The organism is Furfurilactobacillus milii (assembly GCF_009864005.1).
GTDB classification, from domain to species: Bacteria; Bacillota; Bacilli; order Lactobacillales; family Lactobacillaceae; genus Furfurilactobacillus; species Furfurilactobacillus rossiae_B.
The window spans coordinates 412,764-470,434 of sequence record NZ_WEZQ01000005.1; the positions used below are offsets into that span (position 1 = coordinate 412,764).

The 57,671-nt window shown below is 42.9% G+C and carries 57 protein-coding genes and 1 other annotated feature (1 of these 58 only partly in view); of the genes, 8 read left to right on the plus strand and 49 right to left on the minus strand.

The window, feature by feature from the left end; genetic code table 11:
• The 4 genes from pheS to GB993_RS04775 all read right to left on the minus strand — a co-directional run.
• Nucleotides 1-256: the 5' portion of a phenylalanine--tRNA ligase subunit alpha gene (gene pheS, locus GB993_RS04760; RefSeq protein WP_017261732.1), read on the minus strand. It extends 791 nt beyond the left edge of the window; the window shows 256 of its 1,047 coding nt (coding positions 1-256); it begins with the start codon at nt 254-256; the stop codon falls past the left edge of the window.
• A gap of 386 nt (nt 257-642) precedes the next feature.
• Nucleotides 643-984 carry a winged helix-turn-helix transcriptional regulator gene (locus GB993_RS04765; protein ID WP_161001530.1) on the minus strand — a complete coding sequence of 114 codons (342 nt, stop codon included), beginning with the start codon at nt 982-984 and terminating at the stop codon, nt 643-645.
• 47 nt (nt 985-1,031) lie between these two features.
• Nucleotides 1,032-1,535, minus strand: a complete 504-nt coding sequence (locus GB993_RS04770; RefSeq protein WP_161003286.1) for an HD domain-containing protein — start codon at nt 1,533-1,535, stop codon at nt 1,032-1,034.
• Nucleotides 1,536-1,668: 133 nt separating this feature from the next.
• Nucleotides 1,669-2,439, minus strand: a complete 771-nt coding sequence (locus tag GB993_RS04775) for a TrmH family RNA methyltransferase (protein WP_161003287.1) — start codon at nt 2,437-2,439, stop codon at nt 1,669-1,671.
• Between the two features lie 98 nt (nt 2,440-2,537).
• Between GB993_RS04775 and GB993_RS04780 the strand changes: the two genes are divergently transcribed.
• Nucleotides 2,538-2,813 (plus strand): acylphosphatase, encoded by a 276-nt coding sequence (locus GB993_RS04780; RefSeq protein WP_161003288.1) that lies wholly within the window; start codon nt 2,538-2,540, stop codon nt 2,811-2,813.
• Nucleotides 2,814-2,893: 80 nt separating this feature from the next.
• Nucleotides 2,894-3,853: a membrane protein insertase YidC gene (gene yidC, locus GB993_RS04785; protein WP_161003289.1), complete on the plus strand. Its 960-nt coding sequence runs from the start codon at nt 2,894-2,896 to the stop codon at nt 3,851-3,853.
• 193 nt (nt 3,854-4,046) lie between these two features.
• On the opposite strand, the gene GB993_RS04790 is transcribed toward yidC, so the two are convergent.
• The 17 genes from GB993_RS04790 to GB993_RS04870 form a co-directional block, all read right to left on the minus strand.
• Nucleotides 4,047-5,627, minus strand: coding sequence for a HAMP domain-containing sensor histidine kinase (locus GB993_RS04790; protein WP_161001380.1), 1,581 nt, complete (start codon nt 5,625-5,627; stop codon nt 4,047-4,049).
• Entirely contained in the window at nt 5,624-6,340 is a 717-nt protein-coding gene (locus tag GB993_RS04795) for a response regulator transcription factor (protein ID WP_017261725.1), read from the minus strand. The genes GB993_RS04790 and GB993_RS04795 overlap by 4 nt, the downstream gene beginning before the upstream one ends.
• A 124-nt stretch (nt 6,341-6,464) precedes the next feature.
• Entirely contained in the window at nt 6,465-7,331 is an 867-nt protein-coding gene (locus GB993_RS04800; protein WP_161001381.1) for a sulfite exporter TauE/SafE family protein, read from the minus strand.
• Nucleotides 7,332-7,584: 253 nt separating this feature from the next.
• Entirely contained in the window at nt 7,585-7,770 is a 186-nt protein-coding gene (gene rpmF / locus GB993_RS04805) for a 50S ribosomal protein L32 (RefSeq protein WP_017261723.1), read from the minus strand.
• A gap of 64 nt (nt 7,771-7,834) precedes the next feature.
• On the minus strand, nt 7,835-8,386 hold the full coding sequence (locus GB993_RS04810) for a YceD family protein (RefSeq protein WP_161001382.1): 552 nt from the start codon (nt 8,384-8,386) through the stop codon (nt 7,835-7,837).
• Between the two features lie 84 nt (nt 8,387-8,470).
• Entirely contained in the window at nt 8,471-9,619 is a 1,149-nt protein-coding gene (locus GB993_RS04815; RefSeq protein WP_161003290.1) for a nucleotidyltransferase, read from the minus strand.
• A gap of 4 nt (nt 9,620-9,623) precedes the next feature.
• Nucleotides 9,624-10,364: a class I SAM-dependent DNA methyltransferase gene (locus GB993_RS04820; RefSeq protein WP_161003291.1), complete on the minus strand. Its 741-nt coding sequence runs from the start codon at nt 10,362-10,364 to the stop codon at nt 9,624-9,626.
• Nucleotides 10,361-10,723, minus strand: coding sequence for a ribosome silencing factor (rsfS, locus tag GB993_RS04825; RefSeq protein ID WP_161003292.1), 363 nt, complete (start codon nt 10,721-10,723; stop codon nt 10,361-10,363). Before rsfS ends, GB993_RS04820 begins: the two co-directional genes overlap by 4 nt.
• A gap of 26 nt (nt 10,724-10,749) precedes the next feature.
• The gene (yqeK, locus tag GB993_RS04830; protein WP_161003293.1) at nt 10,750-11,367 is read right to left on the minus strand and encodes a bis(5'-nucleosyl)-tetraphosphatase (symmetrical) YqeK; all 618 of its coding nucleotides are present in this window, start codon (nt 11,365-11,367) and stop codon (nt 10,750-10,752) included.
• A complete protein-coding gene (locus tag GB993_RS04835; RefSeq protein WP_161003294.1) occupies nt 11,360-12,001 on the minus strand; it encodes a nicotinate-nucleotide adenylyltransferase in 642 nt (213 codons plus the stop codon). Before GB993_RS04835 ends, yqeK begins: the two co-directional genes overlap by 8 nt.
• A 37-nt stretch (nt 12,002-12,038) precedes the next feature.
• Nucleotides 12,039-12,353, minus strand: coding sequence for a YhbY family RNA-binding protein (locus GB993_RS04840; protein WP_161003295.1), 315 nt, complete (start codon nt 12,351-12,353; stop codon nt 12,039-12,041).
• A 17-nt stretch (nt 12,354-12,370) separates the two neighbouring features.
• Nucleotides 12,371-13,516, minus strand: coding sequence for a ribosome biogenesis GTPase YqeH (gene yqeH, locus GB993_RS04845; RefSeq protein ID WP_161003296.1), 1,146 nt, complete (start codon nt 13,514-13,516; stop codon nt 12,371-12,373).
• Nucleotides 13,513-14,040 (minus strand): YqeG family HAD IIIA-type phosphatase, encoded by a 528-nt coding sequence (locus GB993_RS04850; protein ID WP_161001390.1) that lies wholly within the window; start codon nt 14,038-14,040, stop codon nt 13,513-13,515. Before GB993_RS04850 ends, yqeH begins: the two co-directional genes overlap by 4 nt.
• A 76-nt stretch (nt 14,041-14,116) precedes the next feature.
• The gene (locus tag GB993_RS04855; protein ID WP_161003297.1) at nt 14,117-14,899 is read right to left on the minus strand and encodes an RluA family pseudouridine synthase; all 783 of its coding nucleotides are present in this window, start codon (nt 14,897-14,899) and stop codon (nt 14,117-14,119) included.
• 210 nt (nt 14,900-15,109) lie between these two features.
• The gene (locus GB993_RS04860; protein ID WP_161003298.1) at nt 15,110-15,673 is read right to left on the minus strand and encodes a phosphoribosyltransferase family protein; all 564 of its coding nucleotides are present in this window, start codon (nt 15,671-15,673) and stop codon (nt 15,110-15,112) included.
• A 269-nt stretch (nt 15,674-15,942) separates the two neighbouring features.
• Nucleotides 15,943-16,143: a hypothetical protein gene (locus GB993_RS04865; RefSeq protein WP_161003299.1), complete on the minus strand. Its 201-nt coding sequence runs from the start codon at nt 16,141-16,143 to the stop codon at nt 15,943-15,945.
• Nucleotides 16,144-16,348: 205 nt separating this feature from the next.
• Nucleotides 16,349-16,798, minus strand: a complete 450-nt coding sequence (locus tag GB993_RS04870; protein WP_161001394.1) for an OsmC family protein — start codon at nt 16,796-16,798, stop codon at nt 16,349-16,351.
• 413 nt (nt 16,799-17,211) lie between these two features.
• Between GB993_RS04870 and GB993_RS04875 the strand changes: the two genes are divergently transcribed.
• On the plus strand, nt 17,212-18,159 hold the full coding sequence (locus tag GB993_RS04875; protein ID WP_161003300.1) for a glycosyltransferase: 948 nt from the start codon (nt 17,212-17,214) through the stop codon (nt 18,157-18,159).
• A 49-nt stretch (nt 18,160-18,208) separates the two neighbouring features.
• Complete coding sequence (locus GB993_RS04880; protein ID WP_161003301.1) at nt 18,209-20,785, plus strand: YfhO family protein; 2,577 nt, start codon at nt 18,209-18,211, stop codon at nt 20,783-20,785.
• A gap of 101 nt (nt 20,786-20,886) precedes the next feature.
• Here GB993_RS04880 and GB993_RS04885 read toward each other — a convergent pair whose 3' ends face one another.
• Complete coding sequence (locus GB993_RS04885; RefSeq protein ID WP_017261707.1) at nt 20,887-21,108, minus strand: DUF5960 family protein; 222 nt, start codon at nt 21,106-21,108, stop codon at nt 20,887-20,889.
• 262 nt (nt 21,109-21,370) lie between these two features.
• Between GB993_RS04885 and GB993_RS04890 the strand changes: the two genes are divergently transcribed.
• Complete coding sequence (locus GB993_RS04890) at nt 21,371-22,054, plus strand: YoaK family protein (protein WP_161003302.1); 684 nt, start codon at nt 21,371-21,373, stop codon at nt 22,052-22,054.
• Between the two features lie 226 nt (nt 22,055-22,280).
• On the opposite strand, the gene GB993_RS04895 is transcribed toward GB993_RS04890, so the two are convergent.
• The gene (locus tag GB993_RS04895; protein WP_161003303.1) at nt 22,281-22,757 is read right to left on the minus strand and encodes a nucleoside 2-deoxyribosyltransferase; all 477 of its coding nucleotides are present in this window, start codon (nt 22,755-22,757) and stop codon (nt 22,281-22,283) included.
• 253 nt (nt 22,758-23,010) lie between these two features.
• Between GB993_RS04895 and GB993_RS04900 the strand changes: the two genes are divergently transcribed.
• Nucleotides 23,011-23,190, plus strand: coding sequence for a hypothetical protein (locus GB993_RS04900; protein ID WP_404825466.1), 180 nt, complete (start codon nt 23,011-23,013; stop codon nt 23,188-23,190).
• 133 nt (nt 23,191-23,323) lie between these two features.
• On the opposite strand, the gene GB993_RS04905 is transcribed toward GB993_RS04900, so the two are convergent.
• The 18 genes from GB993_RS04905 to GB993_RS04990 all read right to left on the minus strand — a co-directional run bounded on the left by GB993_RS04905 (nt 23,324) and on the right by GB993_RS04990 (nt 45,154).
• A complete protein-coding gene (locus tag GB993_RS04905) occupies nt 23,324-23,911 on the minus strand; it encodes a TetR/AcrR family transcriptional regulator (protein WP_161003304.1) in 588 nt (195 codons plus the stop codon).
• Nucleotides 23,911-24,858: an alpha/beta hydrolase fold domain-containing protein gene (locus GB993_RS04910; RefSeq protein ID WP_161003305.1), complete on the minus strand. Its 948-nt coding sequence runs from the start codon at nt 24,856-24,858 to the stop codon at nt 23,911-23,913. Before GB993_RS04910 ends, GB993_RS04905 begins: the two co-directional genes overlap by 1 nt.
• Before the next feature lie 231 nt (nt 24,859-25,089).
• Nucleotides 25,090-26,649, minus strand: coding sequence for a glutamine-hydrolyzing GMP synthase (gene guaA / locus GB993_RS04915; RefSeq protein ID WP_186337670.1), 1,560 nt, complete (start codon nt 26,647-26,649; stop codon nt 25,090-25,092).
• Between the two features lie 31 nt (nt 26,650-26,680).
• Nucleotides 26,681-27,829 (minus strand): IMP dehydrogenase, encoded by a 1,149-nt coding sequence (guaB, locus tag GB993_RS04920; protein WP_161001435.1) that lies wholly within the window; start codon nt 27,827-27,829, stop codon nt 26,681-26,683.
• Between the two features lie 226 nt (nt 27,830-28,055).
• Nucleotides 28,056-28,409 carry a 50S ribosomal protein L20 gene (gene rplT, locus GB993_RS04925; protein WP_017261697.1) on the minus strand — a complete coding sequence of 118 codons (354 nt, stop codon included), beginning with the start codon at nt 28,407-28,409 and terminating at the stop codon, nt 28,056-28,058.
• Nucleotides 28,410-28,460: 51 nt separating this feature from the next.
• Nucleotides 28,461-28,658 carry a 50S ribosomal protein L35 gene (gene rpmI / locus GB993_RS04930; protein WP_017261696.1) on the minus strand — a complete coding sequence of 66 codons (198 nt, stop codon included), beginning with the start codon at nt 28,656-28,658 and terminating at the stop codon, nt 28,461-28,463.
• A 26-nt stretch (nt 28,659-28,684) separates the two neighbouring features.
• Nucleotides 28,685-29,215 (minus strand): translation initiation factor IF-3, encoded by a 531-nt coding sequence (gene infC / locus GB993_RS04935; protein WP_081495841.1) that lies wholly within the window; start codon nt 29,213-29,215, stop codon nt 28,685-28,687.
• A gap of 32 nt (nt 29,216-29,247) precedes the next feature.
• Nucleotides 29,248-29,371: a sequence feature (ribosomal protein L20 leader region), on the minus strand.
• Nucleotides 29,372-29,393: 22 nt separating this feature from the next.
• A complete protein-coding gene (locus GB993_RS04940) occupies nt 29,394-30,701 on the minus strand; it encodes a uracil-xanthine permease family protein (RefSeq protein WP_161003307.1) in 1,308 nt (435 codons plus the stop codon).
• 248 nt (nt 30,702-30,949) lie between these two features.
• A complete protein-coding gene (locus tag GB993_RS04945) occupies nt 30,950-32,599 on the minus strand; it encodes an ABC transporter transmembrane domain-containing protein (protein ID WP_161003308.1) in 1,650 nt (549 codons plus the stop codon).
• 356 nt (nt 32,600-32,955) lie between these two features.
• Nucleotides 32,956-34,905 carry a threonine--tRNA ligase gene (gene thrS, locus GB993_RS04950; protein ID WP_161003309.1) on the minus strand — a complete coding sequence of 650 codons (1,950 nt, stop codon included), beginning with the start codon at nt 34,903-34,905 and terminating at the stop codon, nt 32,956-32,958.
• A 375-nt stretch (nt 34,906-35,280) separates the two neighbouring features.
• A complete protein-coding gene (locus tag GB993_RS04955) occupies nt 35,281-36,570 on the minus strand; it encodes an NCS2 family permease (RefSeq protein ID WP_162854059.1) in 1,290 nt (429 codons plus the stop codon).
• 472 nt (nt 36,571-37,042) lie between these two features.
• Complete coding sequence (gene dnaI / locus GB993_RS04960; RefSeq protein WP_161003311.1) at nt 37,043-37,978, minus strand: primosomal protein DnaI; 936 nt, start codon at nt 37,976-37,978, stop codon at nt 37,043-37,045.
• Nucleotides 37,979-37,980: 2 nt separating this feature from the next.
• Nucleotides 37,981-39,351 (minus strand): DnaD domain protein, encoded by a 1,371-nt coding sequence (locus tag GB993_RS04965; protein WP_161003312.1) that lies wholly within the window; start codon nt 39,349-39,351, stop codon nt 37,981-37,983.
• A gap of 29 nt (nt 39,352-39,380) precedes the next feature.
• Nucleotides 39,381-39,854, minus strand: a complete 474-nt coding sequence (gene nrdR, locus GB993_RS04970; protein WP_017261688.1) for a transcriptional regulator NrdR — start codon at nt 39,852-39,854, stop codon at nt 39,381-39,383.
• Nucleotides 39,855-39,891: 37 nt separating this feature from the next.
• Complete coding sequence (coaE, locus tag GB993_RS04975) at nt 39,892-40,497, minus strand: dephospho-CoA kinase (RefSeq protein WP_161001442.1); 606 nt, start codon at nt 40,495-40,497, stop codon at nt 39,892-39,894.
• Nucleotides 40,494-41,378 (minus strand): DNA-formamidopyrimidine glycosylase, encoded by an 885-nt coding sequence (mutM, locus tag GB993_RS04980; RefSeq protein WP_161003393.1) that lies wholly within the window; start codon nt 41,376-41,378, stop codon nt 40,494-40,496. The genes coaE and mutM overlap by 4 nt, the downstream gene beginning before the upstream one ends.
• A gap of 42 nt (nt 41,379-41,420) precedes the next feature.
• Nucleotides 41,421-44,123 carry a DNA polymerase I gene (gene polA, locus GB993_RS04985; protein ID WP_161003313.1) on the minus strand — a complete coding sequence of 901 codons (2,703 nt, stop codon included), beginning with the start codon at nt 44,121-44,123 and terminating at the stop codon, nt 41,421-41,423.
• A gap of 311 nt (nt 44,124-44,434) precedes the next feature.
• Nucleotides 44,435-45,154: a Bax inhibitor-1 family protein gene (locus GB993_RS04990; protein ID WP_161003314.1), complete on the minus strand. Its 720-nt coding sequence runs from the start codon at nt 45,152-45,154 to the stop codon at nt 44,435-44,437.
• A 233-nt stretch (nt 45,155-45,387) separates the two neighbouring features.
• Between GB993_RS04990 and GB993_RS04995 the strand changes: the two genes are divergently transcribed.
• Nucleotides 45,388-46,584, plus strand: a complete 1,197-nt coding sequence (locus GB993_RS04995; RefSeq protein WP_161001444.1) for a multidrug effflux MFS transporter — start codon at nt 45,388-45,390, stop codon at nt 46,582-46,584.
• 83 nt (nt 46,585-46,667) lie between these two features.
• Here the strand turns inward: GB993_RS04995 and murC are convergent, their stop codons facing one another.
• The 3 genes from murC to ytpR all read right to left on the minus strand — a co-directional run bounded on the left by murC (nt 46,668) and on the right by ytpR (nt 51,454).
• Nucleotides 46,668-48,002 (minus strand): UDP-N-acetylmuramate--L-alanine ligase, encoded by a 1,335-nt coding sequence (murC, locus tag GB993_RS05000; RefSeq protein WP_017261682.1) that lies wholly within the window; start codon nt 48,000-48,002, stop codon nt 46,668-46,670.
• A 104-nt stretch (nt 48,003-48,106) separates the two neighbouring features.
• Complete coding sequence (locus tag GB993_RS05005) at nt 48,107-50,572, minus strand: DNA translocase FtsK (RefSeq protein WP_161003315.1); 2,466 nt, start codon at nt 50,570-50,572, stop codon at nt 48,107-48,109.
• Nucleotides 50,573-50,812: 240 nt separating this feature from the next.
• The gene (gene ytpR, locus GB993_RS05010) at nt 50,813-51,454 is read right to left on the minus strand and encodes a YtpR family tRNA-binding protein (RefSeq protein ID WP_161003316.1); all 642 of its coding nucleotides are present in this window, start codon (nt 51,452-51,454) and stop codon (nt 50,813-50,815) included.
• A 142-nt stretch (nt 51,455-51,596) separates the two neighbouring features.
• Between ytpR and GB993_RS05015 the strand changes: the two genes are divergently transcribed.
• A complete protein-coding gene (locus GB993_RS05015; RefSeq protein ID WP_017261679.1) occupies nt 51,597-51,938 on the plus strand; it encodes a hypothetical protein in 342 nt (113 codons plus the stop codon).
• Between the two features lie 140 nt (nt 51,939-52,078).
• On the opposite strand, the gene GB993_RS05020 is transcribed toward GB993_RS05015, so the two are convergent.
• The 5 genes from GB993_RS05020 to GB993_RS05040 form a co-directional block, all read right to left on the minus strand.
• Nucleotides 52,079-52,948: an alpha/beta hydrolase gene (locus tag GB993_RS05020; protein ID WP_347877348.1), complete on the minus strand. Its 870-nt coding sequence runs from the start codon at nt 52,946-52,948 to the stop codon at nt 52,079-52,081.
• Nucleotides 52,949-53,051: 103 nt separating this feature from the next.
• The gene (locus tag GB993_RS05025) at nt 53,052-54,404 is read right to left on the minus strand and encodes a PTS sugar transporter subunit IIC (protein WP_161003317.1); all 1,353 of its coding nucleotides are present in this window, start codon (nt 54,402-54,404) and stop codon (nt 53,052-53,054) included.
• 278 nt (nt 54,405-54,682) lie between these two features.
• Nucleotides 54,683-55,348 carry a tRNA (guanosine(46)-N7)-methyltransferase TrmB gene (gene trmB / locus GB993_RS05030; RefSeq protein ID WP_161003318.1) on the minus strand — a complete coding sequence of 222 codons (666 nt, stop codon included), beginning with the start codon at nt 55,346-55,348 and terminating at the stop codon, nt 54,683-54,685.
• Nucleotides 55,349-55,493: 145 nt separating this feature from the next.
• Nucleotides 55,494-56,750 carry an ABC transporter permease gene (locus tag GB993_RS05035; RefSeq protein ID WP_161003319.1) on the minus strand — a complete coding sequence of 419 codons (1,257 nt, stop codon included), beginning with the start codon at nt 56,748-56,750 and terminating at the stop codon, nt 55,494-55,496.
• A complete protein-coding gene (locus GB993_RS05040; RefSeq protein ID WP_161003320.1) occupies nt 56,707-57,444 on the minus strand; it encodes an ABC transporter ATP-binding protein in 738 nt (245 codons plus the stop codon). Before GB993_RS05040 ends, GB993_RS05035 begins: the two co-directional genes overlap by 44 nt.
• Between the last annotated feature and the right edge of the window lie 227 nt (nt 57,445-57,671).

The window sequence follows — 57,671 nt, forward strand, 5'->3', positions numbered from 1 at the left end:
TCGCTGCCTTTTTAAGTTCTTGATTCCGTTCTTCAATAGCCGCCGTCAACTCATCACGAATTTGATTGGCGAAGCTCCCAATCTTGGGACGTTCTTCTGCTGAAACATCACGCAAACCACGTAAAGCTTGCGTAATTGGACCTTTCTTACCTAGTAATTGAACGCGAATTTCATTAATACGGTCTAAGCTGTCACCTTTTTTTATGTCAGCCAATCCCCGATCATGCAATTCTTGCAGTCGTTCTCTTAATGCCATGTGCTGCCTCCTAAAAGTTAGTCTATCTACCCAAATGTGTGCTTAATCTTTGTTAAACAAAAAAATCCCTTTCCTGATAAAAATCAGGAAAGGGACGACGAATCGCGGTACCACCCTCGTTGCACATCATTTACAAACACAAATAATGCACCACTTAAAACCGTTAACGGAGGTCCCGGAGAATTTTTTGCCTACATTATCAAACATAAGCGCCCAACTTCTGCTCAAAAAGTGAATTCGCTGTGCCTCTCATGAACGACTTTCAATCAATGGTCGTTCTTCCTGGCTAACTCAACACAGTTACTCTTTTTTATCGTCGCATTTAATTATGAGTAAGTTTACAAAAATTAATTTTATGCTAATGGTGCCACGTAGTCAATGGCCGACTAACAACCTTCGCCATTCCATTTGTCTGACCACGCGTGAATCGTGTCCATCATGTCTTGCATATCGCGACCTTTGTCGGTCAGTCGATATTCGATCAACGCAGAATCATCATGCGTTGTACGAGACACAATACCTGCCTCTTCCAGCTCTTTTAACCGTTCGACCAACATCCGATCAGAACACTTATCAATTGAACTGGCAATGTCCTTAAAACGCAAAGCACCCTGAGCCAACAGTGATTCAATAATTAACCCATTCCACTTTTTACCCAAGATTGAAAAGGTGCGTTCAAACTTTGGACAGAGTTTGAAATCTGTCATTGCTGTCATTGTCTCTGACATCATGTACGCCCCCTTCCTCTTTAAAATATGTTAACTGCTTTTTCTCATTAAAAAGACGCCGTCGTTTTCACAAGCGCAACAAAACCTGCGACTTTTGAACGTAAGGGCCCAAAATATTCGTGAGAGGCTTCATAGTCGTCAACTAGCGAGACCAACAAACTTTCCTTATATTTTGGCATCGCCATGGTTAGACCAAACATATGCTTCAAAATGATGTCTTTTTCCATGTCCGACAATTCCGTGATCTTTTCGGCATTTCGTAATGACACCCGTGGATGAATAAAGGCATGCGTGCCTAAATCAAACTTGGTTGTCCGCCAATCGTAATAAAACAGGTCGTGAAGTAATCCAGCACGTGCAACGGCCTGATAATTCCAGCCCCGCCGTTTAGCAATCTTATAACTGTCAAACGAAACACCTAAGCTATGTTCCAATCGGTTGCTGTGATGATGTTGGGTGAAGTTCGCTAAACGTTGCACTTCTGGACGAGCCAATAAATCACTCACTAATGCAACATACTCAGAATCCTGTTTCCACTCATTTGGTTTCATTCAATGCTTCCTTTTTAAGTTGTATGAAGTGCCCATTTGAATCTGAAAGGTATTGTAGCAGGTTTGCTTACTTTTGCATAGTCTTATGCACTAATATTTTTCACTTTCGGAAAAGTCACTGTCTTGTCTGAAACTATTGTTCTTTCAGCCGAAACATGAGCACACCGGCAGCGATAGCAACATTTAATGACTCTGCCTGGCCCAGAATTGGGATATACAAATTAGCCGTCGTAACATCCCCTAATGCTGGTGTCATGCCATTACCCTCATTGCCCATAATGAGTCCAAACGCACCTTCTGGCTTTACTTCGCGATAATTTTTTGCTTCTGGATTGAGCTGAGTGCCATAGACCTCGATGCCAGACCGTTTAAAATAGCGGGTTGCAGAAAATAAATCTTCAGATACCAGTTTGACATGAAATTGGCTGCCCTGCATTGCTCGAACAACTTTAGGAGAAAATTGATCTGCTGTGCCACGACCAAAGACAACACCCTCAAATCCCGCCGCATCGGCTGTCCGCACAATGGTTCCAATATTACCTGGGTCTTGAACGGCATCCAAAAATACCCATGGTTGATGAATGACCTCTGGCAACGTCGTGCTTGTCGCCGGCATTTTGACCTCGGCAAAAATACCTTGTGGCGTAACCGTGTCACCGATAGCCTTAGCGACCTCGTCACTAATTTCAAACGCGTTTAAATTTGCTGGCAGCTCATCACGATACTCACGCCATGCCTCATGCGTGCCCATTACTGAAACCAATGTAGTACCAGCAGCAATTGCTTCCTTAACCAGATGCCAGCCATCCAGCAAATACGTTTGCTGTTGTTCTCGGCCCTTTTTAGTTGCTAGTTTTTTCCAAGTCTTAACCCGACCATTTTGAAGTGATACAATTTTTTCCATAATTTTTACCTCGCTGGTCAAAATTATAGCATAGTCAGTAGCCATTCATGCTAGCATGGATGTTAAAGCGCGATTAAACTTTAAGGAGGCATCGAACAATGGCTCAAACAGCTGTCCTACTTACCGCACATGGTCGTGTTCAGGGAGTTGGTTTTCGTTACTCAACTTACCAATTGGCGGTGCGCCACCACATCTATGGCTTTGCCCGCAACAACGCAGACGGCACCGTTACCATCCTCGCACAGGGTTCGACCGGCATGGTGAACGCTTTTATTGAAGCAATCAAAAAATCACCTAATAGTTGGGCTAACGTGACTCAACTTGAACAAACAAAGCAAGCAATTCAGCCATTGAAAAAGTTTGACATTTACTGACTAAGCATTGAAATCACGGTGATTATCTAGTATTCTTAGCAAGTTAATGAAGTTTAACTTGAAAGGATTCACAGATAATAATGAAAAAAAGAAACCGCCTAGCGGTCATCACGGCCCTCGGCACCCTCACCCTACTTTTAAGTGGCTGTGTGCGTACCAGTCACGGAAAACCCGTTGGTTATATCTGGAACTACCTTGGCGAGCCGATGGTTCACTTTATGGAATGGGCTGCTAATTTACTTGGCGGCAGCTATGGTTGGGCCGTCATTCTCCTAACTGTCATCGTTCGGCTCATTTTGCTCCCATTAATGGTCCGTCAATCCAGACAGGCAACCGTTCAACAAGAAAAGATGTCAATGGTACGGCCTCAAATGAATGACATTCAGGCCCGTCAGAAAGCTGCTAAAACACCTGAAGAACGTAATACAATCAGTCAAGAGATGATGCAACTATACCGTGATAACGGTATTTCAATGACTGGCGGCATCGGGTGTTTGCCACTGATTATTCAGCTACCTATTTTCGCAGCCCTGTATGCGGCAATCCGATATGCCCCTGAATTAGTAAACGCTACATTCTATGGTATTCATTTGGGAAAGCCAAACATTATCTTGGCGATCCTGTCATTCCTGGCTTATCTGCTACAAGGCTACCTATCACTACTTGGTTTACCGGAAGATCAAAAGAAACAAATGCGTTCCATGATGATCATGAGTCCCATTATGATTCTGTTTGTTACTTTCTCCACTCCAGCGGCCTTAGGACTGTACTTCTTCGTCGGTGGTCTGTTCGCTTGTTTGCAGACACTCATCATCGCTTGGTACCGACCACGGATACGGAAGCAAGTGGCTAAAGAGCTCGAAAAGAAACAAGCTGAAAATGCAACTCATGTTCAACCTAAGCCTGTTCAGGCAACGGAAACACCAGTCAGTGCAGCGCCAATAACATCACGTCAACCACAAGAAAAGTCAACTAATGACAACATGGATCATAACAATCGCAAACGTAATGCTGGTAAGCAACAACATCATAATGACTAACCGTTTGTTGCAATGATTGCGATGGTTCACTAATAGCACAAAATAAGAGGCCATTCTTCAATTCGAAGGACGACCTCTTATTTTTGCGCTATTTAACTGAATGTTGAAAATACTGATCAGCTAGTAAAACTTATGGCAAAAAAGGAAAATACTATTTTTAACTCAATTCAAAATTTTCATGGTAAAAAATGAATTATTCAAGTAAATTGCTATCTTTAAGCGTTTCATCAAGCGGCTTACTTGGTTCTTGTGTGGCTTGTAATTCCTCCAAATGGTGTCGTTCTTGGTCATTCAAGATATGCAAAGAAATTTGGAAGATTGAGCCATGACCAAGTGAGGACTCAACAGAAACGTGACCGTTATACCCTTCGACCAATCGTTTAGCAATGGATAATCCGAGTCCATTGCCGCCTTTTTCCCGTGAACGCGCCTTGTCGACACGATAGAAACGATTAAAGACCCGATCCATGTTCTCAGGTGCAATTCCTTCTCCAAAGTCTTGCACGGACACCTGAGCGTTTCGCCCATCTTCTGACAAAGATACGTGGACCTCTTTGCGAGTTTGCGAATACTTAACTGCGTTGTCCATCAAAATAATGAGCACCTGCTCCAAATGATCACGAAACATCGAAACGTAAGTTGGCTTACGTAAATCATCATCCAAAGAAAAAGTGAAGTCCGGATGAATCATCTTGAAATTGTTAAAGACCTGGTTGACCACCATTTTGATATCCGTAACCTGATTACGAAAATCAATTTCAACTTGTTCAGCCCGGGACAGATCCAACATTTCTTGTACGAGACTCTTCATCCGTTTGGTCTCAGCTAAAGAAGCCTGGATGGATTCGTTTAACACTTCGGGATCATCCTTACCCCAGCGATTTAGTAGCTCCATATGGCCCTGAATGATGGCCACTGGCGTCCGTAATTCGTGAGACACATCGCCCACAAATTGTTGCTGCTGATCAATATACCGTTGCATTTGATCTAGCATCCGATTCAATAATTCCGACAGATCAGACAATTCGTCATTGCGGCGAGACTCCGGCACCCGCGTACTAGACTGGGGGTCTTCACTTGCCTTAGTGATTGTCGCACTAATATCAGAAATTGGCCGCAAGAAATAACTAGCTAAAATGTAACCAAATACCGATATTGCCAGTAACCCAATCAGTAACAACACAATCAAGATAGACCCAGTTCGTTGATACGTTCGCCAATAACCATTGAGCTGATTAGTAACTTGAACATAACCAACAACTCGCTTGGTGCCGTGCTGATAAATCGGCGCGCGGCCAACATACACAACGTGACCGTTCAAATGACTTAACTTCAATTGGCGTTTGCCAACGGACTCAAACGGCTGTGGATCAACTCGTGATGCGAAAATTTCAGAGCCACTACGGTCATAAACGCTAACGGCTAAATTATCATTGGCCAACGTTCGAATGATCGCATCGTTATATAAATTATGCTGTTGATCCGGTTTACTTGGATTATGCGGTAAATAAGGGTTTTCACGGGGACGAAGAACCGGTTCAACATCATCACTCGTCAGGTCCTTAACATTGTCATTTAACCGTTGGGTCACGACATTAATCGCATCCGTCGTCCGTCGGCGTTCTTGACGCAAAAGGACTGAGGTAAAGCTAGAAAATAATAATCCTAATACAATCGTAAAAATGACAAAGACACCCGTACCGGTACCGAGTGCCCACTTCCATTTTAACGACATGCGTCGTCTTTTTTTGGTTGTTTGTTTATCAGTCATCATGAACGAATTACGTATCCTGTTCCACGAACTGTTTGAATGTAACTTTCCTCACCTGGGCGATCGATTTTATTACGCAGATAACGAATGTAAACGTCCACGACATTAGTCTCAACCTCTGATTCGTAACCCCATACTTTTTGTAACAGTACATCACGTGCTAACACAACATTGACGTTTTCCATCAGTGTCAGTAACAGCTCGTATTCACGCTTGGTCAAATTAATAATTTCATCACCGCGACGAACGATCCGATTTTCCTTTTCGATTCGCAGATCCTTATATTCAACAACCGTTTGTTTGAAGTTTTTCTGTTCACCTTCAATATCGATCCGCCGTAGCAGTGCCCGTACACGAGCCAGTAGTTCTTCAATAGCAAATGGCTTAACGATGTAGTCGTCAGCTCCGTGATCAAGACCAGAAACTCGATCAATCACTGAATCACGCGCCGTCATCATCACAATTGGTGTGCTCTTTACTTCCCGAACTCGCCGGCAAACCTCTAAACCATTTAATTCCGGTAGCATCAAGTCAAGTAAAATAACATCAAAGTCGGTTTCAAGTGCAGCCTCCAGACCTGTCCGACCGTTGTATTCCACTTGGGTTGTGTACCCTTCATGTTTCAATTCAAGGTCAACAAAGCGAGCTAGGTTCTTCTCATCTTCAATGATGAGAATGCTATACTTCTTCGCATTTGTTTGTTCCGTGTTTTCCATTTAATTAACACTCCACATTTTATTATCGTTCTCTAAGTCTGAACGGTTCAATTTTTAACAACGCTCTCATTTTATCATTTAACCGCCATTTCTGCTAGCATCACCGGTTGTCCCGTTTGAAACCTCAATGTCTTGTCCGAGACAGCGAATAAAATAGGTTAAATGACGTGTAAAAAAGCACGCCAATTACAAGCCAAGAAACAATCGCCACATTGAAGTGTGAAAATACCAGCAATCCGACGAGGACGCCAACAATACCAGACAATGATGCAATACTGGCTACCTTGCGATCATAGTCCCCATAGTACACAAACAGACTACTGCCAGCAGCAACTGATAGTGCCGATCCACTCATCATAATTGGAAAAGCGACTAAGGGGTTTAATCCTAGCGCGTAGATAGTAGCTGTCGTTAGCGCATAAGATCCGATACCGATATTATTCAGTGCCCCATAGAGTATCTGCAACCCACAACCGACAATCAGTGACAGTCCGCTGAGTCGTAAGGCCGTCCCATTGCCAGCAATTAAATGTAACCGGCCAGCTAAAATGAATAGCCCTGCAATAATTAAACCACATGCAATCCATCGTTTGATCGTCCTTTCAGGCAATTTCACAACAAAGCGAGGACTCAACACCGCTCCCACTACTTGCGCAACTACTAATGCCAATAGGGTCACCGGGTCCACTTTAACGACACCAATGAACCCGACAGCCATCAGAACAAATGGTACGACGCCTTGAACATTAAGTGTTCCTGGCAGTCGCTTCACGGACACCCATTTAGTTGGTGTATAAATGGCTGTGCTGACCGCAAAGTCGGACACCCCTAACGTGGATAAAAAGAAAATCAGCATTCCGCTCAACGCTACCCCAATTGTCGGTGCGGGCGAGCGACGCACCGCATCCCAGTGACGGTAAAGGTCGACACCAACATATACCGCAAAACACACGCCCACGATGATTAATACTGCTAATAGTCCCGTTCGCATGGATCACACTCCGTTCATAAAGATTACAAGCAATGATTATACCGTAATTCTCACAGTATTTTCGCCCCAAAGGTAAGAATAAAGTCCACATCACCACTAATATTTGAGGCCAGTAAAACGCCCAGCTAACCGGTGGTGTATTGTCAGCCTTTCCCGTAGCTTCAATATAAAGTGAGTCTCTTAAACTAACTGGCAAAAAAGCGAGAAAAAAACACCTGAGAGCCTAGGCCTCTCAGATGTTTTCAATAATGAATTAAGCGTTGTTAGCAGTCTTAACGACTTGCTTGCCATCGTAGTATCCGCAACTAGGGCAGACACGATGTGACATCCGTAATTCACCACAGTTTGGGCATGGAGCCAAATTAGGCGTTGCTAATTTGATGTGACCTCGACGCTTCAACTTCTTTTCTTTAGATGTTTTCCGTGCTGGTACAGCCATGTGAACGAGCACCTCCTTGAATGATTTTATCCACACATGTGTTTTTAAAATCTGCTAAGCCATCCTACCGGTCTTGGTCCTGATCAGGGAACAATCCCTTTAACTTAGCGAGACGTGGATCAATGGGTTGATTTTCTTCCTGTTCAGCTGTGTAATCGTCCTCAGAAATAACTTCCCAACCATTTCCAGTTGGCATGTCCTGACCATTACGTTCTGACTCAGTTAGAATTTGCATAGGAATTTGGGCAATGATATTGTCAATCACACCCTCATCTAAGTCAACAGTTTGAGTCTCCAAGAGTAAAACCGTTTCGTTTTCCTCATAGCGATCAAAGTGACTCTCTTCCGTGATGTAAATCTCGTTCATGTCAAAGTCAAACGGAAAATCCACCGGTGCCAACGAACGACTCGAAGGCACTATAGCTTTACCGCTAACCTTAACATCTAGTAGCACATCGTCACGATCAACCATAACGGTTCCAACCACTTTAACGGGATCGATGTCGATAACCCGATCGGCGAACCGATCAAGCATCTTCACTTTCACATCTAAAGTTTCGTCGATCCGCAGTGGCTCATTACGATACTTTTCAAGCTCTTTGAGCGACCATTTCATCGATAAACCTCCTAATGCAACGAATTTCATTATACCGGCGCATTAATACAATGTCAACGTAAAATCCTTGACAGCCAAATGATTCTATTTGGTGCCTATTCGGATGGGGTCATGACGAAAGTCCTGCGACTGCCCCGTTAACATTTCGTATAGCATACCGGCACGATAGTCTAAATTTAACGTCGTTTTTTTTAAGTTCTGGTCAAACCTAGTTACGACGGGTAGTCCAAACGTTTTTTTATGTGCGTTTAAATACTGTTGACCAGCTGATGTAAAACCAAGTAACCGCAAGTAGTCTGTTTGACCGGGTGTCATTTCGTTATCAAGCGCGTGAACTAAAGCATACAAACAGACACGTTGTAATCGTGAATACGTATATCGTTTTGTCTTAATAGCGACTAAGAAATCATCCCAGTGCGACTGCGTTTCTGCAGCTTCCTTCAAACGATAATCTAAGCCTTCAGACATCTGATAAATTTGGTGCAAAGACGCCGTTGGCATCATCAATAAAGTATGCCGTAACAACGCCCACATCTTGGGTGACCACCCCTTCAATGGCGTCAAATGGCGAATATCAGCAAACGTCTCAGCCGGCACATTCGCTGCCACATTAACACCACGCTGATGACCGAGAACGGTCTGTCTGATGGCAGTTGCACTCGAATAGCCCCGTGGATTCATTTGGTCATCATGGTACTCACTGCCAACCCTTGCCACCGGCATCAACTTCAATGGTGACGACAACTTTGCGTTCGCAACGGCGTAACCATAGCCAAGAATATCGTTGGGTTGATCCAAACGAAATCCGGTTTGTGACTCTAATTGCGCGTTAAATAAAGTGGCATAGGTTTCATTAAACGTCTTAAACACCTGCGAATCATTGACTGTCGCATGAGCCAACGCTGCAAAGTCCGTTTGCTCATGTTCGGCGCCAAAAACTAGCGTCGGTACTTGCATGGCAGATAACAATGACAAGGCCCCTTGTGCGAACAAGTGGGCCGGCTGAACAGCCCAGTGAAATGGCAACTCTACTACGAGATCAGCCCCATTATGAAGTGCCTCTGACGCTCGCTGCCACTTATTGAATATGGCTGCTTCACCGCGTTGAACAAAATTGCCGCTCATGACAGCGATAACGACGTCAGCACCTGTAACCGCTCGTGCTTGCTGCAAATGATATCGATGACCGTTATGAAATGGATTATACTCCGCCACAACACCTACTGCCTGCATAATGTCATCCTTCCCGTCGACAGTCAAAGAACCAACGTGTTGTATCTGCCTTTGGCTCTGCTTTCCCAAAGTCGGCAAACACCTGAATCTGATTAAAGCCTGCCTGTGTCAATAATCGTTGATATGTTGCCAGTGGATACGTTCTTTCCACATGCAGTTCAGCGTGGTGGTCATAACCCTTAATTGAGTCATTCCAAATAAAAAAATTCAAATCGTGCTCAACCTGGTGTTCAGCATCGCCTTCATAACTGGTCCACATGAACGCACGATGATCATCGTGAAAATTGTACATATATCCGGGATAGACGTCATCTGTTTGATGCGGTGTAATGACGTCAAACAGATAATGACCATTGGCAGTCAAATGTGCAGCGGCCTCGCGAAACGCCTCCGCCATCTCCTCTTCATTGGGCAAATAGCAAAGAGAATCGTCAAAACAAGTAATTGTATTATACATTTCAAGATCGCCTAATGCAGTCATATCCCCCTGAATCAACGGCAATTCAACACCAACTGTCTGCGCCTTGCTTGCAGCAATGCTCAACATCTCTGGCGCTAGATCCAGACCGGTCACTTGGTATCCAGACTGAATCATCTTAATCGCTAACCGACCAGTACCGCATGCTAAGTCCAGCACGCTGTCAGTCTTCGCGACTCCTCGAGAGCGCACAAAACCCAGCCATGAGTCATACATAGCTGGGTCAAACAGTTCATCATAAAAATCGGCAAACTGTCCGTAAATCATGCTGTTTCGCCCAACCAATCTGTTAGGTTAACCATCGGCGCATCTGACCATAATTTTTCTAAATCATAGTAATGACGCTGTTCTTCTTGGAAAATGTGAACAACAATGTCACCAAAATCTAGCAGAACCCAAGTGCCTTCTGCCTTACCTTCAACCCGGCGAACCGTTACACCGGCCTCACCTTCAGCATCCAAAATAGCCTGAGTAATCGCCTGAACTTGACGCTTAGAACCACCATTCATAATGGCAAAATAATCGGCCACTAAGCTAACCTGCTCAACATCTAACGCCACAATATCCTCAGCACGTTTAGCATCTCCGGCCTTAACAGCCACTTCCAACATTTGTTTACTATCCAAAATAGTTCCTCATTTCACTTAATTGATTAATAGTTATATTTCATTTGCTTCTGAGCGACCCAACGATTAAACGTTAATAAGGTTGCCGGATAAATCGGCGCATTCTTTTCAGCTAAATACAGCATTGTGTGCTTCGTCTGAAAAGCAACCCCAGCACGCAGATCTTTGTGGGTTATCTGTCTAGCCTCATCAACACCATCAAAATTACGCTCGGGTTCAATGTAATCCGCCATATAAACAACTTGAGCCAACGGTGACATTTCCACAGCGCCCGTGGTGTGATAACGGACAGCGTTTAAAATGTCTTCATCATCAATGCCGAGCTCATCACGAATAAATTCTGCGCCCACAATACCATGCCAAATGGCGTTGCCCCAATTCAGGAGATCTGGATCCATTTGATGTTTTTTAATCATGCCGATGAACGCTTCATCGCTACGCTCCTTAGCATAATCATGGATCAAACCAGCAATACTAGCCTTTTCCAAATCAACACCATTCTCTTCAGCTAACTGAATTGCAGTCTGTTCTACGCGCAAACAATGATTGAACCGTTTGTCACGCAACTGTTGATGAACTGCTTCAACCAATTCATCACGTGTGCCTTTATAAAGATGCTGCTGATAACGCATTGTCTTACTCATGATACAACTGATGCTCCTTAATGTATGCTTCAACTGCCTCTGGAACTAAGTAGTGAATCGATTGCCCGCGTTTGACACGATCACGAATCATTGAACTGCTGATGTCAATTGTCGGCACATCGACCCAAATAACTGGATATGGCGTTTGTTTCTTATAGCCAGCTCGACCAACGCCAACAAACGTCACTATTTTTGCCAACTCGTCGATACGATGCCATTTCGGCAGATAGGCCACTTCATCCCCACCAATAATAAAGTAATACTCAGTTTTTGGATGACGCGTCTTCAAATCCACCATCGTGTCATACGTGTAGCTTTTGCCACCACGTTGAATTTCACTCATCTCTAAGTCAAACAACGGGTTTCCGAAAATAGCCCGACGAACCATTCTTGCGCGTAGCAAAGGATCAATTGCGAGTTTAGGGTCAATATGCGGAGGCTGAGCGTTGGGCATAAAAAGAACCTTATTTAATCCCAATTGCTTACCCACCTGATCCGCAATAATAAGATGACCTAAGTGTGGCGGATTAAAAGTCCCACCCAACATGCCTACCCGTTGTTTAGGCATTTCTGTGACCATTTCTGTCATCACTTGAGTGCCCGTTTGTTTAGTCGTTAACGTCGATGTAATCATTGTCTATCCCTACTTATTTCACGTGTTTACCCTAACACTAAACCAATGTTGCAACCTTTTTAGATAACCGTTGATTATCTGGATCCGTTGCAGGCATAAACAATACCAGCGTATGACCGATTGTTTGGACCACAGTAATCCGCGGATTTTTTTCAATAAAGGTCTTTGCCTCTGCGACGGTTGCATCTGCACTTTGTAACAAATTTACCTTTATCAGTTCACGTTTCTCCAAGGCACCAGTTAATTGGTCTAACCACGTTGCTGTCAAGCCGTTCTTTCCCACTGAAAACAGTGGACGTAGTGAATGTGCTTCAGAACGTAAAAAATGTTTTTGTTTACCCTTTAAATCCATATAATGTCTCTCCCGTTTTAAATCATTGCGCGTCTTAGCAAGACGTTGACGCCTTTTGGCGCCCAGCCAGCAATCGTTACATTGGTAGGAACTGTTACCCAGCCCAATCCTTCAATAACGAGATCACTTTTCTCCGTTGTGCGAAATTCGTGTCTTGTCAATTCAGGTAGATCTGCCAACTCTTCCTGGGAAGGTGGTGTGAGTATCTCACCAGCGTGATCACGATAAAATTCATCCGCGTGTGCCAATTTTGTTCGATGGATCATTAGATTGTTCTCAAAATAGGCACTAACACCGGTTGTTCGACTGTCTGTTGTTGCAGACAATAAATCGAACCTCGCTACTGCACCCATGAACAACGTTTGTTCACCTTGTAGCTGATAAACACGTGGCTTGATTTCCTTTTGTGGCGCAACATACTTTAAAGCCCCTGCACTTAGAAAATGAGCCATCTGTTCAGGATGAATAATTCCTGGTGTGTCAACTAAAACATGATCTTCTCCAAGTGGAATTTCAATCTTGTCTAACGTCGTCCCAGGGAAACGTGAGGTTGTGATCAGATCAGCAACACCAGAGTTTTGTTTTAAAATCTGATTAATCAATGTTGACTTACCAACGTTGGTAACACCCACAACATAAACGTCACGATCACCGCGATATTTATCAATCAATGTCAACAGATCATCCACATCGCGGCCATTCTTTGCGCTCAACAATGTGGTTGCCAGTGGTCGCAATCCATTGGCATTAGCTTGTTGACGTACCCAATCAGTCAGTTTACTTCGTTTGAGCGAACGTGGTAAAACATCTTCTTTATTACCAACTAGTAGGATCGGATTATCACCAACAAAACGATGTAATCCAGGGATCATACTGCCGTTAAAGTCAAAAATATCAACGACATAGACGATTAGGGCATTAGCATCCCGAATCTGAGCTAATAACCGTCTAAAATCGTCATCCGTTAATGACACTGGTACGATTTCGTTGTAATGACGCAAACGAAAACAACGCTGGCAATATAATTCACCGTTTTCAAGACCTTTTTTTAAGGCCGATTGTGGTGTATAGCCAACGGCCGTGGAATCTGTCGTTTGAATCTTAGCCCCACAGCCAATGCAATACAGTGGCTCTGACGTTTCAGTCGTTACTGCTTCACTCATCGTAAGTCCTCCTGCCATGTCATCGTCGGATAAACACGGCGTAATCGTTGCATCACAAAACGCTCAAAAAAACGGTTAATCCGTGTATCCCACTTGTCCGTTTCGATCAACGGCTTCACTAAAATACTACGCACATGCGCGTTATTTGCCGCCCACATGTCTGTCATCAACTGATCACCAACCATCACAACTTCACTATTGCTCAATGAGAGCCGCCGTTGTGCTTGACGAATACCGCGCGTTAAAGGTTTTAGTGAACGTGAAACGAATTCAAGTCCTAATGGCGTGACTGCTCGCGACACACGGGCAGCATTGTTATTTGAAACGACTACAATGCGAATATCATTTGCATGCATCGTTTGGATCCACCGTCGTAACTGCGGCGTTCCATCCGGATTATTCCAAGCAATCAACGTATTATCTAAGTCTGTCAAAATAACACGAATGCCCGCTGCCTTTAATTGTTCAGGCGAAACATTATATATTGCTGAAATCATCCAAGTTGGTTTGAAGTTGGCAATCATTTAAAGCTCCTTGCTGCTGACTATTTTTTAGCACAAAATTATCTAAATCATTATACCAGAAAGCACTTAAAAATGCTTATTCCACCGGTTTCGAATCACGTAAACGATTTACCACCGCCTGCATATCCTCAGGTAATGGCGCAGTGCAGGTCTGTCGCTGTTGCGTGACAGGATCTGTAAATGATAATTGCCATGCATGCAATGCCTGTCGTTGCATTAACCTAAGAGATCCACCATATAAACGATCACCGAGTAGCGGATGACCGATGCTCTGCATGTGCACTCTAATCTGATGAGTCCGTCCTGTTTTTAAATTTAATTCAACTAATGCGATATTTTCAAACTGTTCTAACACTTTATATTCAGTAATTGCAGATTGTCCGTTTGAAGTTATCGCTCTAGCAACCTGTCCATCCACTCGTCCAATTGGACTGTCAATAACACCGTGATCGTTCTCAAATCTTCCTTCCACCAGTGCGAGGTATGTTTTTCGCATTGTGTGCTGATCTACTTGAGGGGCAATCATTCCCTGAACAATACCATTACGTGCCACCAACATGATGCCGCTTGTATCACGATCTAGACGAGTGATTAAATGTGGCACTAAATTATCAGCATTATTGGCCACGAGCCAGCCTTTGATGCGATTGACCATCGTTGTTTGCTGATCGCTTGGTCCAGGAACAGCGTTAACACCTGCATTTTTATTAACTACCAGCCAATTTTCATCAGCCATCAAAACATCGATTGGTTCCTTATCAACAGCAACGTTCCCATCACTAGGCTCGTTGGGCAACGACAACGTGACAACATCACCAATTGCAACTGCCTGATCTGGCTGAGTGATTTGTTGATTCAACGCTATCCTGCCTCCAAGATGCCGCTGACGAGTCCATAAATTATGACTGATGCCTTGTGCAAACAAAAATTGTTTGACGCTGACATAAGTTGCGGTTGAACGCCAACTAAATTTCAATGTTTTGCTAACCCACTTTCTGGTGTATTTCTACTATTATATAACACAAGATTAATAATAATATTTGATCAAAAGCACAATAAAGCCATCTAACTACCGCTTCGAAACTGGATTTTTAACATACTCGGCTATTGCCGGCAGATTACGGTATGCTCCGTTTAAATCCATGCCAAAACCAACCAACCACACGTTAGGAACCGTCAGGCCAAGATAATCAATGTGAACTGGCGTCACGCGCGTCATTGGTTTGTCAGCCATAACTGCTATCTCAACACTTTTAGCACCTTGAGCCAATAACCAACGTTTTAGAAAAAACAAAGTATTGCCCGTATCAATAATTTCGTCCAATAAAATGATATGACGACCCGTGATCGAAATAGTCGGCTCCTGAAGCATTAACGGCTCGCTCTGCTGTTCGCCAGTATAGCTGGTGACAGAGACAAAATCGAGATCAGAGGGAGTTGACAACCGCTGACTGACAGCAATTGTCCACTGAGCAGCACCTTTCATCACACCGATAAGTAGTGGATTTGTTGCCTTATTTTTTTCACTGATCTGTTTAGCAACATCAGACGCCATCACCTCGATTTGATCAGGTGTCGCAAAAATTTGGCCAATATGGTCATCGAGTAGCGTTTTCAGGGATTCGTTGTTCACAATTAGATCCTTTCTGAGTGTCTCACTCGTTACAAAGACTGTTCAATATTCAATTGCGGTGACGATATCGTAACCCGAATTTTCTACGGACACAAGTCAAAGCAGTAATAACTAAAACAAAAAAGTCTGACAGGAAATTTCTTCCTGTCAGACTTCAATAGTCGCCTGCCTCTAAAAACGATTAATTCACCAACGTTTTTAAAATCGAAACAGGTGACTGCTACGTACTGCCAAGGATGTACCATTATCCCTCGCATCGTAGCCCAATTTTAAGCTGTTTTCGTTGAGTTGGTCATGTTTTCATGTCCTAGGTAATGCAGACGGTAGTTAGCCTGCCGTGTGGCATTAATACGATCCAACGCTAACTTAGCGGTGTCATATGAAACGTGGTCAAGAATTGAAACCCATTGTCTCCCGTGGCGAACTTCAACATTCCATTCTCCACGTGTTTGCATTTTATAAGTTTTCATAGGTGACCTCTTTTCTGCGCTCTCAAAACAATTGTCGACGCCAGTTCGCCAACAGTGAGAACTCCTGTTTCTTTACTGGAATATTCAGTCTAAACATTTTCAGAACAAAGTAAAGCAAAACGCTCACTGCCTGTAGCTAGCAGACGAGTGAGCGTTTTCAATGAATAAATTCAACTTTTGAGTGGCGCTAGTCCAAAATTGCGGATTATTCACCGTAGCTTTCAGTATCCTCATCACTAAAAGCATTCACAATCCTAAAATTAACATTATCATTTGCTTTTAACAATTTCGCGACTGGACACTGATTTAAAGCATCATCCAAAACTGCCTGGGCATCTTCTTGATTTTCATTTGGAAACATAATCTGAGCGTCAACGATAAACTTATATCCCATTGTATCTTTAACGATATCAACCCTTGTTCGAACCTGAGTATCCTGTGGCATGTGGCGCTGCTGCTCAACAATGCGTAACGTTGCGTTAAAACAAGTGCTCAGTGCAAATCCAATAAATTGTTCTGGGTTAGTGCCCGAGGCGGAGACTAAAGAGCTACTAACACCTAGTGACAAACCCTCATTACCTTCAACAAAGCTTTGTCCAACCAGACCATTCTCATTGACCACATGTGTGTGATAGAGTGAACCTTCAACTGCCATTGTAATGCGCCTCCTATTATTAAACATCTTTGCTTGACTACACAGCAAATCTACCGATATTCATAAGGAATCGCAATTAATCATCATTCAAAAAGTGTCAGCAGACTTTTTTATTCAAGTGACGTTGGTAACGTTGCCTTACAAACGAGATTCTTATATTTAAGTAATCATCCATGTCATTCTATGAGCCTATTTAAACGATTTGCTATATACATTTTTAATACTTGTCTATAACACAAAGCCATCCATCAACATATTCATTAAATGTTATCACGATGGTCTCATTAAGCGTTAATTTAGACGCTTTTTAAGCAATTTTATCCCGTTTATTGGACGCACTCGTTTATAATTAGTATTAGTCGCAAACACATATCAACGTGGGTGTTGAAACTAACTACAAGGAAGTAAGTTCAGTGTCAAAAAAAATCATTTCAATTATTGTCCCTTGTTATAATGAAGAACCAACCGTTCCACTCTTTTATCCATCCGTTCAAAAAGTCTTTGTCCAACTGTGCAAACAGTTCCCAGGCTTTGAACCTGAGTATTGGTTTATTAACGATGGATCAACGGACAACACACTAAATGAATTGAGAAAATTACAGCAACAAGACGTCGACCATGTTCATTATGTCTCGTTTTCCCGTAACTTCGGAAAAGAGGCTGCTCTGTACGCTGGTCTTCAGCACGCCACTGGTGATTTTGTTGCTGTAATGGATGTCGATTTGCAAGATCCTCCCGAATTGCTTATCCAAATGCTATCAGGCATTGAAAACGAGCATTATGATATCGTTGGCTCTCGTCGGGTCACACGCAAGGGTGAACCGCCAATTCGTTCTTTCTTTAGCCGAGCATTCTATCGGGTCATCAACCGACTTTCTCAAACACATATTGTTGAAGGTGCTCGCGATTACCGCTTAATGACGCGTCAAGTTGTTGATGCCATTTTATCAATGACTGAAGTTAATCGTTTTTCAAAGGGAATTTTCAGCTGGGTTGGTTTCAAAACAAAGTACATTGAATTTGAAAATCAGGACCGGGTGGCTGGTGACACGCATTGGTCATTCTTTCAATTATTTAGTTATTCTCTAGAAGGTATCATTGATTTCTCTGATGCGCCCTTATCCATTGCTTCGTATACAGGTTTCTTATCTTTCGTGGCCGCCTTTTTCGCGCTAATCTTCATTGTAATTCGTGCACTTATTTATGGTGATCACACCGCTGGTTGGCCATCACTTGTATGTATCATTCTTTTAATTGGCGGGCTTCAATTATTCTGCTTAGGAATTTTAGGTAAGTATGTTGGTCGACTCTATTTAGAGAGCAAGCACCGTCCGATCTACATCGTTAAGGAGGAAAAGTAAGATTTTAAATCAATATCCACAATCGTCAAAACCTGAAATCCCTCAAACTATGAACCAGTACGGCCGTCAACGTTTTCAATACGATATGACGGCTTTTGTCGTTCCAATGATACTTGTTGGTTTAGTCTTTTGGGCACTAGGCATTACGCCATTCGGTGGTCATAACCTCCTAATAAGTGACATGGGGACACAGTATGTTGCTTGGTTAACACAATTTCGACATGCAATTACGACCGGTCAATTCTCGTTTTATTCGTTTAGTCTATCTCTGGGCGATAATGCTTTTCCGTTAGTTGCCTACTACATGTTGAGTCCGTTTAATCTACTGTTGTTCTTCTTTCCGGCCAATCAAGTGCCGCTGGCAATAACTTTCATCATCTTATTAAAAGTTGGCACTATCGGCTTTAGTATGAGTTATTATTTGCGCCGCGTGTACCATAATACCAACTGGCAAAACCTCATTTTTTCAACAATCTTTAGTCTTAGCGGTTTTGTCGCTACTTACTTTTATGACATTATGTGGTTGGACGCCCTTATTTTACTGCCGCTGGTTATTCTGGGTCTTCGCCGATTAGTTAACAACAAAGGCACTGTCCTTTACTTCTTTGCATTGTGGGCTACGATCGTCACTAACTATTATTTAGGCTACATGACTTGCCTGTTCGCGTTGACCTATTTTATTTACTTTACATTTGATCAGCAAACAGAAAAACAATCGTGGAAACAATGGTGGCATCACAACACTCAAGCAATCAAGCGATTTTTGATTACCTCTGTCTTGAGTGGTTTAAGTACCCTATTCGTCCTGATACCTACACTGTTGGGCATGCTTAAAACGAGCAAACAAAGTCTATCGTGGCAGGCCTTCCTGCCTACACCTCAGTTCGGCTTAGATGCTTTCGCACAGCTTGGCCTAAACGCAGCCGATTATCCACAACGCCTAGAACATGATCCCAGCATCTTTGTCGGCAGTTTTGCACTGTTACTCGTGCTTTTATTTTTCCTAAATAAGACCATTACCAATCATCACAAACGAACAACCGGTGCCTTACTTGCCTTTCTTGGGCTCAGTATGTTTTTGACACTGTTCAACACTATCTGGCATATGATGCAACAGCCGAACGGATTTCCCTTTCGTGACGCCTACTTTTTCACATTTATCGTTGTGATTAGTGCATACGAAGCTTGGCAAACAGGCGCTTTCAAACAAACCAGGTTAGTGCTGCGTGCGGCGTTGATTGCGATAGTGCTGCTAGCCATCGGTTATTTGACAGCCATGATTGTGCAACCGATCGTGCGACGATGGGATGATTTGGCGAACTTTTATGTCAGTCCTAGGTACTGGTTGATTGCAACAGGATTTATTATCTGTATTGCCGGCTTACTCTTCTTATATAACAACCAGCATTGGCACCGTTTAGCCCTTTCTGGTCTTGTTCTTGTCACTGTATTTGAGTTGTCTGTAAACTTCTATTTCGGTCTTAAACCTGCTCAATTTGGAAATCAACCCATTTATCAAAAGAATTTCACGATTGAAAAAAACTATTTCAACAAAATCAGACGTGCTAGTCATGCCTTTTATCGAGTCGACAATAGCAACTCATTAATTAATGCTGCATTTGGAGAGACGTATAACAATTACAATGACCCGCTGCTCTTCAATAGTCATGGTATAGATTTATATAGTTCAACGTTAAATGAATCAACGCGGGTTATGTTAAATCGACTTGGCTTTTATAGTAAAAATGAGCGTCGAATCAGTTCTGAAGGTAGTACTCACCTGACCAATGCGCTATTTGCAGTGAAATACCAGTTGCAGATGACACCCCATGACTATGATCTCATTGTCCACGACCATGCACTGCCGCTAGGATTTGCCGTGAACGAGAACTTATTGAACGTCAAACTTAAGGGTGGCGTAGCCTTAGAGAATCAAAATAACGTTTGGCAGGCAATCACCGGACGTAACGTACATTATTTTAAATCAGTTAATGTCCGGCGCACGGGCTATGAATATAAAAACAAACAGTACCGTTACCAGTTGATCATCAGACCAACCGCCACCGGTACGTTGTATGCCTATTTCCCTAATGTTAGTGTGGCAAACGCCAATATCCACGTTAATGGAACTAAGAAAACAACACGGTTAGATGTCAGCACACAAGCGGTATTATCATTAGGACATTTCAAAAAAGGCGAACGTGTCCATATTAATTTAACTAGTAAAACGCCTCTAACACATCTTTCACAGTCGTTGCAGACACTGGACCAACAATCCTTTAATCAGTCCCTGATTGACCTTCATAAATCGACATTCAAACTTGATCAGGACTGGCGGCCAGATCACTTGCAAGGCACGATAACAGCTACCAAGAAGAAACCATTACTGTTTCTGAGCATTCCAAAAGACAATGGTTGGCATGCTTATGTTGATGGCAAACAGGTATCAATTGATAGAGTTGTTGGCAATCTCAGCGCTATAAAGTTGACCCCAGGCTTACATCGCATACGTTTAGCCTACCGGGCGCCTGGTTTTCGTTTAGGGCTCATCATCAGCCTCTTAAGTTTTGGCAGCTACCTCTTATTCTTGTGGCTACGTTTTCGTAAAAGAAGCGCATCAGTCTAAGCAAACCATGAATAAATCAAGTTCACAATAAACGACATTCATTAAAAAAATCATCGCTAAGCAGACAAAATGTGTTTGCTTAGCGATGATTTTTAACATGATTAACGTGTTGTAAGGTACGTATATGTTTGATCTTCATTTTGTTTAAACGTGAACTCATGATCACGATGATCGTTAGCGCGCCATTTCGACACTTCATAGTGTGTCGTAGTAGACATTTGCAATCTATTCACCACAGCTTCAATCAAATATTGATCATCCGTGTAGGTTCCGCGTAAAATGTTCTTCAACTCAGTTAAAAAAGTTTCTGCATTTGTAATCACGTGCAATCGCTCCTTTTTAGTCATTGGCAATAGGATACAGATTTCACACGTCAATGTCCATTAAAATTTTGATTAAATCACTCAGTTTGTAATTTTGTTGCCAAACAAAATTTCAAAATAATATGTTTAGTTTGCAAAGTAATCCTCTTCACCCCATTCATTAACTGACACTTGTTTTAAAACAAGTATTTTTACCAGCAATAAATTCAAATTTTAGCTACAATATGCCTATTAAACTTAAAAAAGATAAAGAGGCGCAAACATGAAAAACGTACGTCAGCCGATTTATGAAACCCTCCTGATTGGCACTTTATTGGCAGGTGTCGGTGGCTACCTGGACGCTTACACCTATATTCTTCACAACGAAGTGTTCGCCAGTCTTCAATCAGGGAATGTTATCTTACTGGGATTAAATTTAGCCAACGGTCATTTTGCTAAAGCAATCACATACATTATTCCAATCTTCTGCTTCACACTGGGTGCTGGGTTAGCTAACTTGGTGGAACAATTTTTTCACCGTCCCGGAGCCGTGATTTGGCAGGAGCTTAGTATCATTGCCGAATTAGTTGGTATTTTAATAATCGATCTGTTTATTGGCTTTATCCCAGGTTCATTTATCACTAGTAGTCTATCCTTATTTGCTGCCTTTCAGGTTCATACATTTCGGGTCATGAATAATCATCCGTACAATACAACCATGACCACTGGTAACTTGCGAACTGTCGGTGCAGCATCGTTAAATTTGCTTTTCCGCCGCGGCAAACTAACCACTAACTGGATTTTATTAAGAGATAGTTTTTGGGTGGCCGCTAGTTTTGGCATTGGCGCTTTCATTTCCACTAAACTAACAAATGCTATCGGACCGCAGGCATTGCTAGGCAGCGTCTTGATTCTAATTGTTGTACTCATTTTAATGATTTGGGATCAACGCGGTGGGACTGCATGAACGAGATTGGAACAAAACACCTCAGCTTGAATCTTAGCGCAACGGCAACAAGCCATTTTTCTTCAACTGCCAAGGTTCGCACGGATTAAAAATTTGCCACAAATGCGAGACATAACACTACGTTTTGCTCATCTAACATAAAAAATGATGTTCACGGGAGAAATCACCCATGAACATCATTTTTATGACACCTGAGAAAGCCAAATCGTGTTGTGTCTCGCTTTCTTTAAAAGATTTTCATATCTGTATATTTTGTTGGCAGATTATTAAAATCATATGTGGCAAGTCCCTGTTTAATCTTGTCCCCGGTATACATTGCCGTCAGTGAACGCACAAGCATCAGGTTAAGCTCGTTTTCTGGGTGAAATTGAACCATGATTACTGGAATGTGCCAAGCCCAAGCAGCACCTATTTCAAAAATTGTACCAGCATCGGGTTCAAGATTTTTCTCTTCATATTTATAATCTAAAATCGCAACAACGACATCGGCACGTTTGACCTGACGCATGTCGCTCGCAAAGACAGAATCTTGCCATTCAAATGAGCCAAATTCTAGACTTTCCTCTTGATGCTCTTGAGGAATAAAAATGCCATCTGCATCAATTGTTTTATTTTGACGTAATGACGTCACCACAGTATCAATACGATCCCGTTGTTCATCAGTGAAAAACGGACTAGCAAGGTAAACACGGTTTTTATACATGAAAAATCTTCCTTTCCTAAACGGCAATATTACGCTATTATACCGGATTCTGTTTGAAAATGGACGATGAAATATGAATCATTTTTATTGCCGAATTGAAAACGGCTTCATTTTTTCAGCAACATGACTTTACCTCTGTCTCGACAATGCTATACTTTAGTTGTTAACAACGTAAATAGTTAACTGTCCAACCCTGACGACATTAAAAGCTGACTAATTGTGTGGAGGGATTTTCATGGATAAAGATGAAATTATGGACAAGGCTAAAGATCTTGTGAGCGGCGGCAATATCGACGACGCAAAGTCATTTATCGAAGATCACAAGGACGACCTTGGCGACTACTATGACCAAGCTAAAGACTTGCTTGGCGGTGGCGCTTCCGGCATCATGGACAAGCTTGGCGGCTTGTTTGGTGGCAACAACGACAATTAGATTACACGTCAATTTAGAATTCGAATTGGCCTTATAAGCAAAAATAGACCCGCTAATTACTAGATTAACAGTAATTAGCGGGTTCTTTATGCTGAATAAAAAATCAGAAAAGCAACTTGTTCAGTATTTTAAGTTAGGACCGCGGGTTAATCAGAATCGCTCGACAAGATAACATTTTGATCCGATCAAATGGAACATCCTGCTCGTTAATTAGACCATTATTAAGTGCAACCACATATTCAATGACTGGGGTATATGCATAAGACATCAGAACTTCAAAGGTCACTGGCACAAAAATTCCGTTTGCAACACCATTTTGGGTTAATTGTTGAATCGGTTCGTAACCTAAATATGACTCCTCAGCCGTAATCCCTAATTGTTTTAAAATCGGTGACTGATTAAACTCACGAATTAACAGCATATTTTCAAGATGATGTTGCGCATAGCCATATACTAACGACATAAACTTATCCAATTCAGCAGTTGGATCTCCGTTAGGATCAAACGCAGTAATGACCCTGGCAACATCCGCTTTGCGATCCAAATAGAGCGCTTTTAACATGTCGTTTTTATCTTCAAAGTAAGTATAAAGTGTTCCTGAAGCAATTCCTGCTTCTTTCGCAATTTTGCTTAGCGATACGGCAGCAATACCCTCGTTCATCATAATTTGACTCGTCGCCTGAAGAATTCGTGCTCGCTTCGTTTCATCTCTACCGCGCATTAAAACGTCTCCCCTACATGTTGTTTGATAAACTGCCAAGCCGCTTGACGTGTCTCAACCGCTTCTGGCAACTTAGGTTCCCAATTAAATCCATGCCACATTCCTTCCCGGATAACTGCAGTTACCTCGACATCAGCGTGACGCAACTTTTCGCTAAAACGAGCGACATTGCTGAGCATTATATCACGAGTGCCAGTGCTCATAAAAGTCGCGGGGAACCAGTCACCAACCTCCCCGTACATTGGAGAAACGATTGGACTCTTCGGATCATTAGCTCCAATATACGCTTTTGCCAAACGAAGCGCCATTTTGGCTGAACCAACATCACGTTTTTCGTTAAAAATCGACGAATCTCCATTACCAGAGATATCCAACGCTGGACAAAATAGTACCATTGCCGCTGGCAAACGTAGGCCTTGCGCATGAGCCTGTTCGACCACTGCCGCCGCGATGCCTGAACCTGCTGAACTACCCATCATCACAATCGGACGATTTCCAACCGCCTCTATTAGACCGCGATAAAAGCTGAGCACTTGACTAACGATTTGCGGAGCTTGTGCCTCAGGAGCTAAGTCATAATCGACCGAATAAACTGGCAACGGTGTTTCGGTTGCAGCTAACAAAGCTGTTCGTTCACGGGCCGTCCCCAGAATAAAACCACCGCCATGAATATTCAGAATAACTGGGCCATCTTCGTTAACACCGGCTCCGGTTATCCTGAGACCAGTAACGTCATTCAGTGCCAGTGGCGTTGTTGTTAAATTTCCATCCTTGATAAGACTCTGTTCAATAGGATCTTCACCAGACTGAAACTGTGTACGAATTCGGTTAATGAGGCGTGGCGTAATTTTAATGAACCCCGGTAAATTGAAATACTTCAAACCGGCTAACATTTTTTGTGCCGATGGCGAAACTGTGACTGCCTGCGCTGTTTGTAATTTTGTCATAGTAATTTTCCTTTATTAATTGATTGATTAATTATTAATTGAATATATCTTAATCGATCAATCAATTAAAGTCAAATATAATTTTCACGCAATCATAATAACTGTAACAAAATCCTTCAAAACATTTCCAAACCGTCCGATTATATCCGTTTTTGAAATTCCCAGGCCATAACAAAATCAGTCATTATCAAGGGATAGATACCCATAGATAATGACTGATTTTTTTCTAGGCTATTCGTACTCAATCGTGGCAGGTGGCTTACCGGTGATGTCATACAGTACGCGGTTAACTCCCGGTACTTCATTGACGATCTTGGTCGATACCTCACCTAACACGGCCCAAGGAACTTCTGCAAACTCAGCAGTCATGCCATCAACACTAGTCACGGCACGAATAACAATTGCTTCATCATAAGTACGTCCGTCCCCCATAACACCAACACTGTGAATGCCTGGCAGTGCAGTAAAGTATTGCCAAACGGTTTGATCCAACCCGGCTTTAGCGAATTCTGCACGTAAAATCGCGTCGGATTCCCGCACCAGTGTCAACTTTTCGGGCGTTACTTCTCCCAGCGTCCGAATAGCAAGTCCTGGACCAGGAAATGGTTGGCGCCATACAAGGTCATGTGGCATACCCAGCTGTTCACCTAACTCACGGACTTCGTCTTTGAACAATTTATTCAATGGTTCAATCAATTTAAATTTAAGGTCCTCTGGTAGTCCGCCCACATTATGGTGTGACTTAATTGTCTGAGCAGTATCGGTTCCAGATTCAATGACATCTGTGTACAGCGTGCCCTGTGCTAAAAACTCTACGCCATCTAACTTACGGGCCTCTTCACTAAACACATCAATAAATTCTTTACCGATGATTTTACGTTTGCGTTCAGGATTGGAAACGCCTTTTAAAGCTCCCAAGAATCTGTCACTGGCATTCACAGCAACAATATTGACGCCAAACTTACCGTTAAGACTGTCGAGCACTTGTTGCGCTTCATCCTTGCGTAGCAGACCATGGTCGACAAAAACCGCGGTTAATTGATCACCGATAGCCTCATGTAAAAGGACAGCGACAACGCTGGAATCAACACCACCTGAAAGACCCAACAATACTTTTTTATCACCAACAGTTTGGCGAATGTTAGCAATTTGCAGATCAATGAAATCACGCATGGTCCAGTTGGCTTTGGCACCAGCTACATCGAAAACAAAATGTCGTAAAATATCATTACCGTTTTCTGTCAAACGAACTTCGGGATGAAATTGCAATCCGTAAAATCCTCGTTTGACATCCTGCATGGCGGCTGTTGGGCAGTTGGCACCGGTTCCGATTTGCTCAAAACCATCTGGCACAGTTTTGACGTAATCACCATGACTCATCAAAACTTCTTGATCTGCCGCCATTCCCTTAAACAAAGGTGAATTGGTGTTAGTGATGTGCATTTCTGACTGACCGTAGTCACCATTATCTTCAGCTGGCGCAACCACACCACCGGCGAGGTCTTTTGCCATTAGCTGCATTCCGTAACAAATACCGAGAATTGGCAAACCCATATCATAAATTGCGGGGTCAACCGTTAAGGCATCCTCGCCATAAACACTATTCGGTCCACCGGAAAAGATTACAGCCTTAGGATTCATGGCCGCAAGCTCAGTGGCTGAAATTGTATGTGGTTTTAATTCTGAATACACACCGAATTCACGAATTCGTCGTGTAATCAGTTGATTATATTGACTACCAAAATCTAATACAATCACCCGATCAAATTTAGTTTGGTCCACTGTTTGCATGTTTTTCTCCATTTTTAAATAGTTAGCTGATCTAATTACGCTTGTAGTTTGGTGCAACTTTTGTGATTTGAATATCATGTGGATGTGATTCGATCAGTCCGGCATTAGTGATCTGAACAAACTGAGCCTTTTCAATCAAATCATCAACAGTATGCGCCCCCGTGTAGCCCATGCCTGACCGCAAACCACCGATCATCTGAAACAAAACATCCGCTACGGCACCTTTATAAGCCGTTCGGCCTTCAATACCTTCTGGCACAAGCTTTTTCTCCTCCTTAACACCACTTTGGAAATAGCGGTCTGAAGAACCATGTTCCATGGCAGCTAAGGATCCCATGCCGCGGTAGGTCTTATACTTTTTGCCATCCTCAGCTGTAAAGACTTCACCTGGCGCTTCATCGGTACCAGCCAACATGCTGCCTAGCATAACTGCGTTACCACCGGCAGCCAACGCCTTAACAATGTCACCAGAGTACTTGATGCCGCCGTCAGCGATAATTTGTTTGCCGTATTCAGCAGCAACCTGAGCGGCATCGAAAATAGCAGTGATTTGAGGAACACCCACACCAGCAACAACCCGTGTTGTACAAATCGAACCTGGCCCAATACCGACTTTAACCACGTCAACACCAGCGTCAAACAAAGCTCGGGTACCAGCAGCCGTCGCAACGTTCCCGGCAATTAATGTTTGGTCTGGATACTGCTCACGGATTTGCGCAATTTTGTCCAGCACGCCTTTCGAATGACCATGTGCTGTGTCGATGATAATTGCATCAGCACCAGCGCTAAACAGCGCTTCTGCGCGTTCAAACGTATCTGCTGTGACACCGACAGCGGCTGCGACCAGTAAACGGCCTTGAGCATCGACAGCGGCTTCAGGTGTAACAGCAGTATCAACTGTTGTCGCTTTAACTTTGCTAACTTCTGCAGCTTGGTCATCCTTACTCATGTTTTTATGAATAACACCTAAACCACCCTGTTGCGCCATCACTGTTGCAAGGCGTGCTTCGGTCACCGTATCCATACTGGCACTTAAAATTGGGATATTCAGCTTCAAGTTTTTTCCAAGTTGTGTATGCAATTCAACCTGATTTGGTAAAACATCACTTGCTGCAGGAATCAGCAGTACATCATCAAACGTTAATCCCTGTTTGGCAAATTTCTCGTTCCAGTTGGTCATGGTGAACAATTCCTCCTAATGAAATAAATTGTTACTAATTTATCAGGTTCAGCCTATTGTCGTCAACAGCCAGACCCGAACGATAGATTATATTTTGCTGTGAATCGTCAAGAGACGTTCGTCAAACTGATAAACAAGGCTTTCTGAGGCAGGACTCGAACGTTATTTCCGTATAAAAAAGCACTCACGCCTGAATATCTTTCAAGAATGAGTGCTTAATCATGAATTATTTAAGTGCCTTAGCAGCTTCTTTAGTTAAAGAAGTGAACGCACGTGGGTCGTTAACAGCCAAGTCGGCTAACATCTTACGGTTCATTTCAACGTTAGCTTCCTTTAAACCATGCATCAACTTGCTGTAGCTCATGTCATTTTGACGAGCAGCGGCATTGATCCGAGCGATCCAGAGCTTACGGAAGTTACGCTTCGTGTTCTTACGGTCACGGTAAGCATATTGCCATGACTTCCAAACTTGTTGCTTAGCAACCTTAAATTGAATATGCTTTGGGCCACGGTAACCCTTAGCTAATTTGATCATCTTACGGCGACGTTGCCGTGTAACACTTCCACCTTTAACACGCATAATTGCATCCTCCAATAATTGACCAAGTCTGGTCAGATTCCTGTTTAAAAACTACTTGGTCAACAATAACTTCTTGTATGTCTTAACCGTAGTTGCGTCCATCATCTTAGTTCCACGTAATTGGCGACGTTGCTTCTTTGTCTTACCGTGGAAACGGTGACTCGTGTAAGCGTTGGCACCAATGAAGCCGCCCTTTGCAGATTGTTTGAACCGCTTAGCAGCGGCACGGTTTGTCTTTTGCTTTGGCATAAGAATGTCCTCCTAAATATTGATAACTATTTTTCTGGTTTTGGTGACAGTACTAAGAACATACTTCTACCATCCATCTTAGCTTGTTGTTGAACGTCAGCTACTTCTTTAGTTGCAGCTGCCATCTTGTTCAACACGTCGCGACCGATTTCTTTATGCGTGATTGCACGACCTCTGAACCGAATTGAGACACGCACTTTGTTACCTTTTGACAGGAACTTTTCTGCATTCTTCAATTTAGTGTTGAAGTCATTCTCGTCAATCGTCGGACTAAGACGAATTTCTTTCATTTCGACCGTCTTTTGATTCTTACGAGCTTCACGCTGCTTCTTTTGTAACTCGAAGCGGTACTTTCCATAATCCATGATTCTGGCAACTGGTGGCTTTGCCTTAGGGGCAACCAGAACCAAATCTAAGTTTGCATCATCCGCAAGCTGTTGTGCTTCTCTGGTCTGCTTAACCCCGAGCTGGTCACCATTAGCGGCAATCAACCGAACCTCGCGGGCGCGGATTGCGTTATTTACCAAAGTATCTTGAGCTATGGTATTCACCTCCATAAAATTCTAAACGAATCAACAATGGTGAGATTTAAACAGAAAAATAGCGGATGGCCATCGCCACCCGCTGTCCGCACTGAAACAGTACGGTTCAACTCATCTTTAGCCCGGCAACAAAATTACCAAGGCGAGAAGCGGGTGCTTCTGCTTTTCTCAACAGTTAATAAGTTTACAGGAGCTACTTGGCTTTGTCAAGCGTATTCGCGTCTGCTCTTTCACTAGCAGCTTCCTGTGGTAGAACTAAGTTTAACACAATTCCTAAAATCGTCGCAAACGCTAATCCAGTGAACTGAAAATTGCCTAATTGCAGATAGGCATTACCAATTCCAATGACCATCACGGACGACGCAATCATCAAATTCCGTTTCTTGCCCAGATCTACATGATGATCAATCATCACAGAAACGCCGCTTGTTGCAATCGTACCAAATAGCAAGAAGCTGATGCCACCAATCACTGGCAACGGCATGGCCATAATCAAAACGTTCAGTTTGTTAATGAAGGCAAAAATAATCGCAAACATGGCAGCACCCATCAACACATAAACACTGTGTACCTTAGTAATTGCCATCACGCCAATATTTTCACCGTAGCTGGTAACTGCCGGTCCACCAATCAGTCCCGCAACGATAGAAGCCGTGCCATCCCCAGCAAGCGTTCTGTTTAGGCCGGGATCCTTGAAGAAATTTCGGTGTGTAAGATTATCCAGAACCATAATGTGACCCATATGCTCCGTCATTGTAACAAACGCAATGGGTGCAATGGTCACAATCGCGCCCCATTCCAAATGAAAATGATAGGTTAATCCAGGAACCTGAAATTTAGGCAACTTAAACCATGGCGCCACAGCAATTGTATGTAGATCAACGATGCCAGCAAATACACTAATCAAGTAACCACACACAATCGCCAACAATACAGGAATTAACCCTAATGATCCCTTTAAAAACATGTTAAAGAAAATTGCCAACAATAATGTGGTCATCGCAATTGCAAAGTATTCCAAATTATAATGACCGTTTTTCATCATTGCATCTGTCGCGGCACTGCCCGCTAAAGAAAGGCCAATGACCATGACGATCGGTCCAACAACAATTGGTGGTAATACCTTATCAACCCAATCAGAGCCAATCATGCCGATCAGTAATGCGACAATGAGATACACAGCTCCGACCGCCACAACACCTTGCCCAATGCCTGGATACCCCGTTGTCTTCATTAAGGCGAGCATTGGTGTAATAAACGCAAAGCTCGATCCCATGTAAGCCGGAATCTTTCGCTGGGTGATCATAATATGTAACAGCGTACCTACCCCAGATGAAAATAAAGCAATGCTTGGACTAAGACCAACCAGTAACGGCACAATAACAGTTGAGCCAAACATTGAAAACATGTGTTGAATCGATAAGCCTACCCATGGCCAGAATTTAGGCCGATCATGGATATCCAACACTGCAGCGTCATCGTGAAATTCTTTTTGCGTCATTTAAAACGCTCCCTTCCTCACTTCACGCGAACCCCGTCCCGGCCTAAACGTTTGATCATCCAAATAAAAAAGACCACTCACCCGGAAGGCAAGTGGTCTGGTTTACGTGTGAAGATGTACTAGAATTGCACAAATCGCGCTATTCTAAACGTCACAACAGCCGTTCCCTTGTTAGCCTCACAGGACTACATTAAAGGTTCATCATGTTGAGTAAATCATAAACAACTTCAATCGATCGGTCAAGTAAATTAGTCTAGTGACACCGCCGTAACACGTTTGTCGTGCACTTCGAAAACTTTATCAGCTGCTTTCAATAATGCCCTGTTATAACTATGCGTAATGTAAATAAAACCAATGTTCAACCTGAATAGACGCTTCTCGATTGTTTCAGCTGTTTTATGATCTAGCCCACTAGACAATTCGTCAAAAATCATGAACCGTTTGTGCGTTAATAAATTGCGAGCTAAACCGATACGTTGTCTTTCACCGCCGGACAACGGTCCACCTTGAGTATGAAGAATCATACTCAACCAAGCATTAGCGTGAGCATGTCCGTCAGCCGTTTGCAGCTCAGCCCTGTTTAACGCATTGATAAGCTCTTGATCAGTATATTGATCACTAAACATCGTTAAATTATCCCTAACTGTACCATCAAAAATGAACGTTTGCTGGTTCTGATAACCAATCATCTTAGCAATATCTGCGGATCGGCCAACGATTGGTGAGCGGCCATCAACAAAAATCGAGCCAGCCAACAATGGTCGGTAGCCAAACAGAGCGTTGATTAATGTAGATTTCCCAGATCCACTATCACCAATAATGATGACCTTATCTGATTGGTTAATCTGTAAGTTAACGTCTTTTAGTAGTGGCCTTGTATCTTTATCTGCCCCGCCAATCATAGCGTGAACATAATCAATGAATACGTCGTCCTGCTCTGGCAACTGAGCAAGTCTTTCATTATTTTGGGGCACCGCTTCAATAACCAAACGTAGTTGTTGATAAGCCCGTTGACCACCGAAAAAATCAGAAAAAACATCTGCCGCCGTTTCCAATGGAAATGAAATTTGAACCGATAACTGCGTAAAAGTCATAAACGCCGCTAGCGTTAGACTGTGATTCAAAATAAAGTAACCACCAACGACCCAAGTACCAAAGTAAACTAAATCTCCACAAAACTGTGAAATACCGCTGACAATCTTGCGAACTAAAATATCGTGATTCTCGCTAACCTTTACATCCGTTGATATGGAGGCGTGCATGTTGATAAAGACATGCTCACGGCCAAAATTCTTAATTGTTGTTAAACCAGAAAACCAGTTTGTAATCGCACTGGTATAACGATCTAGGTTGTTTAGCACCGGCAGTTTAGCACGTTTTAATTGTCGCTGTGTTATAAGTGGTAATAATATTGCTGGAACATCGAGACTAATAACAATCAATGTCAGCCGTACATCCACTATCACGCCGAGCAATATGCCTAAAACAAACTGCATGAGTAACGATAAACCAAGCAGAAAATTATTGACGTAGCTCTGCTCAACGACGTCTAGCTTACTCGTCAGTAGAGCTACTTTTTCGCCAACCTTGCGTCGATCACCAAAATCCACCGTTAACATCAATCGTTCAAATATCTGCCGTCTTAAATGACATATTGCACCATTGGTAACCTTACCCTTAAGATAACCACCAATTACGTTTACTAATGCAATAAACGCCGTACATAATAAAATGATTGTCACAACCTGGCCAAAGGACATATTGATTTTACGCGTCATATAAGCCGTTAAAAAAGCAATAACTAACGTGTAAGCCGTTGTCACAATCGCATGTATTATCGTCACTAAGAAAAAGAGACTAAATAACTTTTTTTGAGGTTTAACCAATACTTGCCACATTTCAATTTCTCCCTATAAAAATCATCTGTGAATTCATTCAGAGATTAAATGGCGAAATTTAGCTGCGTCAAATGGTCAAAAAAATAAATTATAGATTCGTTCGTTTCTGTGGCCATTCATCATCACACAACCGAATTTTGTCCATTTATTAAAGGAGAAACTTACATTTAGGCTTTCGCTTCCTTAACATGTGTATCTTCGCTAAACAGACTGTCTTGCATGCAATTCGTTTAGCGAAACATTAGAATAGTATTAGAATATTACAAAATAATAAGTAAAACAATATAAAATGTTCAAATCACAAAAATAAGCGCCGCCAGATTAATGTGGCGACACTTATTGAAACTTAACTGCAATTAATTTTCACGAGAATACGAAGCAATATCGTTCAAAACATCACTCAGGAAGTCCTTACTTGCTTCACTTGTAGATTCATCATGACCATAACGACGAACAGAAACCGTATCGTCTTGCTTTTCCTTGTCACCAACAACTAACGTGTAAGGAATCTTATGCGTTTGGGCATCACGAATCTTAAAGTTCATCTTTTCATTACGATCATCGACCGTTACGCGTACACCGGCAGCTGCTAATTGTTTACGTAGCTTTTCAGCGTAATCGCCTTGATGTTCTTCACTAACTGGAATGATAGAAACCTGATGAGGTGCTAACCACGTTGGGAAAGCACCCTTGTACATTTCTGTTAAGTAGGCGGTGAAACGTTCCATCGTTGAAACTAATCCGCGGTGAATCATAACAGGTTGATGTTCTTCACCATCAGCACCGACATAATGAAGGTCAAAACGATCAGGCAACATGAAGTCTAACTGAATGGTAGACAATGTCTCTTCATTGCCCAAGGCTGTCTTAGTTTGTACATCCAACTTAGGACCATAGAAGGCTGCTTCGCCTTCAGCTTCAACGTAGTCAAGGCCAAGATCATCCATGGCACCCTTCAACATCTTCTGAGCCTTTTCCCACATTTCGTCGTTGGCAAAGTATTTTTCGGTGTTCTTAGGGTCACGGTAGCTCAAACGGAATGAGTAATCCTTAATGTCAAAGTCTGCATATACTTCAACCATTAAGTTCAAAATACGTTTGAATTCATCCTGAATTTGATCAGGAGCAACGAATGTGTGACCATCGTTCAATGTCATTTCACGGACACGTTGCAAACCAGATAACGCGCCGGACTTTTCATAACGGTGCATCATGCCTAATTCAGCGATCCGCAATGGTAATTCACGATAAGAACGAATGTGATGTTTGTAAATTTGAATATGGCTTGGGCAGTTCATGGGACGCAGTTCCAACATTTCGCCATCACCCATGTCCATTGGTGGGAACATGTCCTCACGATAGTGTTCCCAGTGACCAGATGTCTTATAAGCATCCAAGTTCATGAGAACTGGCGTGTAAACATGTTCATAGCCATGCTGAATTTCCTTGTCAATAATGTAACGTTCAATGGTACGACGAATCGTTGCACCATTTGGCATCCAGTATGGCAGACCGGCACCGACTTTAGGATCAACAAAGAACAAATCCAAGTCGTTACCAATCACACGGTGATCGCGTTCACGAGCTTCTTTACGGCGAACATCATCGGCGTCCATGTCTTTTTGATTGAAGAAGGCCGTCCCGTAAACCCGTTGCAACATTGGGTTAGATGATTTGCCTTCCCAGTACGCGCCGGCAACAGACAGCAGCTTAAAGATCTTGACGTCACCAGTTGATGGCATTTGCACACCGTCGCTTAAATCAACGAAATCACCCTGACGGTAAACAGCAACCTGACCATCATTGGTGGCAGCCGCTTGTTTAACTAATTGTGTTTGGTAAGGGTCTCCATCAACCAATTTAAGCGCGTCAGCCTCAGCCAATACTTCACGGGAAATTGGCAAGTTGGCCTTCACAATTTCCTTCATTTTGGCTTCAATGGCTGGCAAGTCATCAGAACTAACTTGGTGATCGGCATTGTCCGTATCAAACGAAAAACCGTCATCACTGGCCTCACCCTGACCAAAATGCATTTCTGGATAAAGCTGGTGAAGTGCGTTAGCTAATACTTGAGATGCAGTGTGGCGAAGTACAGTCAAACCTTCTGGTGTATCTTTCGTGACAATTTCGATCTTGCCATCTTCTGTTAACGGTGCCTCGTAATCAACTAACTCACCGTTAAACTTTCCGGCTACGGCCTTTTTAGCAAGGCTAATGCTGATTGACTTAGCAACATCTGCCGTCGTTGAGCCATTGGCAAACGGCTTAACAGCGCCATCTGGAAACGTAATCTTAATATCTGCCATTCTGCTTTTCCTCCTTGAAATTACACTGTGCAGTTCTGCTTGTTTATGACATGAAACAAAAAAACGTCCCTAACCGCAATCGCGGTCAGGGACGTCATTAACGTTGTTCCACCCAAAATTCACAGTTAGAGCATATCGCGCTCAATAACTGCCTCTAGTGACCAATAACGCGGTCAATCGGCCCGGCTTGATCACCGGACGCTTGAATCAGGGGTAACACCACTTAACACCTGCATCCTTTCACCACCGGATGCTCTCTAAAAGGTTTGTTAACTGACATCATATCTGATTGGTTTACAAAACTTATTAAACCACAAAATAATTGCTTGTCAATCACTAGACGATAAAATGACTGACAAAAATCAACAATAAGAATTAATGATTGACGTTTAAAATCCACATGAAGCCGATGAAGACAAAGAACAAAACGTACATTAACGGATGAACTTCACGACCACGTTTGGCAGCAATCATTGTAATTGGATAAGTGATGACACCCAGCGCTAATCCGTCTGAAATACTGTACGTCAACGGCATGCCCAGGACAATTAAAAATGATGGAATGGCAATTTCCATCTTTGTCCAATTGATTCGTGCCAACGACTGCGCCATCAGAACACCAACAATAATGAGCGCAGGTGCTGTCACCTGACTAGTCACAACCGTCAAAAGTGGCGAAAAGAACATCCCAAGGACAAACAAAATACCAGTTGTGATGGCAGTTAGACCACTTCGTCCACCAACAGCAATCCCAGCTGATGATTCAACGTACGCACCAACCGGTGATGTACCTAACACAGAGCCTGCCAGCATCGCTGTAGAATCAGACATCAACGCTTTACCAACTCGTGGCATTTCATTGTTTTTCATAAACCCTGCCTGCTGGGCAAGCCCCACCAACGTACCTGCCGTATCAAAGAAGGTTACTAACAGGAACGTCAACACAACCACCCACATTTGAACGGAATTAATATCACCAATGTGCTTAATGCCAACACCAAATGTAGGTGCTAAACTCGGCGCACCAGCAACCAACTGATGTGGCATCGGAATCAGTTTCGTTATGAGTCCAACAATTGCAGTGGCCGCCATCCCGATAAAAATACCACCAGGGACGCGCATGACCATTAAAATCGACGTTAGGATAAGACCAAAAATCGTTAGCCAAGTTGTCGCCGTTGAAAATGATCCTAAGCCCACCACAGTTGATTTGTTGGCGGCAATCAAGCCACCATCGTGTAGCCCAATAAAAGCAATAAACAAACCAATACCACTCGAAATCGCATACTTTAAATCCGATGGAATCGCATTAATAATCATTTCACGAAGCTTAAAGATTGTAATTACCAAGAAAATCAGCGAAGCTACAAACACTCCAGCCATTGCCGTCTGCCACGGAACTTTCATTCCGATAACAACTGAGTAAGCAAAAAATGCATTGATACCCAGTGCCGGAGCGGTCGCAATTGGATAACGTGCTAGAACTCCCATCAGAATACAGCCGATAGCACTAGCCAATGCCGTTGCCGTAAACACGGCCCCTTTATCCACACCTGCGGCTCCTAAAACGCTCGGGTTCACAAACATGATGTATGCCATTGAAATAAAAGTTGTGAATCCTGCTAGCATTTCTCGAGGAACAGTCGTGTGCAATTCATCCAACATAAAATAATGATTCAATTTTTCAATCACGAGTACAAGCTCCCTTAGATAATTATTCCTAAAATTCACATAACGGCCGTTAGTGATCGTTCGGATATGGTTCATTAAAGAACGAGTAACATCGTATCATTTTTATTATTAAATGTAAAACACGAACATATTCCATTTAAAGTCGAACTTTATCTGCAAAACATGTCATTAATTCCATTAAAAGCTGAACTTTCTTATGATTTTGAGTTGAAATCGCGCCAAATTCCTAAAGTGAACCTCTTTTAACCGTTATTTATGATTGTTGCAAACAAAAAAGCTGTGGCATAAGTTTATTGGGAACGAAAAATGTGAGCCATATCGCGCTCCAAAGTCCTGAGAATTCCGCTTAGCTCAAAACAGACCTATTCCCCAAGTTTAGGAATAGGTCTGTTTTGTTAATGCTCGTTTTCAAGTCGGACTTCTGTCACAGTTACTCTTAAATATTTTATTGTGGCCGACGGTTTGGTCCCTGAATCACGACTTCGTGGCTTAGGAAACGAATCCGCTGCATTAACCGCGCAGCCTTAACTTCTTCTTTTTCACCACGCTGATTAATTGAGAGATGCTGATCTGACAACTGTTGCATAGAAAAGTTTGAACTGAAGAAAGTGGGCAATTCCTCTTGCATTCGATACTCTAAAACAACGCCTAACACTTCGTCGCGAACCCACGAGCTCATCGAATCCGCGCCAATATCATCAATCATCAAGATTGGCGCTTGCTTAATGGCATCAACCTTTTCGGCAACATTATTTTTACCAATCGAATTTTTCATTTCCACAGCAAAACTGGGAAAGTGAACTAACGTTGACTGGTATCCCAATGTAGCAAGTTCATTGGCAATAGCGCCGAGCAAAAATGTTTTACCGACTCCAAAATTGCCATAGAAGTACAAGCCTTGATGAAATTCATGTGGCTTTTGTGAATAGTCAGCTACAAATTGCATCGCTTGCCGCAAGGCTTTTGCACGCTGCTCCTCTTCACCATCCACGTTGTAATCCCCAAATGACGCTTGTTCAATCATTTTTGGCATGGAGACTGCGTGAACGCGCTTCTTAAGCATTGATCGTTTTTGTGCAAGTAACGTGTCTTCCGTTGGTTCGTAGGTCACTTCCACATAATGGTCACTGACCACTAATTTCGGTTCGTACCCAGGTGCAAAAACTTGGTGACCAGCACGTAATTTATCACGCTGGCTCACATATTCGTACAACTTGGACCCATTACGCTCCAACACATCCTCTGCCAACTCATCTTGATGTGCCTTAATGAACGCTTGTACATCGGGATCATTAATCGCATTTGCAATCAGCCGTTGGTAATCAGAGTTCAGATTCTGGCGATTAAGTAAATCGCGCATTGATTTTCCTAAGTTCTGCATGATTATTGATCCTCCTGATTCTTTTTAGCCTGATTTAAACGTTGACGTAATTTTTGAATTTCATTAGCGTCATCTTCTGAAGCAGCCACTTCTGAAGTTGGTGTCTGTGACTGCACGTTCCAATCCGTCAGTTGTTCTCGTGCCCTAGGTGCTCGGCCATTTTGACGTTGAATCCGCTGCGATTCCTGTTCTTCCTTGTAGTTTCGCATGTGATCAATTGCTTGCTCAGGCGTCTGCACTTTGGCCTTGGCCCAGTCATTGGCGACTCGATCAACATCATTAAGATAAAGAACGTTTTTATCCCGATCACTAATGAGGTAGTAAATTAGCATGTTCACAACGCTGGGAGCAAACAAATGTCGATCCATGAATTTAGCCAAAACGCGTTGTTCACCATCACTAACATACTGATTCTTTTCAGTCTTTAAACTGGCCAAAAAATCAGCTGGCGCGTATGCCTTAACGGCCGCCACCAATGCCTTAATTTGTGCCTGATCCTGATTATCACCAGTTGTTGTCACCGGTTGTTCCTGGGCATCACCATCGTTTGCATTCACAGTATTGTCCACAGCCTGAGTCGCTTGAAATTGAGCAGCAACGACTTGTTTGAAACGGTTAGCATCAAACTGATTTGTTGTCACGCTTGTCGCCTGAACAATAAAGTTAGCTAAGCTTCGCTCATTTAACCCATACATTGTCGCTTCGGTAGCAATTAAATCGCGTTGATTCATTACCGAATCCAACTCAACGTACTCTCGTTTTAAATAATCGCTTAGCAGTTTGAAGTCAACCTGAACCAAGCTAGACTCACGCTCGGTGCGATGATTATCGGACTGAATCGACAACTGCGCTGGACGGTTAGTCAATTGAGCATCACTCATATGAAATACAGATAAAAAATTAGCTGATACATTTTTCATCTGACTTACGTTAACCGTTTTCTGTTCAAATTTTGCTAACAGTTCATCATACCGCGTTTGACCAACAGATTGTAAAAGCAAGACACTGAGTAAATCATCAGCAAAAAACGCAGTCGCCGAAAGTGGCGACTGCAGTTGATAAGCGTAAACATCCCCTAGTGCGTCTTGTTGGTAAAAACTATCCAATAAACCGGCCGCTTCCAATCGCTTACGGGCAGACAGAAAATGATCCAAATCCAATCGCAACCATGTCAACAGTTCACTGTGTTGACGACGATTAGACAACTGGGGGTGCTGGCTAGCGAACGTAGTCAACCCTGTGTATAAGCCAAACGCAGTAACACCCAGTATCGGTGCGTACAACGTTTGCCAACTCAACAAATGCTGCTCATCACGAGGTGGCAGTGTAACCACAAATCCTGACCGCGGTGTTAAAGTTGGTGCAACATTCATGACTGACACTCCCTTCTTGTATTCAGCAATTAACGTTTATCCGAGCGCTTGTCCCGCTCAACCATTTCTTTCATTTCATCCAAAAAGACACTCATGTCCTTAAACTGACGATAGACGCTGGCAAATCGAATATATGCAATCTCATCAACATCAGCCAACTCGTTCATAACGTACTCACCAATCAGTTGACTAGAAATTTCGTTCTCGCCCAATGCGCGGACCTTTGACTCGACTTTATCAACTACGGTATTCATTTGCTGCATGGTAACCGGTCGTTTTTCTGCAGAGCGAATAATTCCGCGAAGAATCTTCTCGCGACTAAACTCCTCACGGGTGCCATCTTTTTTAATGACTAATAATGGGGCTACTTCAACCCGTTCAAACGTTGTAAATCGAAAACCACATTTTTCGCACTCGCGTCGTCGACGAATCGCCTGACCCTCTGCGGTCGGACGACTATCAACAACTCGGGTATCGTTATGGTGACACCGTGGACATTGCATAGCCTGTCTGTGCTCCTTTAATCAATACTAAATCGTTTTAATCCGCAGTCTGACGGACTTTGTCAAGCAAGTTTACCACTTGTAGACGGGTCTCTTCAAGTTGTTGGGAATTATCGATAACCACATCTGCCTTGGCAACTTTGTTAGCCAAGGATAATTGACTTTCAATTCGTTCATTCGCCTCTGCTAACGACAAGTTATCACGTGCCATCAACCGAGCCTGTTGAATCTTGAGTGGGACACTGACCACCACAATCAGGTCAACGTCCTTTTCATAATGTTGTTCTAAGAGCAATGGCGCATCCAAGACAACTACGGGCGTGTTTCTGCTCTTAAAACGATCAATTCGCGACCGAATTACTTTTCGGATAACGGGTTGAACAATTGCATTAAGCTCAGCTAACTTGTCGTCATTATTAAAGACTAGGTTGCCTAATTTATGACGATCTAACTGACCCGTTGCTGTCAAAACCGTATCCCCAAACGTACTAATGATATCTGCCAAAGCGGTTGTATTAGGCGCCACCACCTCGTGAGCGATTTTATCTGCATCAATAATTGGGATGCCTGCCGTTGCAAACATTTTAGAAACTGTCGATTTGCCACTGGCGATACCGCCAGTTAGTCCAATTACCGTTGTCACTTAGAAGTCTCCTTAGTCGCTGCTGCAGAACGTGCCTTGGAAGCAGCTATCTTCACAACACGTAATTTTTGTTCTTTGGGACAAAAAGTGGTGCCCCGCTCACCAACTTTAATTTTCACCATTGTGGTGCCACACCGTTCGCAAGGTTCACCGCCGTGACCATATGCATGAAGTTCATTTTGGAATTCTCCCGCATGTCCAAACGCACTGTACGTGAACACTGTCGTACCGTGATGTTCGATTGCCAATTGCAATTCATCAAAAATACTCAACCGTAATCGTTTGATTTGCGCAGTGGTCACTGTATTTGCCGGTTGTTCCGGATGAATTTTACTGAGCCACAGTACTTCATCACAGTAAATGTTGCCCAGCCCTGCAATGTTACTTTGATCCAGCAGCCAAGACTTGATTGCCTTACGACTCTTTGCCATTTTAGCAACTAAATACGCCACGCTTAAGGTTTCAGGTGTGGGCTCTGGCCCCAACGTTTTTAGCCCACCGACCGTGTCTTCATCACCAGTATGAATCACAACCATGCGCCCAAATTTACGTGTATCGTTGTAACACAGTAACTGACCATCACTTAAATGAAAAACAACATGGGTGTGTTTATCCCTTGGCGTGTCGGCTGGTGCTCCAAAGTATTTGCCTTCCATTCGCAAATGAGAAACCATCGTCAGCCCACCATCGAAACGAAACAACAAATACTTGCCACGTCGATCGACTCTGGTAACTGTCCGTCCAGTTAACAGCGTCACAAAAGCGTCGGCACCGTTTAACACCATTTTCGGGTAATAAACGTCAATTCCAGTAATCGTTTTTCCAACAACCATCCGCGTTAGCCCACGACGAACCGTTTCAACCTCAGGTAATTCTGGCATCATTCATGCCTCCATTTTGAAATTCAATCTTGCGATAAATCGTTATTTCGCATCATACCAAGTAGATCCGTGAGCACTTTCAACTTTCAACGGAATATCCAAACTAACAGCTGAATCCATAATGCTTGGAACTAATTTTTCAAGAATCGGAATCTCTTCCTTGGGTGCTTCAAAGACCAGCTCATCATGAATTTGCAGCAACATAGTAGCCTTTAAATCGTGATCAGTTAATGCCTTCTGCATTTGAATCATAGCAATCTTAATAATATCTGCTGCTGATCCCTGAATTGGCGTATTCATCGCTGTCCGTGCTGCAAACGAACGGCGATTAAAGCTCTTCGCATTGATATCAGGTAAATACCGGCGGCGATGCGTGATTGTCTCCACGTAGCCCTGCTTCTTTGCCTGTTCAACAACGTCTTCTGTATATTTTTTGACATCTGGGTATTCGCGGAAATAAGTATCAATAAATTGTTTTGCCTGAGGACGGGAAATTCCCAGATTTTGTGATAATCCATAATCACTAATTCCGTAAACAATTCCAAAGTTTGTTGCCTTGGCCTGCCGCCGCATTAATGGCGTCACTTCATCATTAGAAGTTAACCCAAAAATTCGGCGAGCTGTTGCCGCATGAATATCTTCGTCTTCACGGAAGGCCTCTTGCAAGTTTGCATCCCCAGTAATGTGAGCCAACACACGTAATTCAACTTGTGAATAGTCTGAAGAAAAGATTTCCCAGCCATCATGACTTGGCACAAACGCCTTCCGAATTTCACGTCCTTGCTGAGTTTGAATCGGAATGTTTTGTAAATTCGGGTCAACTGACGATAAGCGACCTGTCTGCGTCAGAGTTTGTAAATAGCGCGTGTGCACCTTGTGATCATGGCTATGAACGACTTTTAACAGTCCCTCAATATAGGTCGACTGTAACTTAGACAAGCCACGGTAGGCCAAGATATTTTCCACAATAGGCGCTTGAGGCGCCAGCTGTTCTAAGACATCAACTGAAGTTGAATAACCCGTCTTAGTCTTTTTGATCACTGGCAACTTCATTTTTTCAAACAAAATTTGGCCCAATTGCTTGGTCGAATTGATGTTAAATTCTTCTCCAGCTTCGTTGTAAATGGTTTGTTTCAGCGATGACAATTGTTCCTTGAACTTTTCTCGCATATTGGTCAATTGGTCAGTATCCACATAAACACCGGCAATTTCCATATCCGCCAGCACAAAAGTTAACGGCAATTCAATGTTGACATATAAATCACGCTGCTCATTTTGATCAAGTTCTTTAAACAGCTCTTCATGGAGATTTTGAATGGCCAATGCCTTCCGCGACAAATGGTCGAAGAATTGTTCATCATCGTCAGGAATCGCCCGTTTGGCACCCTTGCCGTAAACGGCTTCATCTGTTTCAACCTGGTCGTAACCATGTTGTTGTGCCAAGCTACCCAAATCATTTGAATTATCATTCGTATCCAGCAAGTAAGAAACGAGTAACAAATCGAAATCAACACCAATAAGTTTGACTCCGAGACGGTGTAGACCGACATACTGAGCTTTAGCATTAAAAACGTTCTTTTCAATATTGCCATTTTCCATCAATTTCTTAATTTGGGCAGATTGAAGCAGATCGACTTCTCGACTAACCAATGTCTGTTTGCCATCGGTCATCACAAAACCAGCAAATGCACTGAGATGATAATTTTCATCAGGCATTTCCAAAATAAAACTAACTTCATCGGTAAAATTATCAACCAAGTCTAGATTATCTTTGGTTAATTCTGTCCAACTGACAGTCTTTAAAGCTGTGCTTGTTTCATCGTCGCCTAAATCCAAAGAAAGACCGGCATTCTGCAACTGTTTCAGGAAATTGTTGAAGTCCATCTGTTGATAGAAGGCAATCAATTTGTCAATATCAGGACCGTTATAATCGATATCATCCAAATGAATTGCCAACGGCGCATTGGTGCGAATCGTCGCCAAATCTTTACTCATCAGGGCCTGATCATGATCCTCAATCAAGTGATCTTTCATCTTGCTCTGTTTAATATCATCTAGATGATCGTAGACACCCTCTACGGAATCAAACTGCGTCAGTAACTTAATCGCCGTCTTCTCACCCACTTTGGTAACACCCGGATAATTATCGGAAGTGTCACCCGTGAGTCCTTTCATATCAATAATTTGTTTGGGTTCTAAGCCATATTTATCCTGAACGTGAGTAGGTGTGTAATATTCGATTTCGCTAACACCTTTTTGCGTGATTGCCACCGTTGTTTGATCTGTTGCTAACTGAGTCAGATCACGGTCCCCAGTTACGATGATCACTTGATATCCGGCTGCTTCGCCTTCACGGGCCATGGTGCCGATAATGTCGTCGGCCTCCCAATCCTTGAGTTCATAACTCTTGATGCCGTAACCGGTCAAAAGATCTCGTAAGTAAGGCATTTGCTCTGATAATTCTTCCGGTGTTTTAGATCGGCCACCTTTGTAGTCAGAAAATTTACCAGTTCTAAAAGTTGTTTTCCCGGCGTCAAATGCCACTAATGCCTTATCTGGTTGAACAACCTTAACTACTTTATCCAACATCGTCTTGAACGCGTAAATAGCGTTCGTATGTAAGCCATCATGGTTAGTAAATCGATCCAATTGTTGATGCAGTGCAAAGAAGGCACGAAAGGCCACACTGTTGCCGTCAATCAGTAATAGTTTTTTCTTTGTTGATAACGTTAATTGTTCGCTCATAAAGGCCGTCGCTTTCTTTGATTTTAATGATTCCATTTTAACAAATTAAGCGCTCTCGCACCAATTTGAAGCAGAAGCGTAATTGAATGTTTAAGTGAGCCCGATGCTGATAATTATCGACTGATTCTGATTTTGCTGGCGTAGTCGCACCCCCTGTAGAAAAAAGATTCCACTTGTTCAAGAAACACTGGCAAACAAAAAGCCGTGCCGACAACAATGTCAACACGGTTTCTAGTTATGATTTATTCGAGCATTTTATTCACAAACATTAAAGCCCTGCTCATAGCATGATTTTAGTCATTCAGGTTTAATTAGTTGCGGTTGCTACCGTAGCCAAAAATCTGCAGGATGTAAATGAAAATGTTGATGAAGTCTAGGTACAACTGAAAGGCACCCTGAACGGCTAGGCCACTCAACGAAATCTGATTGCCATACTGTTCATAAATTTTACGCATCCGTTGTGTATCCCAAGCAGTCAGAACAACAAAAACAGCCACGATAACAAAACTAAAGATGAAACTGATAAAGGATGACCGTAAGAAAATATTAATCAAACTAACGATAATAATCCCAATCAGTGCAAACGTTGCTTGCGTCCCAATCTTAGTCAAATCACGGTGTGTCGTTGAGCCATAAAAACCCATTCCACCAAAGATAGCGGCTGACGCAAAGAACGCAGAGAAGATTGTCGCACTCGCATATTGAAGGAAAATGCTGGACAGCATCAACCCGTTGATCGCCGCAAACCCAAACAACATTGTCAGCCCTGCTGCTGCACTCCGGTTGGCCTTAAAGCTAGTGCCAATTACGAGTCCAAATTCAGCCACCACTAGAACAATTGGGAACCAGCGGTTAGCAGCAATAAAACTAAAGTATTGCTGTTGGAAAACAACGCCGGCAAGCACGGCAACGATTGCGGAAATCAGCACCGCTCCACCCATGTAACCGAAGACTTTACTCATGAAGGCTGATAAACCAGAAGCCTGTGAGTTCACCTCTCGGCGAGGTTGTTGATATTCATTGTTATTCACAAAAATCCCTCATTTCTTATTAATTAACTAATTGTCGTTTGACAAATACTGACTAATTCATGTTCAAGATGTATTCTAACAGATTTACCCAAACACGCAAGCGTTTTACCTGTGCAATACGCAACTTTAGAATTCCTTATAGATAACTGTCCACCCCCTCTAGTTTTTTGACCACAAGACGCTTAAAATTATGTCTACCTTGTTTTATAAACTATTTAGTGTAAGGAGCCGTTATGCCAGTCGAAAAACAACAGACTGTAAAACCCAGTCTGTTCTTAACACTTTTATTGGGTACGCTATCTGCGTTTGGCCCATTATCCCTAGATATGTATCTGCCTGCACTGCCCCAGCTGCAAGCTAGTTTTCACACCAGTTCAGCAGCTGTTCAAGCAAGTATCAGTGCCTGCCTCATTGGCATGGCCGTTGGTCAATTAATTATTGGCCCATGGAGTGACCGGGTTGGGCGACGGAAACCCTTATTAATTGGGCTGGTTGTCTTCACGCTCACGTCAGCGGCACTTATCTTTGTCCATAGTATCGTAGTCTTTCTAGTTCTTCGTGTTATTCAAGGCCTTGCTGGTGCGGCTGGTCAGGTGCTGTCGCGGGCAGTAGCCAGAGATCTTTTCTCCGGACACCGATTAACTACTTTCTACGCCACATTAATGTCCATCAACGGAATTTTCCCAGTTATCGCCCCAATTTTAGGAGCTGTTCTAGTAAGTTTCTTCCCGTGGGAATCAGTGTTTGTGACATTAACAATTGTTGGCATTTTACTCGTCATCGCCAGTGCCTTCGGTCTGCCAGAGACAGCCACTAGCATTGGCGGGCCTGTTGAAAAGCTCGATTTCAAGAGCGTCTTTTCAAACGGACGTTTTATGCTCAATGCAAGTCTGTTAGCACTTGTGTACGGCGCTTTGTTTACATACATTGCAGATTCTTCGTTTATCTTTCAGCAAGACTATCATCTAAGCACAACTGCTTTCAGTATTATCTATGCTATTAATGGTCTAGGAATCGCACTGGGAAGTAAAATTGTCGGCCGTGTTTCTGAATTCCTCAACGAGCATCAAATTGCCCAAGTTGGTTTCCTAGTCCCTCTAATCGGGTGTGTCATCCTAGTCATCAACGCATTAACAATCAATCAGCTCTGGCTGTTTGCAGTCGCTTTGTGGTTTGTCGTTTCGTCGGTCGGTTTCAATAGCACTATCACCACTGCTATTGCCATGGAAAGCACAACTAAAAACATTGGCACAGCCTCAGCAATCTTAGGTACTCTGTCTCAATTAGTCGGTGGTGTAGCTTCGCCGCTTGTCGGTTTATTTGGCTCCAACACTGCCTACCCAATGATTATTCTTATCTCAATTTTTGAAGCATTGGGATTAATCTTGCTACACTTTAGTCGCTCAACAGCTAGCAACAAGGATCTATAAAAAGACATGGACAAACAAAAATACCGTTACGAATTTAACTTCGCGACGGTATTTTTATGTCTAAGAATCGTATTTAATCAACATTAACCATTATTCAAGCTCGTGTTACTCAGAAGCGTTTCATACTCACGTTCATACTTCTGAACGTCACCAGCCCCCATAAAGATGGCCACAGCGTCATGATAGTCCAGTAAAGGTGACATATTATTCAACGTCAGCACTTCACCACCCTTGGTAATTTTGGCTCCCAAATCAGCACTAGAGACATCCCCAGTCTTTTCACGGGCAGAACCAAAAATATTCGTTAGGTAAACTTTATCTGCCAAATTAAGGCTCTTGGCAAAATCATCCATCAACGCGATTGTCCGCGTAAACGTATGTGGCTGGAAGACAGCAATTAATTCCTTATCAGGATACTTTTGACGGGCAGCATCGATTGTTGCCTTGATTTCTGACGGATGATGAGCGTAATCATCGATGATTGTCATATCGGCAACTTTACGTTCTGAGAAACGCCGTTTGACACCCTGGAAAGAAAGCAATTCCTTACGTAAATCGTCCATGTCCACTTTTTCAAAATGAGCGACAGCGATAACGGCCAAACTGTTCAGCACATTGTGTTCACCAAACAACTGAATTTCAAAGTTTCCGATAAATTCATCATGGATATAAACATCAAAGTTTGAACCCTTCGTAGTGCGTTTAACATTACGGGCCTGAATGTCATCTGTATCGTTAACCCCGTAGTAATAAACTGGGACTTTAGCCGTAAGCTTGCGCAATTCAGGATCATCGCCCCATGCGAAGATTGCCTTACCAACTTGGCCAGCAAATGTTTCAAAGGCACTGTAAACATCGTCGATGCCCTTGTAATAATCTGGGTGATCAAAGTCAATATTCGTCATGATGGCATAATCTGGATGGTAAGCCAAGAAATGACGACGGTATTCATCAGCTTCAAAGACAAAGAAACGTGAGTTAGGCGTGCCTTTACCTGTACCATCACCAATCAAATAACTGGTTGGTGCAATGCCACTCAAAACATGTGAAAGTAAACCAGTCGTGCTGGTCTTACCGTGTGCACCGGCAATCCCAATACTTGTGTAACCCTTCATCAATTGGCCTAAAAATTCGTGATAACGAACCACGGTCAATCCCAATTCTTTGGCACGAACAATTTCCGGATGAGTATCAGGGAAAGCATTCCCAGCGATAACGGTTAAACCGGCATGCAAATTGTCTGGATTAAATCCATAAATCTTAATGCCAGCCTGTTCCAAAGGTCGTTGTGTAAAGGTGTACTGCTCAATGTCAGAGCCTTCAACGCGGTCCCCACGATCATGTAAGATTAATGCCAACGAGGCCATTCCTGACCCTTTAATACCAACAAAGTAATAAGTTGTGTCTGTGTTATCCATGAATAATGGGCTCCTTAATATTACAAACTATCTATATTTTGTAATGAACAAATCTAATGTAACAACATTAATCGTTGACAATCAAGGTTCTTTACAGGTTTAAGCTAATCTTCATCACTCTTTTTTAACTTATCCGGTGTCAGGAAAACTTCTCGGGGTTTAGAACCTTGTTGAGCGGACACATAACTGTGACTTTCTAATTGGTCAACCAGGTTAGCTGCACGGTTGTAACCAATAGAAAAGACGCGTTGCAGTTTGGAAGTAGAGACAGTCTTCTCATTTGCAACGTAGCTTAGAACATCGGGCCATAAATCGTCTTGATCCTCAGCGGCAATTTCTGTTGCTAACAATTGTTTCGGTTCGAAGGCATAATGTGGCGCCATCTGCTCGCGGACAAAATCAGTTACGGTGTCAATTTCATCGTCAACAAAAGTTCCCTGTAATCGGATCGGTTGACTCTTGCCGTTACCGAGGTACAGCATATCCCCTCGTCCCAGCAAACGTTCAGCACCAGCTGTATCTAAAATTGTTCGTGAATCAATTTGACTAGATACCATAAAGGCTACCCGTGTCGGAATATTGTTTTTAATCGTTCCTGTAACAACGTCCACAGATGGCCGCTGAGTAGCGACCAATAAGTGTAAACCAGCAGCACGCGCCTTTTGAGTAATCCTGGCGATGTAGTCTTGCACCTCTGAGGCGGCAACCATCATCAGGTCAGCCAGTTCGTCAATGATAATCACGATATAGGGCATCTTCTGTTCAGGATGACCACTCGCCATGGCCTTCTCGTTAAACTGTTCAATGTTACGGGCACCACCAGCAGCAAGCTTCTGGTAACGTTCTTCCATTTCATTAACAGCCCACTTCAAAGCGGCAGCAGCTGCCTGTGGCTCGGAAACTACTGGTGATAATAAATGCGGAATACCGTTATACGGTGCCATTTCCACGGCCTTAGGATCAATTAAAATCAACTTAACTTCCTGTGGCGTTGCCTTGTACATGATTGACATAAGCAAACTGTTGATGAATACGGACTTACCAGAACCCGTTGCCCCGGCAATTAACCCATGTGGCATGCTGCGCAAATCAGTTACCTGAGGTTTACCGAATAAATCAACACCCAACGCAACTGTCAGCGGTGACAAACTGTTCTGGAACACGTCAGAACGCAAAACCTCAGACAGCATAACTGGCCGAGATTTCAAGTCAGGAATTTCAATTCCCACCGTCGATTGACCAGGAATTGGCGCTTCAATTCGAATATCTTTAGCCGCCAGAGCCAGTTTAAGATCATCTTGTAAATTAGTGATCTTGTTTACCCGAACCCCAGGGCCAAGACTGACCTGAAATTGAGTAACAGTCGGTCCAACCGTGTAATCAACCACTTCCCCATCCACGTTAAAGGCGGACAAGGTACTGTTTAGCACATCAATTTGTTTCTCAATCCAAGCGTCCAACTTCGCTTCGTCACGCAGTACTGGCGGCTTAAGCAAGTCTAAACTTGGAAAATGATAGGTCATTAGGCCCTTATCACTTTCAGATGCGTACGTCCGACCAGAAAGCTGCGCAACCGTTTGCTCAACGGTCTGCGTACTATTCTTCGCTTGAGCACTTTCTGGAACAAATTGTTGATCCAAACCATCCGTCGTCCTATCAGAATCAGCATGATCATGATTAAACAACGCCAAGTCTTTCTGACCATTTTGCTCTTCATTCAAAATATCAGCTAATCCATGACCAAGTGCTGTTTGCGAACGTGCAGCTGGTGAACTTGTTGCGACCGCATCACTTTCAGTTGCATGAGAAGTAACATTGACCATGCTCTGCGCAGAATGTTCCTCACTACTTGCGACGGATTCCTGCAGAGCGACGGAGCTATCCGAATGTTGAATACTTTTCGTCTCATAACTATCATCTTGATGGCTAGTTTGTGTCGAACTTACCGCATTCGTTACCTGCACTGATGTTTCAGAAACGGCAGAATGAGCCGAAACGGCACTAGTTGACGACTGATCAGAATCCTGATGAGCAACTACCTCAGCGCTCGAAGCACTATTGCTTGGTTCACGTTTCGCCGATGTTGTCGCCGAATCTGAACTTGTTGCTACATCCTCTTTTTTATGTGACCAGTCATCTTTACCCCAACTACTGGTTGTCTTATCAGAGGTTGCGGAATATGCTGCGGATGCTGGCGCAAATGGTTTATTCAGTGCAGATACGTACTGCGTATCACGAGCAGCCGACTTAGGCTTGGGTTGCCAAGGACGTCGACGAGGACGAATTGTCTGCTCAAGAGCTCGTGCCTGCTGGGAAGCATACATGCTTGCAGTTGCACGATCTATTTGAACCTCATCATTACCGAAACGAACTGGCGCACTAGTTGGCGTCCTTTCTTGACTGCCATTGACAGGAGACGTCTCCTGTCGATTCTCAGACACGCGCTGACTACCGCCAACTTGACGTTCGGTACCATTAGGTGCGTGTAGAACATGATGCCGATGCTGTTTTATTCTTGTTAATTCTTCTGGATGTTGCCGGAGAAACGCCGGACCATCGTAATGTTTCATTGAATCACCTAAGTCAAATTATTGAGTATCGTTTTCAAACAGCCATCTCTGCAATCCACTAATTTCAAATTAAATCGGATTCTAAGTGAGCGTCATCACTATTCTTGTAACAACAGTCCACCAACCCAGCTTGAATAAAAATTTGAACTAGCAAAAGAGGAGGCCTCTGCCCCCTCGCATCCTTATCATGCAATTCAGACTTCTAAAACATGAAAAAGGACTAACTAACAATTAAATGCATTACACAAAAAGCTTATTGCCGCGTTCAAAGTCAAACGGATCACCGACTTTTGCAAAATCGTCTGGTAGAATCAGTGCCCCTTTTTTCTGAGGTGCATTCTGCAAATGAAGCTCACGACCACTAGTAATCATACCATTTGAGGAAACGCCCCGCAATTCGCCAGGCCAAATGATTTCACCGTTTGGCATCACTGCACCAACTTTGGCAACAACAACGTAAATGTGTTCCTGCATGTTTGGTGATCCGCTCACAATTTGCAGCGTTTCATCATTGTCAACACGCGTTTTTGTTACTAACAAGTGATCAGAATCAGGATGCTTCGTTGTTGATTCAACATAACCAACCACAAACTTTGGAGTGCGGTCAGCAACTAAAACTGTAGCGTCAAAGCCAGCTTGTTTAACTGCTGCCTTTAAGGCATTGATTTGATCATCTGACAATTCGATTGGTCCATTACCGGCGATACTCTTGTCAATATGGCTAACACCAATAAAGTTAAAACCCAAGGTTGTATCGGTTTTAGGATCATAGATACGCGCAATGTTCTGACTGGTTTCCACAGACTGCTCCGCCACATTGGGAGCCAAAATGACCACCAGTACATCTGGGGATGCTTGCTGGTTCATACTTGCAATTAACATGTTCTTCCTCCGAATATAATGTCGTTATTAAAGTTTAGCCTCTTGCACTTACGTGGTCAATCGTTCAGACAACATTTTCCTGTTTTCCTAAAATGGTGTACACTATGAGCAATTCATTTTGACCACAACTGGAGGGATTGCCTTGACAAACAATCAGCATTTTAGCCAATTAGCCATCTTAGCAGGACTGGGGATATCAGCCGGTCTTGCTCTTGGTGCGCTTATCCAGGATCTACATCTAAAACGTCCGGATCGAATTTTAACGGAGGTTAAAACTTCCTTCCGTAAATCAGGCGCTCTTGATGGTGCTTGGATTGAACATCATCCTGTACCCTTTAAACGTTTTGCTGCTCAAACGCTCGTCTATCGTGGCGGTGTCATCAAACATGAGGATGGTCAGCCTGTTGCTTATGAGTTTTTAGCCGATACAAAAACCGGCAAAGTAGTCGACGTTTGGAAGGTAACTTCACAACTCCAATCATAACCATGATCTTTGTTAGCATGAAAAATTATCTGCATAATATAGTGAAGAAGCCACCGAGATTAATCACAATCTCGGTGGCTTCTTCGCTATCGTGCTTCATCTACGAATACATCAATCTAACCTTACATACCATAGCAATTCTATTTTTTCTTACTGCTACCACTGCTTGATTGACTTGAAGATGGCTGATTATTGTCAGGATTATTATAGTTGTTCTTCGATTTTTGATTAGTCGTTCCGTTATTCATGCGTGGCTGTCGTTCTTGGAATTGTAGCAGGTTTTGTGACATTAATGACACAATCTGCTTGTTTTGTGGCAAATCAGAATGTTCCGCGTCACTGCCCGTCACCGTGAGTTCTGTAAAATGTGCGACCTGATCTTGATAGACATATTTACCGGCGTACACACTATCAACGGGCACAATCCCGTCATTTGTGTAGTTTTCCGTACCAGCAACCAAATACACATTTAATGAGGCCGGCAATTTATTACGGTTATCGACCATGTCATCTAGCATAGCGACTCGTTTGCTCTGATCTTTTTCTTCGAGATTAAACGGTGAGCCCAGCATCATCAATTCGTGCATTTTAAACTTAGACTGGTTGAAATAGTTTTCTAGAAACAATGTGTATATCAGCCCACCGTTAGAATGGCCAAACCCAGAAAAGTTGTTAAAATTATACGTTTTTGCTAAATAGTTAAAAGCGATATTAAACCATTTGGCCTGCTTTTTGATATTTTCATAGCCGTCATGGTTATTTTCAAACGCCACGACGAAGAACGGCGTGTTGTCACCGGCCCGAACTTGCCCCGTGACTTGGAGGGTATCATTTTCCTTAACCGTAATTTTAACAATGCTATGTTGAACTGGCGTTGACTTTTGACCACCCTGAACATTTTTGGCCACGCCCTGACCTGAATTAATCGTTTTAAATAAATCATCAAAGCGGTTTTGTCCAGCCGACGATCCAGGAATAAAAATAACTGGCGACATTTGGGATTGTCGAATGGTTCGCGGCTTAGTGACTGAGCTCTTGACCTACGGAATCGTGAAGCAAGTCACTACAATAACAAACACAAACAGACCGCCGACAAACAACCATCGTTTGATTTTATTGGTCATTTTGATCACGTCCCGTCTCTGTCTTATGATTCCGCTCACGCGTTATTAATAATGCCTGCAGGCGATTTCCGTTTTTTACAAACGGTATAAAGAAAATAATGTCCAAGAAAAAGAGAATAATCGCCACAACTAATGTGGCAATATCACCACCCGTGCCTGCATATCCCTGAAGAATCCCTGGGGTCGTCCACGGAATTCGATAAACTGCTGGTGGAATAATGCGCGATTTGATCAACACCGCCCCAACCAACATATTGAATACAGGAACAATCAGCATTGGCAGTAAGTAAATTGAATTAAAAATCATTGGTAAGCCAACCAACCCTATCCCCGACATATTAGATAACGTTGGTAGGAGTCCACGATAAGCGACTCGCCGTTCACGATGAACGATCCCGACTAGTAAAATCGCAATCATCAGCGCCAACATGCCACCCACGCCACTAATATTACCGAACACATCATACAGCGTATGTAAGGTAATCGGGTATGGTGCACCAAACGATGTATGATGCGCTTGTGAAAATTGATAATTTGCACCGGAGTACGTCGTAAAACCAGTTAATCGCGGTTGCGCGATTGGACTAGCCAAGCCAAAAAACATTAACAGATTACTAATTACAGCGGATGCCAGAATAGCAAAAACATGCGTTGTCGCCTTGCCCAAAGTAAGGGTTGCAATCCCCTCATTGAGGATGCCAAGTGGCCCAGCCGCAGTAACCAAACTCAAACTAAAACCGATTCCCACAAACAAAATAATTACGATTGCCAACGGAAAAAACATGCGTTGAGAACGCGAAAAAAGTCGGTCATCCTCCGTTACAACTTGATGACTGGAGAAGTGATTGCTAAAAGGAATTCGGAATATTAGGCCGACAATGATACCAGTCACAAACGCCAAGAACAGACCGCGCAAGCCAAAATTATCAAATAAGAATAAGTTATCTGGGCTTCGATAGTCATAATTTAAAATAATGTACGCTGCACCACTGGCGAGTCCAGTCGTCATTTTGTCCTTGTGAAAAAACTCTGCGTAGTAATAACCCACAAGATAGGCCGCGCAAATACTGACAACCACATTTAGCATGATAACTAAATCGCTCAGCGAGTAACCGGCCTCAATTAATGCACTACCAGCACGTTTGAATTGAAAAATTTGATAGTAAAAACCATCTGGCCGCAACCACGCCTCATCAATCCAACTCAATAAGACGTCCATTAAGACAAACGGAAACAAAATTGTTAACGAGTGACGAATAACAGACGTCATTGGTCGGTCTCGCAAAAATAAAGCTACTTCTGCGTTACGTATGTGAAAATCTTTTCCAAGTTGTTTCATCATTACAGTCACGTCCTCATAATATGTCACGTTCTTTATACCGCTTGCTCTGTCGACGTGCAAGCGGAAACCGTTTTTCGTGATAATCAAAAACGAGCTGTGGCATAAGTCTGATTTGAGAACAAGCATTAACGCAAAACTGACCCATTCCCGAACTTGGGAATGGGTCAGTTTTGGCTTAAGTGGAATCCTCAGGACTTTGGAGCGCGATACTGCTCACATTATTCGTCCCAAATAAACTTATGTCGCAACCTCTTTTGATTTCTAATTCGACTAAATGGTTACTTAGCCTTGTCCGGCATTTCAACAACGAGTCGATAAATGGGTTGACCTTTTGCTGAAAATTTTTGTTCGTACTCTGTCTCAATGTTTTCCAGCTTACCATCACTAGCCGCAATGTCTGCATGTAGATCCAATGAAACTTCAGTTAGTCGCAACCCAAATGTCGTCATGCTCATGAGTGAATACTCAAATAGATGGCGATTGTCTGTTTTAAATTGAATCTTACCATTGTCACGCAGAACCGCCTGATAGCTGGCCAGAAAAGTCTTGTACGTCAAGCGCCGCTTTTCATGTCGAGTCTTCGGCCATGGATCAGAAAAGTTTAAGTAGAGTTGATCAACTTCACCTGGCTCAAAGAAAGTTTCAACACCGTCGCCGTCTGCCAAAACCCACTGTAAATTATCTAACGCTTCTGGCAAAGACGTTTTTAAGGCTGCTGCCAAGACTGACTTTTGTAATTCAATACCGACAAAATTAATTTCCGGATGGGCTTTTGCCATACCAATCAGAAACTGACCCTTACCGGTGCCAATCTCTACTTGTAGCGGCTGTTGCTGTTTAAAACGATCTTGCCAATGACCTCGGTGAGCAGCAGGATCTAATACAATGGCTGCAGGGTTTTCAGCAATAAGATCGTCCGCCCATGGTTTGTTTCTTACTCGCATATAAAAGGTTCTCCTTGTACTGTTTTTAACAAGTTATGTGATTTTCAGATAATGAGTTGATTGTTGAGCATACCAAACTGTTCGGCATTTCGCATTGTGAATGGCGCTTTGAGTCCAGTTTTTATACTTTATCAGTAGTTTAAGCCTAGCTTTTTCTCAACCGCCAACCGCTATACCAGCCAATAAAGATAATCAATTCAGCCGCCATCGCAACGACATCAATCAGAAGCCGTAGCCATGACCAGTTGACCGCAACATCGACGATGACAAACAAAACGGCGCAAATTGTCAAAACGTCAGTTAAAACTGTTTTGAAAGCCGACAACTGTTGTCCCTTAGTAACTGGAAACAGATGAGTAAATACCTTTCCCTCATACTCGCGATAGAAAGGTAACAATTGAAAACCAATCAAATAGATTGCTAGCAGCATCACAACAAGGCTGGCCCATTGATTAGTCAAAAAGATTAAGATGATCATTCCCATAACTGTCAATCGTGTGATGAGTCCAAACGTATCGCTATCACGGCCAAGCCCTCGCGTAAATAGGAACAAATACGGATTGGTCGAATGACCGATAACGAGCTTCCACAATGGGTCTAAATAACGTCGTCTTCTAACCGTTGCTTTAACCTGTGGAACATCTGTAAATAGGTTAAAGAAACGATACAAAACCATCATGCGTCCATTTTCATTTGTAATTAGCGACTGCCAAGCCAACTGACCATTGTGCCAACGCTTTCCAAGACCAGCAATTGAGGCACTCAAAGCTAGTAAAGCTGCGATCAAACCAACCCAGACAGACACAAACAAACTGAGGCCGAAAATAACAATTGCGCCCAACCAGTTCACCAATCGAACTTGGCCAATCGAATGCTTTACCTGTTGAACGCCTTGCTGTAGCTGCCAATTCATCCATGCTGCCTTAGTAATTAACTGAGTCATAATAAGGATAGCCGCTTCAAGCAACGTCATCTGGTCGCCACGAGCTAAAAATGGTAATAAAACCACGCCAACCGCAATTTGAATGAAACTTGCCATTAACAAACTATAATTGCGGGCATGCTTTAAATACTGATGAAGAGTTGTTTCTGCGGGCAGCAAAAAGACAGCGTCAGCAGGTTCCAACAAGGTTGCTAATCTTCCCATTTGTAGTGTAATAACTAAGATCAGCATCGTTAACCATGGTCCCCACCAGACACCTAATGTTAACCTTTTTAATTCATTCTGGTAGGCAAATCCCAACGCGCCAAAGAAGAAAAATAACGCAATAACAAAGTGATCGGTAAAGACAAGCCGTAAATATTTCAATAACTGGCCGGCATGGCGTGATAAACGTTGGGAAAACAGTTTCTGCAAATCAGTCATTACGTTCACCATTTGCAAGTGCCAAATAAATATCATCCAGAGAACCACCTACGTCTGGGAAAGCGGCCCTTAACTGATCTAACGTCCCAGAAACCTTCACTTCGCCCTGGTTTAGCAAGATGAATCGGTCACAATATTTTTCAGCGTTTGCAAGCACATGTGTCGACATGAGAACGGCTGCCCCACGGCCACGTGCTTCCTCAATCAATTGAAGCAAGTCATGCACAGCAACCGGATCTAAGCCTAAAAACGGTTCGTCAATAATAAAAACTTTCGCATTGGTCATAAATGCATTCACAATCATAACCTTTTGTCTCATTCCCTTAGAAAAATTGGCAGGAAACCAGTTCAACTTGTTATCTAAACGGAATGTCTTTAATAATTCATGTGCCCGAATCCACGTTTTCTCGACATCTAAACCATAAGCCATCATGGTTAACGTGAGTGTTTCTTGAAGGGTTAGCTCATCGTATAACACTGGTAATTCTGGAATATACGCAATTTGCTGTTTGTACGCGGACGGATCCGTTTTGAGGTCCACCCCGCCTAATTGGATATGTCCTCGAATTGGTGTTAACAAACCAATAATATGATTAATCGTCGTCGACTTGCCGGCCCCGTTTAAACCAATGAGGCCGACCACTTCGCCGTCTGCAACGGAAAAACTGACATCTTTTAGTACTGGAACCTGCGAATAACCGCCCACTAAATGTTCAACTTCAATTCCCATAGTTATATCCTTTCAATTATTTTATCTACATTCATATTATTTTGTTATTCTGTTCCGATCATCGTGCCATATTTAGACTAGGTCTCGGCGCGAATAAACGTTAAACTGTTACAACACTATTTTCATTAGTATTGGTGCTTACATTTAAAAATGCTGTCCCTGATTATAGCATATATCCTCCTCAAAAACGGATTGCGTGGTGCAAGTGATTAACACACTTACGTCTC

Bases quoted from the DNA above. Each gene is read 5' to 3' on its own strand.
- GB993_RS04820 (WP_161003291.1), bottom strand. From the start codon at position 10,364: ATGATTTACGGACAGTTTGCCGATTTTTATGATGAACTGTTTGACCCA.
- GB993_RS05005 (WP_161003315.1), bottom strand. From the start codon at position 50,572: ATGAAACATTACGATGGTCCGGCGTTTCTCCGGCAACATCCAGAAGAA.
- GB993_RS04940 (WP_161003307.1), bottom strand. From the start codon at position 30,701: ATGACGCAAAAAGAATTTCACGATGACGCTGCAGTGTTGGATATCCAT.
- GB993_RS04765 (WP_161001530.1), bottom strand. From the start codon at position 984: ATGTCAGAGACAATGACAGCAATGACAGATTTCAAACTCTGTCCAAAG.
- yqeH (WP_161003296.1), bottom strand. From the start codon at position 13,516: ATGAGTGAAGCAGTAACGACTGAAACGTCAGAGCCACTGTATTGCATT.
- guaB (WP_161001435.1), bottom strand. From the start codon at position 27,829: ATGACCAACTGGAACGAGAAATTTGCCAAACAGGGATTAACGTTTGAT.
- mutM (WP_161003393.1), bottom strand. From the start codon at position 41,378: ATGCCAGAATTACCTGAGGTTGAAACGGTTCGTCGTGGGCTAACGCGG.
- GB993_RS04945 (WP_161003308.1), bottom strand. From the start codon at position 32,599: ATGTGGCAAGTATTGGTTAAACCTCAAAAAAAGTTATTTAGTCTCTTT.
- thrS (WP_161003309.1), bottom strand. From the start codon at position 34,905: ATGGCAGATATTAAGATTACGTTTCCAGATGGCGCTGTTAAGCCGTTT.
- trmB (WP_161003318.1), bottom strand. From the start codon at position 55,348: ATGCGAGTAAGAAACAAACCATGGGCGGACGATCTTATTGCTGAAAAC.
- GB993_RS04840 (WP_161003295.1), bottom strand. From the start codon at position 12,353: ATGGATTTAAAGGGTAAACAAAAACATTTTTTACGTTCTGAAGCACAT.
- infC (WP_081495841.1), bottom strand. From the start codon at position 29,215: ATGGAGGTGAATACCATAGCTCAAGATACTTTGGTAAATAACGCAATC.
- GB993_RS04955 (WP_162854059.1), bottom strand. From the start codon at position 36,570: ATGTTGGATGAATTGCACACGACTGTTCCTCGAGAAATGCTAGCAGGA.
- rpmI (WP_017261696.1), bottom strand. From the start codon at position 28,658: ATGCCAAAGCAAAAGACAAACCGTGCCGCTGCTAAGCGGTTCAAACAA.
- GB993_RS04905 (WP_161003304.1), bottom strand. From the start codon at position 23,911: ATGCGCGGTAGAGATGAAACGAAGCGAGCACGAATTCTTCAGGCGACG.
- GB993_RS04895 (WP_161003303.1), bottom strand. From the start codon at position 22,757: ATGTATAAAAACCGTGTTTACCTTGCTAGTCCGTTTTTCACTGATGAA.
- GB993_RS04810 (WP_161001382.1), bottom strand. From the start codon at position 8,386: ATGAAATGGTCGCTCAAAGAGCTTGAAAAGTATCGTAATGAGCCACTG.
- rplT (WP_017261697.1), bottom strand. From the start codon at position 28,409: ATGCGTGTTAAAGGTGGAAGTGTTACACGGCAACGTCGCCGTAAGATG.
- yqeK (WP_161003293.1), bottom strand. From the start codon at position 11,367: ATGAGTAAGACAATGCGTTATCAGCAGCATCTTTATAAAGGCACACGT.
- GB993_RS04800 (WP_161001381.1), bottom strand. From the start codon at position 7,331: ATGCGAACGGGACTATTAGCAGTATTAATCATCGTGGGCGTGTGTTTT.
- GB993_RS04910 (WP_161003305.1), bottom strand. From the start codon at position 24,858: ATGACAAAATTACAAACAGCGCAGGCAGTCACAGTTTCGCCATCGGCA.
- guaA (WP_186337670.1), bottom strand. From the start codon at position 26,649: ATGCAAACAGTGGACCAAACTAAATTTGATCGGGTGATTGTATTAGAT.
- polA (WP_161003313.1), bottom strand. From the start codon at position 44,123: ATGAGCGAACAATTAACGTTATCAACAAAGAAAAAACTATTACTGATT.
- GB993_RS05035 (WP_161003319.1), bottom strand. From the start codon at position 56,750: ATGATATTTATTTGGCACTTGCAAATGGTGAACGTAATGACTGATTTG.
- GB993_RS04995 (WP_161001444.1), top strand. From the start codon at position 45,388: ATGCCAGTCGAAAAACAACAGACTGTAAAACCCAGTCTGTTCTTAACA.
- GB993_RS04850 (WP_161001390.1), bottom strand. From the start codon at position 14,040: ATGATTGCCAACTTCAAACCAACTTGGATGATTTCAGCAATATATAAT.
- GB993_RS04815 (WP_161003290.1), bottom strand. From the start codon at position 9,619: ATGCAGGCAGTAGGTGTTGTGGCGGAGTATAATCCATTTCATAACGGT.
- GB993_RS04770 (WP_161003286.1), bottom strand. From the start codon at position 1,535: ATGAAACCAAATGAGTGGAAACAGGATTCTGAGTATGTTGCATTAGTG.
- GB993_RS04795 (WP_017261725.1), bottom strand. From the start codon at position 6,340: ATGGAAAACACGGAACAAACAAATGCGAAGAAGTATAGCATTCTCATC.
- GB993_RS04780 (WP_161003288.1), top strand. From the start codon at position 2,538: ATGGCTCAAACAGCTGTCCTACTTACCGCACATGGTCGTGTTCAGGGA.
- GB993_RS05040 (WP_161003320.1), bottom strand. From the start codon at position 57,444: ATGGGAATTGAAGTTGAACATTTAGTGGGCGGTTATTCGCAGGTTCCA.
- GB993_RS04870 (WP_161001394.1), bottom strand. From the start codon at position 16,798: ATGGCAGTTGAAGGTTCACTCTATCACACACATGTGGTCAATGAGAAT.
- yidC (WP_161003289.1), top strand. From the start codon at position 2,894: ATGAAAAAAAGAAACCGCCTAGCGGTCATCACGGCCCTCGGCACCCTC.
- murC (WP_017261682.1), bottom strand. From the start codon at position 48,002: ATGGATAACACAGACACAACTTATTACTTTGTTGGTATTAAAGGGTCA.
- ytpR (WP_161003316.1), bottom strand. From the start codon at position 51,454: ATGTTAATTGCAAGTATGAACCAGCAAGCATCCCCAGATGTACTGGTG.
- GB993_RS04965 (WP_161003312.1), bottom strand. From the start codon at position 39,351: ATGAATGTTGCACCAACTTTAACACCGCGGTCAGGATTTGTGGTTACA.
- nrdR (WP_017261688.1), bottom strand. From the start codon at position 39,854: ATGCAATGTCCACGGTGTCACCATAACGATACCCGAGTTGTTGATAGT.
- GB993_RS04775 (WP_161003287.1), bottom strand. From the start codon at position 2,439: ATGGAAAAAATTGTATCACTTCAAAATGGTCGGGTTAAGACTTGGAAA.
- GB993_RS04790 (WP_161001380.1), bottom strand. From the start codon at position 5,627: ATGATGACTGATAAACAAACAACCAAAAAAAGACGACGCATGTCGTTA.
- GB993_RS04835 (WP_161003294.1), bottom strand. From the start codon at position 12,001: ATGATTACATCGACGTTAACGACTAAACAAACGGGCACTCAAGTGATG.
- GB993_RS04890 (WP_161003302.1), top strand. From the start codon at position 21,371: ATGAAAAACGTACGTCAGCCGATTTATGAAACCCTCCTGATTGGCACT.
- dnaI (WP_161003311.1), bottom strand. From the start codon at position 37,978: ATGCAGAACTTAGGAAAATCAATGCGCGATTTACTTAATCGCCAGAAT.
- rpmF (WP_017261723.1), bottom strand. From the start codon at position 7,770: ATGGCTGTACCAGCACGGAAAACATCTAAAGAAAAGAAGTTGAAGCGT.
- GB993_RS05025 (WP_161003317.1), bottom strand. From the start codon at position 54,404: ATGATGAAACAACTTGGAAAAGATTTTCACATACGTAACGCAGAAGTA.
- GB993_RS04880 (WP_161003301.1), top strand. From the start codon at position 18,209: ATGAACCAGTACGGCCGTCAACGTTTTCAATACGATATGACGGCTTTT.
- GB993_RS04900 (WP_404825466.1), top strand. From the start codon at position 23,011: ATGGACAAGGCTAAAGATCTTGTGAGCGGCGGCAATATCGACGACGCA.
- GB993_RS04865 (WP_161003299.1), bottom strand. From the start codon at position 16,143: ATGAAAACTTATAAAATGCAAACACGTGGAGAATGGAATGTTGAAGTT.